Origin of the sequence: Moryella indoligenes (assembly GCF_030812885.1) — a bacterium.
Lineage (GTDB): Bacteria > Bacillota > Clostridia > Lachnospirales > Lachnospiraceae > Moryella > Moryella indoligenes.
This window is the reverse complement of record NZ_JAUSTO010000007.1, coordinates 1-57671: the sequence shown is the minus strand read 5'-3', so window position 1 is coordinate 57671 and position 57671 is coordinate 1. Positions and strand designations below refer to the sequence as shown.

53 protein-coding genes, 1 other RNA gene and 2 pseudogenes (1 of these 56 running past the window's edge) are annotated in these 57671 nt (G+C 52.5%); 16 read left to right on the top strand and 40 right to left on the bottom strand.

All coding sequences use genetic code 11. The annotated features are described in order from the left end of the window. Nucleotides 1-211, bottom strand: partial view of a hypothetical protein gene (locus tag J2S20_RS06675; protein ID WP_106612229.1) — the 5' portion only. The gene continues 221 nt to the left of window position 1, outside the view; 211 of the gene's 432 nt are visible here — the first part of the coding sequence; its start codon is at nt 209-211; the stop codon falls past the left edge of the window. Between the two features lie 265 nt (nt 212-476). On the opposite strand from J2S20_RS06675, the gene J2S20_RS06670 reads away from it, so the two are divergent. Both J2S20_RS06670 and upp read left to right on the top strand, forming a co-directional pair. Further along, the gene (locus J2S20_RS06670; RefSeq protein WP_106612230.1) at nt 477-1841 is read left to right on the top strand and encodes an alanine/glycine:cation symporter family protein; all 1365 of its coding nucleotides are present in this window, start codon (nt 477-479) and stop codon (nt 1839-1841) included. Nucleotides 1842-1945: 104 nt separating this feature from the next. After that, nucleotides 1946-2575 carry a uracil phosphoribosyltransferase gene (gene upp / locus J2S20_RS06665; protein WP_307254409.1) on the top strand — a complete coding sequence of 210 codons (630 nt, stop codon included), beginning with the start codon at nt 1946-1948 and terminating at the stop codon, nt 2573-2575. A gap of 113 nt (nt 2576-2688) precedes the next feature. Here upp and J2S20_RS06660 read toward each other — a convergent pair whose 3' ends face one another. From J2S20_RS06660 to topA, 15 genes are all read right to left on the bottom strand, one after another. Next, a complete protein-coding gene (locus tag J2S20_RS06660) occupies nt 2689-3477 on the bottom strand; it encodes a formate/nitrite transporter family protein (RefSeq protein ID WP_106612336.1) in 789 nt (262 codons plus the stop codon). 65 nt (nt 3478-3542) lie between these two features. Next, the gene (locus J2S20_RS06655; RefSeq protein ID WP_307254406.1) at nt 3543-6029 is read right to left on the bottom strand and encodes a homocysteine S-methyltransferase family protein; all 2487 of its coding nucleotides are present in this window, start codon (nt 6027-6029) and stop codon (nt 3543-3545) included. Continuing rightward, nucleotides 6026-6715, bottom strand: a complete 690-nt coding sequence (locus J2S20_RS06650; RefSeq protein ID WP_307254404.1) for a vitamin B12 dependent-methionine synthase activation domain-containing protein — start codon at nt 6713-6715, stop codon at nt 6026-6028. The genes J2S20_RS06655 and J2S20_RS06650 overlap by 4 nt, the downstream gene beginning before the upstream one ends. Before the next feature lie 237 nt (nt 6716-6952). Further along, nucleotides 6953-7597: a phosphoribosyltransferase gene (locus J2S20_RS06645; RefSeq protein WP_106612234.1), complete on the bottom strand. Its 645-nt coding sequence runs from the start codon at nt 7595-7597 to the stop codon at nt 6953-6955. A gap of 118 nt (nt 7598-7715) precedes the next feature. Next, nucleotides 7716-8657 (bottom strand): AEC family transporter, encoded by a 942-nt coding sequence (locus tag J2S20_RS06640; protein WP_146137143.1) that lies wholly within the window; start codon nt 8655-8657, stop codon nt 7716-7718. A 93-nt stretch (nt 8658-8750) separates the two neighbouring features. Next, on the bottom strand, nt 8751-10130 hold the full coding sequence (locus J2S20_RS06635) for an SPFH domain-containing protein (protein WP_307254398.1): 1380 nt from the start codon (nt 10128-10130) through the stop codon (nt 8751-8753). Nucleotides 10131-10366: 236 nt separating this feature from the next. Further along, the gene (locus tag J2S20_RS06630) at nt 10367-11266 is read right to left on the bottom strand and encodes a CPBP family intramembrane glutamic endopeptidase (protein ID WP_307254396.1); all 900 of its coding nucleotides are present in this window, start codon (nt 11264-11266) and stop codon (nt 10367-10369) included. Nucleotides 11267-11285: 19 nt separating this feature from the next. Beyond that, a complete protein-coding gene (gene yaaA, locus J2S20_RS06625) occupies nt 11286-12035 on the bottom strand; it encodes a peroxide stress protein YaaA (RefSeq protein ID WP_307254394.1) in 750 nt (249 codons plus the stop codon). Nucleotides 12036-12059: 24 nt separating this feature from the next. Then, entirely contained in the window at nt 12060-12512 is a 453-nt protein-coding gene (gene bcp, locus J2S20_RS06620; protein WP_307254391.1) for a thioredoxin-dependent thiol peroxidase, read from the bottom strand. A gap of 69 nt (nt 12513-12581) precedes the next feature. Then, nucleotides 12582-13745, bottom strand: a complete 1164-nt coding sequence (locus J2S20_RS06615) for an iron-containing alcohol dehydrogenase (RefSeq protein WP_307254390.1) — start codon at nt 13743-13745, stop codon at nt 12582-12584. Between the two features lie 362 nt (nt 13746-14107). Then, complete coding sequence (locus J2S20_RS06610; protein ID WP_307254387.1) at nt 14108-17491, bottom strand: LPXTG cell wall anchor domain-containing protein; 3384 nt, start codon at nt 17489-17491, stop codon at nt 14108-14110. A 953-nt stretch (nt 17492-18444) separates the two neighbouring features. Next, nucleotides 18445-19380, bottom strand: a complete 936-nt coding sequence (tsf, locus tag J2S20_RS06605; protein ID WP_106612318.1) for a translation elongation factor Ts — start codon at nt 19378-19380, stop codon at nt 18445-18447. 99 nt (nt 19381-19479) lie between these two features. Then, nucleotides 19480-20247: a 30S ribosomal protein S2 gene (gene rpsB / locus J2S20_RS06600; protein ID WP_106612319.1), complete on the bottom strand. Its 768-nt coding sequence runs from the start codon at nt 20245-20247 to the stop codon at nt 19480-19482. Nucleotides 20248-20480: 233 nt separating this feature from the next. Next, entirely contained in the window at nt 20481-21284 is an 804-nt protein-coding gene (gene codY / locus J2S20_RS06595; RefSeq protein ID WP_307254384.1) for a GTP-sensing pleiotropic transcriptional regulator CodY, read from the bottom strand. A gap of 153 nt (nt 21285-21437) precedes the next feature. After that, complete coding sequence (gene topA / locus J2S20_RS06590; protein WP_307254381.1) at nt 21438-23519, bottom strand: type I DNA topoisomerase; 2082 nt, start codon at nt 23517-23519, stop codon at nt 21438-21440. A gap of 215 nt (nt 23520-23734) precedes the next feature. Here topA and J2S20_RS06585 point away from each other — a divergent pair, with 215 nt between their 5' ends. Then, nucleotides 23735-25480, top strand: coding sequence for an Rqc2 family fibronectin-binding protein (locus J2S20_RS06585; RefSeq protein ID WP_307254379.1), 1746 nt, complete (start codon nt 23735-23737; stop codon nt 25478-25480). Nucleotides 25481-25825: 345 nt separating this feature from the next. Here J2S20_RS06585 and groL read toward each other — a convergent pair whose 3' ends face one another. Continuing rightward, a complete protein-coding gene (gene groL, locus J2S20_RS06580) occupies nt 25826-27451 on the bottom strand; it encodes a chaperonin GroEL (RefSeq protein ID WP_106612922.1) in 1626 nt (541 codons plus the stop codon). Nucleotides 27452-27559: 108 nt separating this feature from the next. After that, entirely contained in the window at nt 27560-27847 is a 288-nt protein-coding gene (locus tag J2S20_RS06575; RefSeq protein WP_106612921.1) for a co-chaperone GroES, read from the bottom strand. A gap of 235 nt (nt 27848-28082) precedes the next feature. On the opposite strand from J2S20_RS06575, the gene J2S20_RS06570 reads away from it, so the two are divergent. From J2S20_RS06570 to J2S20_RS06560, 3 genes are all read left to right on the top strand, one after another. Continuing rightward, nucleotides 28083-28328, top strand: coding sequence for a hypothetical protein (locus J2S20_RS06570; protein WP_307254377.1), 246 nt, complete (start codon nt 28083-28085; stop codon nt 28326-28328). 149 nt (nt 28329-28477) lie between these two features. Beyond that, complete coding sequence (locus tag J2S20_RS06565) at nt 28478-29161, top strand: M15 family metallopeptidase (protein WP_307254375.1); 684 nt, start codon at nt 28478-28480, stop codon at nt 29159-29161. Between the two features lie 138 nt (nt 29162-29299). Next, on the top strand, nt 29300-29923 hold the full coding sequence (locus tag J2S20_RS06560; RefSeq protein WP_307254373.1) for a hypothetical protein: 624 nt from the start codon (nt 29300-29302) through the stop codon (nt 29921-29923). Between the two features lie 157 nt (nt 29924-30080). On the opposite strand, the gene J2S20_RS06555 is transcribed toward J2S20_RS06560, so the two are convergent. The 12 genes from J2S20_RS06555 to J2S20_RS06500 all read right to left on the bottom strand — a co-directional run bounded on the left by J2S20_RS06555 (nt 30081) and on the right by J2S20_RS06500 (nt 42335). Next, nucleotides 30081-30977 (bottom strand): radical SAM protein, encoded by an 897-nt coding sequence (locus J2S20_RS06555; RefSeq protein WP_307254371.1) that lies wholly within the window; start codon nt 30975-30977, stop codon nt 30081-30083. 13 nt (nt 30978-30990) lie between these two features. After that, complete coding sequence (locus J2S20_RS06550) at nt 30991-32700, bottom strand: glutamine--tRNA ligase/YqeY domain fusion protein (RefSeq protein ID WP_307254369.1); 1710 nt, start codon at nt 32698-32700, stop codon at nt 30991-30993. 14 nt (nt 32701-32714) lie between these two features. Continuing rightward, nucleotides 32715-33437 (bottom strand): LptM family lipoprotein, encoded by a 723-nt coding sequence (locus J2S20_RS06545; RefSeq protein WP_106612915.1) that lies wholly within the window; start codon nt 33435-33437, stop codon nt 32715-32717. A 188-nt stretch (nt 33438-33625) separates the two neighbouring features. Next, nucleotides 33626-35449 (bottom strand): acetyl-CoA carboxylase carboxyltransferase subunit alpha, encoded by a 1824-nt coding sequence (locus J2S20_RS06540; RefSeq protein WP_307254367.1) that lies wholly within the window; start codon nt 35447-35449, stop codon nt 33626-33628. Between the two features lie 10 nt (nt 35450-35459). Then, nucleotides 35460-35885, bottom strand: coding sequence for a 3-hydroxyacyl-ACP dehydratase FabZ (fabZ, locus tag J2S20_RS06535; protein WP_307254365.1), 426 nt, complete (start codon nt 35883-35885; stop codon nt 35460-35462). A 3-nt stretch (nt 35886-35888) separates the two neighbouring features. Beyond that, complete coding sequence (gene fabF, locus J2S20_RS06530; RefSeq protein ID WP_307254560.1) at nt 35889-37130, bottom strand: beta-ketoacyl-ACP synthase II; 1242 nt, start codon at nt 37128-37130, stop codon at nt 35889-35891. 75 nt (nt 37131-37205) lie between these two features. Continuing rightward, the gene (gene fabG, locus J2S20_RS06525) at nt 37206-37952 is read right to left on the bottom strand and encodes a 3-oxoacyl-[acyl-carrier-protein] reductase (protein ID WP_307254362.1); all 747 of its coding nucleotides are present in this window, start codon (nt 37950-37952) and stop codon (nt 37206-37208) included. Continuing rightward, entirely contained in the window at nt 37949-38854 is a 906-nt protein-coding gene (gene fabD / locus J2S20_RS06520; RefSeq protein ID WP_307254359.1) for an ACP S-malonyltransferase, read from the bottom strand. The genes fabG and fabD overlap by 4 nt, the downstream gene beginning before the upstream one ends. Then, a complete protein-coding gene (gene fabK / locus J2S20_RS06515) occupies nt 38847-39785 on the bottom strand; it encodes an enoyl-[acyl-carrier-protein] reductase FabK (RefSeq protein ID WP_307254357.1) in 939 nt (312 codons plus the stop codon). Before fabK ends, fabD begins: the two co-directional genes overlap by 8 nt. Continuing rightward, a complete protein-coding gene (locus J2S20_RS06510; RefSeq protein ID WP_106612909.1) occupies nt 39782-40015 on the bottom strand; it encodes an acyl carrier protein in 234 nt (77 codons plus the stop codon). The genes fabK and J2S20_RS06510 overlap by 4 nt, the downstream gene beginning before the upstream one ends. A gap of 67 nt (nt 40016-40082) precedes the next feature. After that, nucleotides 40083-41030 carry a beta-ketoacyl-ACP synthase III gene (locus tag J2S20_RS06505; protein ID WP_307254355.1) on the bottom strand — a complete coding sequence of 316 codons (948 nt, stop codon included), beginning with the start codon at nt 41028-41030 and terminating at the stop codon, nt 40083-40085. Nucleotides 41031-41162: 132 nt separating this feature from the next. Beyond that, the gene (locus J2S20_RS06500) at nt 41163-42335 is read right to left on the bottom strand and encodes an NAD(P)-dependent malic enzyme (RefSeq protein WP_307254353.1); all 1173 of its coding nucleotides are present in this window, start codon (nt 42333-42335) and stop codon (nt 41163-41165) included. A 229-nt stretch (nt 42336-42564) separates the two neighbouring features. Between J2S20_RS06500 and ssrA the strand changes: the two genes are divergently transcribed. Next, nucleotides 42565-42905: a transfer-messenger RNA gene (gene ssrA, locus J2S20_RS06495) on the top strand. Nucleotides 42906-42979: 74 nt separating this feature from the next. Here the strand turns inward: ssrA and J2S20_RS12155 are convergent. Together J2S20_RS12155 and J2S20_RS06490 are read right to left on the bottom strand one after the other, a co-directional pair. Further along, a complete protein-coding gene (locus tag J2S20_RS12155) occupies nt 42980-43111 on the bottom strand; it encodes a phage holin (RefSeq protein ID WP_330692777.1) in 132 nt (43 codons plus the stop codon). Beyond that, nucleotides 43060-43245: a phage holin gene (locus J2S20_RS06490; protein WP_330692776.1), complete on the bottom strand. Its 186-nt coding sequence runs from the start codon at nt 43243-43245 to the stop codon at nt 43060-43062. Before J2S20_RS06490 ends, J2S20_RS12155 begins: the two co-directional genes overlap by 52 nt. A 101-nt stretch (nt 43246-43346) precedes the next feature. Here J2S20_RS06490 and J2S20_RS06485 point away from each other — a divergent pair, with 101 nt between their 5' ends. The 9 genes and pseudogenes from J2S20_RS06485 to J2S20_RS12330 all read left to right on the top strand — a co-directional run. After that, nucleotides 43347-43754 (top strand): hypothetical protein, encoded by a 408-nt coding sequence (locus tag J2S20_RS06485; protein ID WP_465223531.1) that lies wholly within the window; start codon nt 43347-43349, stop codon nt 43752-43754. Nucleotides 43755-43776: 22 nt separating this feature from the next. After that, nucleotides 43777-44310 carry a hypothetical protein gene (locus J2S20_RS06480; protein WP_307254351.1) on the top strand — a complete coding sequence of 178 codons (534 nt, stop codon included), beginning with the start codon at nt 43777-43779 and terminating at the stop codon, nt 44308-44310. Nucleotides 44311-44350: 40 nt separating this feature from the next. Then, nucleotides 44351-44839 (top strand): very short patch repair endonuclease, encoded by a 489-nt coding sequence (locus tag J2S20_RS06475; RefSeq protein WP_307254349.1) that lies wholly within the window; start codon nt 44351-44353, stop codon nt 44837-44839. Then, nucleotides 44836-45045, top strand: coding sequence for a helix-turn-helix domain-containing protein (locus J2S20_RS06470; protein WP_021966360.1), 210 nt, complete (start codon nt 44836-44838; stop codon nt 45043-45045). The genes J2S20_RS06475 and J2S20_RS06470 overlap by 4 nt, the downstream gene beginning before the upstream one ends. A gap of 13 nt (nt 45046-45058) precedes the next feature. Then, nucleotides 45059-46255, top strand: a complete 1197-nt coding sequence (locus tag J2S20_RS06465) for a DNA cytosine methyltransferase (protein ID WP_307254345.1) — start codon at nt 45059-45061, stop codon at nt 46253-46255. Beyond that, nucleotides 46242-46976, top strand: a complete 735-nt coding sequence (locus J2S20_RS06460; protein ID WP_195277068.1) for a PmeII family type II restriction endonuclease — start codon at nt 46242-46244, stop codon at nt 46974-46976. Before J2S20_RS06465 ends, J2S20_RS06460 begins: the two co-directional genes overlap by 14 nt. A 17-nt stretch (nt 46977-46993) precedes the next feature. Beyond that, nucleotides 46994-47899 carry a HamA C-terminal domain-containing protein gene (locus tag J2S20_RS06455; protein ID WP_307254341.1) on the top strand — a complete coding sequence of 302 codons (906 nt, stop codon included), beginning with the start codon at nt 46994-46996 and terminating at the stop codon, nt 47897-47899. Beyond that, nucleotides 47869-50169 carry a DEAD/DEAH box helicase family protein gene (locus J2S20_RS06450; protein ID WP_307254338.1) on the top strand — a complete coding sequence of 767 codons (2301 nt, stop codon included), beginning with the start codon at nt 47869-47871 and terminating at the stop codon, nt 50167-50169. Before J2S20_RS06455 ends, J2S20_RS06450 begins: the two co-directional genes overlap by 31 nt. Before the next feature lie 349 nt (nt 50170-50518). Then, nucleotides 50519-50815 (top strand): annotated as a pseudogene (locus J2S20_RS12330) (recombinase zinc ribbon domain-containing protein); the annotation flags it as partial. 642 nt (nt 50816-51457) lie between these two features. On the opposite strand, the gene J2S20_RS06445 reads toward J2S20_RS12330, so the two are convergent. From J2S20_RS06445 to J2S20_RS06415, 8 genes and pseudogenes are all read right to left on the bottom strand, one after another. Continuing rightward, entirely contained in the window at nt 51458-51922 is a 465-nt protein-coding gene (locus tag J2S20_RS06445; RefSeq protein ID WP_307254336.1) for a DUF1344 domain-containing protein, read from the bottom strand. A gap of 187 nt (nt 51923-52109) precedes the next feature. Then, a complete protein-coding gene (gene smpB, locus J2S20_RS06440; RefSeq protein WP_106612842.1) occupies nt 52110-52577 on the bottom strand; it encodes an SsrA-binding protein SmpB in 468 nt (155 codons plus the stop codon). A 130-nt stretch (nt 52578-52707) separates the two neighbouring features. Beyond that, nucleotides 52708-54924 carry a ribonuclease R gene (gene rnr, locus J2S20_RS06435; RefSeq protein WP_106612923.1) on the bottom strand — a complete coding sequence of 739 codons (2217 nt, stop codon included), beginning with the start codon at nt 54922-54924 and terminating at the stop codon, nt 52708-52710. Nucleotides 54925-55148: 224 nt separating this feature from the next. Beyond that, a complete protein-coding gene (locus tag J2S20_RS06430) occupies nt 55149-56246 on the bottom strand; it encodes a DUF5722 domain-containing protein (protein WP_106612841.1) in 1098 nt (365 codons plus the stop codon). A 463-nt stretch (nt 56247-56709) separates the two neighbouring features. Continuing rightward, nucleotides 56710-56901, bottom strand: a pseudogene (locus tag J2S20_RS12230) (IS3 family transposase); the annotation flags it as partial. 14 nt (nt 56902-56915) lie between these two features. Then, a complete protein-coding gene (locus tag J2S20_RS06420) occupies nt 56916-57149 on the bottom strand; it encodes a hypothetical protein (RefSeq protein WP_106612839.1) in 234 nt (77 codons plus the stop codon). 2 nt (nt 57150-57151) lie between these two features. Continuing rightward, complete coding sequence (locus tag J2S20_RS12325) at nt 57152-57322, bottom strand: polymorphic toxin type 50 domain-containing protein (protein ID WP_106612838.1); 171 nt, start codon at nt 57320-57322, stop codon at nt 57152-57154. A gap of 133 nt (nt 57323-57455) precedes the next feature. Next, a partial coding sequence (locus J2S20_RS06415; RefSeq protein WP_307254329.1) for a hypothetical protein occupies nt 57456-57671 on the bottom strand: 216 nt, incomplete at its 5' end.

Below are 57671 nucleotides of genomic sequence, written 5' to 3'. Positions count from 1 at the left end.
TCACCATGGACAGAATAGCCTCCAGCCGATAGAGAGAGAACACCCCGAGAAACAGTGCCGCACTCAGCGTATAGGCAAAAAAAGACTGAAGCACGTGCTTTGCCACATAGTCTCCGCGAAAATATTTCTGCGCGGGATTTTCCCTTCTGCCCTCGCGCTTCGCATATATGGCGATCTCATTCATCAGCCGGATTTTATCTTCGTTCAGCATGGATGAACCTTCCTTCCAGATGTTCGTTATCAGTATAGCACAAAGCCATATTAAAAGGAAACTGACAACTTCTTTACTCTTTTCGCAAGATTTTCGGCTGTTTAAAAAGCTCGAGTCTGCCCGCCCGCGCATTTTCCCCTTCATGCAGAGCTCTCTCTCTTGCGGACAAATGACCGCATACAGCAAACTTTTTATTGACCTGCACGGCTTCACATGTTAATATGGGCGACAAAAGCCAAAAAGCACTTACTACGGGGGGGTTACTATGGAAATGCTGAGTCGCATCGTATCATTCATCAACGGTATCCTGTGGGATCGGAACCTGCTTCTGTTCCTTCTGGTCGGAACCGGAATCTTCTACAGCTTCCGCACCCGCTTTGTCCAGATACGTCTCTTCCGGCGCGCCTGGAAACGCGTATTTTCCGGCTTCTCCCTCAACGGAGACCGCGCAGATAAGGATGGAATGAGCTCTTTTCAGGCGCTCACCACCGCGATCGCCGCACAGGTAGGCACAGGAAATATCGCAGGCTGTGCGACAGCGCTCTTCTCCGGCGGTCCCGGTGCCATCTTCTGGATGTGGATCTCTGCCTTCTTCGGCATGGCGACCATCTACGGTGAGGCGGTGCTCGCGCAGAAGACACGCACCCGCGACGCAAGCGGTCATATCAGCGGCGGTCCGGTGCACTACATTCACGCAGCCTTCCGCGGCCCCTTTGGCAGCTTCCTCGGTGCCTTCTTCTCAATCGCAATCATTCTGGCACTCGGCTTCATGGGAAACATGGTGCAGTCCAATTCCATCAGCGAGGCCTTCTATGAGGCCTTTGGCATTCCGAAAGTCGCGGTCGGCGTGCTCTGCGCCTTTATTGCGGGCTTCATCTTCATCGGAGGTATTTCCCGCATCGCCGCATTCACGGAGAAAATTGTCCCCGTCATGGCCCTGCTCTATCTCATCGGCGGTGTCACCGTGCTCTTCATCAACTACCGCAATCTTCCCTCGGCCATCGCATCCATCTTCATCTGTGCCTTCCGTCCGGAAGCAGTTTACGGCGCAGCATCCGGACTCACTGTAAAAGCTGCAGTCCGCTTCGGTGTGGCCCGCGGACTCTTCTCAAATGAGGCCGGCATGGGTTCCACTCCACACGCACATGCAATGGCAAAGGTTGAAAAACCGGGAGATCAGGGTGAGACCGCCATGATCGGCGTCTTCATCGACACCTTTGTGGTTCTGAACATGACGGCCCTCGTCATCCTCTCCTCCGGCGTACTGGAGCCGGTGAGCGGCGGACGCACCGGCACTGTGCTTGCACAGGCGGCTTTCTCCACAGGGCTCGGAAAGCTCGGCAGCGGCTTCGTCGCGATCTGCCTGCTCTTCTTCGCCTTCTCCACAATCATCAGCTGGTACTTCTTCGGAGAGGCCAATGTAAAGGTGCTCTTCGGACAGGGCGCAGTGAAGCTCTATGCCGTCATCGTCGTCATCTGCATCCTGATCGGCTCCATGCTGAAGGTGAATCTCGTCTGGGATATGTCCGATATGTTCAATGGTCTCATGGTCATACCAAATCTGCTAGCCGTGCTTGCGCTGCATCGCATGGTAGCAAAATCGGCCTTTGACCAGGACGAAGCCAACTGACTTGGCGTTGTATTACGCGCTTGAAAGTGCTAGAATCAGGAAGAACTTATGAATATTCTGAAAGGTGAAAACAGCACAGACAATCAAGTCGGGAAAGGACGGATATGGGAGAAGTATTCATTAACAGGCATCCGCTGGTACAGCACAAAATCACACGTCTTCGTGACAGGACAACCGGAACGAATGAGTTCCGCAAGCTGGTGGAAGAGATCGGAATGCTCATGGGCTATGAGGCGCTGAGCGATCTCGCAACGGAGAACATAGATGTAGAGACACCACTGGAGATCACTCCGTCCCCGGTGATCGCAGGACGGAAGCTCGCGATTGTCCCCATACTCCGGGCAGGCCTCGGCATGGTAAGCGGCATCCTCGCTCTGGTTCCCACTGCGAAGGTCGGACACATCGGACTGTACCGCGACCCTGAGACCCATGATCCGGTGGAGTATTACTGCAAGCTGCCAACACCGATTGAGGAGCGCACAATCGTTGTCACCGACCCCATGCTCGCAACTGGAGGTTCCGCCTGTGGCGCATTGAATCTCATCAAGCAGCACGGCGGAAGAAAGATCAAATTCATGTGCATCATTGCGGCTCCTGAGGGACTTGAGCGGCTCAAAAAGGAACATCCGGACGTTCAGATCTATGTCGGACATCTGGATCGTCAGCTGAACGAAAGCGCCTATATTCTTCCCGGTCTCGGCGATGCCGGAGACCGCATCTTCGGAACCAAATAAAAGGCACTGTACGAAAATCCGGCAGAATCCCCAAAAGAGAATTCTGCCGGACTTTTTACTTTATTCATAATACTGTTTGAAAAGCTGCTGTCCATTCACACAGCGATTTCCACTCAGCTCTTCTTTCCTCTCAGATAAACTGCCCAGTAAATGATGCCGATCAGCACACCTCCGACAATATTGCCAAGCGTCACCGGAAGCAGATTCCGAACAAAAAATCCGTACCAGCCAAGCCCCTCCGCGGCAATGCCGTACTCTCCCGCGGCAAAAATCCCCGCCGGAATAAAATAAGCATTTGCAATCGAGTGCTCATAGCCTGAGAGCACAAAGACCATGATCGGAAGGTAGAGCGCCAGTATCTTTCCGGCCAGCTCTCTGGCGGCAAATGCAGCCCACACCGCGAGACAGACCAGGATATTACAGAGTATTCCCCTGAAAAAGGCGTCGGAAAATGAGAGCGAAGTCTTCGCCCCGGCGACTCTGACCACGGTCTCTGCAAACGCGCCGTCACACTGAGAAAAGACATGTGACTTTGTCGCCGCTGCCGCGATCAGCATCCCGCCTGCAAGATTTCCGACAAAGACAATCGCCCAGCTTCGGAGCATCCCCGTGAGACCGGCCTCGCCCTGCAGCACAGGAATAACCAGCAGACAGTTTCCCGTAAAGAGCTCTGCCCCCGCCAGCAGCACGAGCATAAGCCCCGTCGGAAATACCCAGGCCCCCATGAACTTGCCAAGCGCCGCAGGCTGTACAAGGAGTGCCGCTGCCTGGCTTCCAATTGCACCAAATGCAATGTACATACCGGCCAGCAGGGAGAGCAAAAACATATTCAGGGTCGGAAGCTCAATCTTTCCTTTTCCGACCTTTACATAATTTGCCGCAATTTCTGCAGGTGCATTCATCTCATATCCCTTCTTCCCTTTTTTCTCTGTGCCTTTTGGCACAGACGTGAGCATCATATCACATTTTATAACCCTCCGTCAAAACTTTCCTTTCCGAGAATCTGATCTGCGTAGCGCACTGTATCCATGGCCTCCCGCGCATAGCAGTCAGCTCCGATCCGCTCCGCATAGCGCTGCGTCATCACTGCACCGCCGACGACGATCTTTGTCTCCGGACTCTGCTCTCTGAGCAGCGCGATGGTTTCCTCCATTCCGACTACTGTCGTCGTCATCAGCGCGCTGAGCCCGACCAGCTTCACCTGCTCCCGGACGGTGGTCTCCGCAACCAGATCCGGCCGGACATCCTTTCCGAGATCCAGCACCTCGTAGCCATAGTTCTCCAGCAGCACTTTTACGATATTCTTGCCAATATCATGAATATCTCCCTTCACTGTGGCAAGAATAATCTTTCCTTTCGAGGGGCGCTCCGTTCCACGCAGTGCTTCCTTTACCGGCTGAAAGGCGGCCTTTGCCGCCTCTGCACTCATGAGAAGCTGCGGCAGGAAAATGTCACCGCGCTCAAAGCCTCGTCCCACAGCATCAAGCGCAGGGATCAGCTCGCGGTTTACGAGCTCCAGCGGATCTGCTCCGCTTTGAATTGCAGTCTCCGCGGCCTCCGCCGCCCTCCGCTTCATTCCGTTTCGTATGCTCTCTCCCAGCGCAGTCGAAACCACTCCAGCTCCCTCTTCTGCTCCCTCTTCTGCTTCCTCTGTCTGCCCTTTCTCTGCACCTCGTACCCTCGACACACACTGTCCCGGCTCTCCGCCCTGAAACAGTGCCGGGGCAGAGGCATAGCGACGCACATACTCCGCGCACTGCGCATCCGCTCCGGAGAGCGCCAGATGTGCATGAAAGGCTGCCATCATCGCCTCGCTGTTCGGATTGACAATTGCGAGCGAGAGCCCGCTCTGCAGCGCCATGGCAAAGAAGAATGCATTCAGCATATCGCGCTGCGGTAAGCCAAAGGATATATTGGAGACCCCGAGTATGGAATGTCCCCCCAGCTCGTCGCACACCCGCCGCACAGTCTCCAGCGTCGTCTGCGCAGCCGTGCCGTCCGTGGATATCGTCATGGCAAGACCATCGACCACGATATCCTCCGCAGCGATTCCATAGCGCTTTGCCTCGCGGTATATCTTTCTTGCGACAGCGATTCTCCCTTCCGCAGTCTCCGGTATTCCGCCCTCATCCAGCGCGAGCGCCACCACCACCCCGCCATACTTGGCCGCCAGCGGAAAAACTGCATCCATACTCTCCTGCTTCCCATTGACAGAATTAATCAGAGCCTTGCCGTTGTAGCAGCGGAGCCCCCGCTCCAGCGCCGCCGGATTTGTTGTGTCCAGCTGCAGAGGCAGTGCCGTGACAGACTGAAGACTGACAACAACCCGCTCCAGCAGAGCAGGCTCATCAATATCCGGTAATCCCACGTTGACGTCCAGAACCTCCGCTCCTGCCTCCTCCTGTGAGATTCCCTGCTCCAGAAGGTACTCCAGCTGACCGCTCCGCAGCGCGTCCTTTAGCTCCTGCTTCCCGGTCGGATTGATGCGCTCCCCTATGATCACCGGACGGTTTCCGATCTCCACTACCCGGGAGAAAGAGGATATCACAGAGCGATGCTTTGGCTCCGGCCTCCGGAACGGAATCCCCCGTGTCTTCTCAATCTCCCTCCGGATATACTCCGGCGTCGTGCCGCAGCATCCACCAAGTACCTGTACTCCCAACTCTGCGATGGCACACATCTCCTCCGCAAACTCCTCCGCGCCGAGATCATACACTATCTGCCCCTCCCGCACGCCGGGCAACCCCGCATTCGGGCTAGCAATCACAGGAAGGGAGCTGATCTCCATGAGCTCTCTGACCAACGGCACAAACTTGCGCGGACCGAAGCCGCAGTTCACGCCGAGTGCATCGACGCGCAATCCCTCCAGCATCGCGGTCACACTCTGCACCGTTCCGCCGGTGAGCAGCTTTCCTTTTTCATCGTAAACCATGGTGACACAGACCGGGAGAGCTGTGTGTTCCTTTGCGGCAAGTACGGCAGCCTTTGCCTCCAGACTGTCACTCATCGTCTCAATCAGAATGAGCTCTGCGCCTGCCTCCTCGCCCCAGTGCATCACCTCCGCAAATATTTCCACAGCTTCCTCAAAGTCGAGATCTCCCATCGGGGAGAGCAGTCTGCCCGTTGGCCCCACATCCAGCGCCACAAAGGCGTCCTTTCTTCCCGCCAGTCTCCGTCCCTCTGCCGCAAGACACACACCTCGCTGTACGATCTCCCGCAGCTCTTTGCGATCCGGATAATGCAGGCGGTTCGCGCCAAAGGTATTGCTGTTCACAATGTCACTGCCCGCAAGGTAATATGCCTCCGCAAGCGCCCTGATCTCCTCCGGTCTCGTGAGGTTCCAGCGCTCCGGAAGCTCCCCACCCCTTAAGCCTCTGGCCTGAAGAACAGAGCCCGTTCCGCCGTCCCAGTATAGTCTTTCTCTCCCGAGCCGCTCTGAAAATAGCCTCTTCATTTCTCCGCCTCACTGTATGAATAGATGCAATGCTCCTGACTGCAATCCGCGCAGCGCAGCTGCCCCTCTTCTTTCCCGTCCGCTTTCTCTGCCTCCGCAATTCCGATGACCGCAGTCACAGACTTCGACGGCAGCATGAGAAGACTCTCCGTCAGCGTAATCCCAAGCTGCCTCTTAAGCTGCAGCACGCGCATGAACTCCGTCTGCAGGCTCAGCGAGAGGTCTCCGTACCCGGGGGAAAAGCGCGGCCTCAGTACATGGCCCTCTGCCACGACCTCCTTCCGCAGCGCGTCATTCAACGCGTCACAATAAGTCTCTATCATGGCGCTTGCCGCGGCATCACAGATGAGCGCCCTGCTCTGCTGTCCCAGCGCCTCAGCCCGCCGGATGAGCTGCTCAGGCGCAAAACCCAATGTCGCAGCCATGAGATATGCCTCTCTGCATCCACGGAGATTCCTGCCGAGATCACGGCTCCAAATCTCCATTCCGGCGAGCTTCATGTGCGACGGCTTGATAAATTCCAGGGGAACGCGGCAAAGTATATGTCTTGGCTCCGCCCTTTTTAAAAGCTCCGCCGCACAGCTCTCTACCAATTCTGTGAGTTCTCCCTCCGGAATCCGGCCGCGACAGCCCAGATAGCGGTATATTTCTCTGTGATTGATCTCTGTAATCTCCGGCTCTTTCAAGCTGTGATTCCCCCTCAGGATTTTTTGCCATTTTATCACAGGGACAGCTCAAATTCCAGGAACAGGAAGCTGTTCGGGAAACCTCTCATCAAAAATCCCTGCAAAATCCACTCACAGATTTTGCAGGGAAAAATGAATCACTTCAGCAGCCTTACTCAGCACAGCTCCCGCACCGACGCAGCGCCTCAGCTTCTCTCACTTCAAAAACACGCTCTCTCCGTGAAAATATATCCTGTGTCATCCCAGAGAAGCATAGCCATAGGCATTCACCAGCGCATCCAGCTTCTCTCCCGCCTTGCAGAGCGGACAGACGCGATAGTCCCAGGAGGCATATTCCGGCAGATCGCTTTTTCCGAAAACTGCGGAAATACGCATCCCGTCATATTCCTCCAGTGCGCTGAAGATCGCAGAGATACCTGCAAGCTTTCCCTGATAGTACTGAATGCATTCCAGAACCTTATTCAGCGTCTTGCCCGTCGTCACGCTCGCCATCAGTATCATAACATTCTTCCCTGCAATCTTCGAAACCAGATTGTCGCGGAATATAAGCTGCGAATTCATGTTGAATTCAGGATGCACGACATAGATCGTCTTATGCGCATTGGTCGAGAGAAATCCGGATTTTGTGAGCTCCTCAGAGAGAAAAGCACCAATCACATCTGTTCCCTCCATACAGACAATCGTATCTATCACCGTTCCGTAAAGATACATCGCCGTGAGCGCATTCGCGATCTCATGTGCCTCTGACGCTCTCGTCTTGAGGGTCGTCACATCGATATAGTAGTTCAGATGCGCGTGGTTTGAAGCAAAATGTCCGCTCCGTATCTTGAGCGGGGCGCCGCAGCCTGTGGTGTATATCTTGGAATACTGAATATCCTTCATAGTGAGGCCCTCCTTTGTGTGTATATTTTGTTAACTGTATTATAAAACGAAATATTATCTGACACAATAGGGGTGCCGTGATTCTGCACAAAAATCGGCAGGATACTATCATTTTCCTTCAGAACATTCCCATATTCTGCATGAGTGTAATCCAGAAAAAGAGCGTCACGACAGAAAGTGTCGTTGACAACACGACCTCCTCCCCTGCGAGCTCCGCATCCGCGCCCATGGCCTGGGCCATGGGAAAGGTCGCCGTCGCCACCGGCGTGGCGTAAAGCGTGAATACGACAAAGCGCTCCATCGCATCAAAGCCAAGGGCCCAGCCGAGCAGCAGCATGATCGCCGGAACTACCATAAGCTTCGTCACGAGGATTCCAATGAGATAGCGCATGTTCCTTCTCATCGCTCCAAATTCCAGCGTTCCGCCGAGAATAAAGAGGGCGAGCGGAGTCGTCATGTCTGAATACTGCCGCACCACTTTCATCGCAGTATACGGAACCCGAATGCCCAGCGCACGAAAGGCGAGTCCCACAAGCACACCCAGCACCAGAGGATTCATGACAATATTTCTGAGCAGCTCCAGAAGGCTGCTCCGCTCTCTCCCGGAGAAGTATTCGAGCAGCACCACCGCTGAGAGATTGTAGATCGGTACGATCAGCACGACAAGCGCTGTCGCGAGCGCCACAGGTCCGTCACCGAACATGGTCCGCGTGATCGGGATTGCAAACAGCAGGATATTGCTCCGGTATATACCTTGAATCAGAACCGGAACCTTCTGTCTGTCCCGCACCAGACGGGCGGTGATCAGTGTACTGAGCAGGATCACCACGATCACCGAGAGTATGGAAAACAGCATGAAGGAGGGACTGATTACAGTCTCGCTGCTCATGGAATAGATGTTATCGAACATCATCAGCGGAAAGAAAGCGGTGAAGACCAGTGCATTCAGCTTTCGCAGAAATTCCATAGATGCAATGCCGCATCTCCTCACGCCATAACCAAAGCTCATGTACAGTACAAAGGGCAGTACCGCATTCAGGGATACCATCAAACTATTCACTGCTTCTCTCCTTCAGGCTGTTTTACCATCGGACAAGGAGTCACCCTGTGCACAGCACAGGGTGACTCCCATACTCCTCACATCAGATTCCAATCAGGTAATATCCTCGTCTCCAAAGGGATCTCCGCACTCAGGGCAGAACTTCGGAGGATTGGTCGGATCCTCAGGCTGCCAGCCGCACTTGTCGCACTTGTACTGCGGCACGCCTGCAGGCTTCTTGCTGCCGCACTCCTGGCAGAACTTCCCCTGATTTACCTTGCCGCAGGACGGGCAGGTCCAGCCCTCCGGCTGCTCCGGCTTCTTCGCGCCGCACTCGGGGCAGAACTTTCCGCTCGCCTGATGTCCGCAGGACGGGCAGGTCCACTGCCCCGCTGTCCCCGCTCCGGCTGTCGCACCGGCCGCCGCGGAATGCGGCTGCATCTGAGGCGCCGCCGCCTGCGCCTGCTGCTGTTGCATCTGTTGCTGCTGTCCCATGGCGAAGAGGCCCTGTGCATTCATGCCGCCGGCATTTCCCGCCATATTCATACCCGCGAAGGCCATCATCGGCCCTGCGCTCTGATTGCTCGCCGCCGCCTGCATCGCCGCCGCCTGTGCGCCGACCAGATGTGCCGCCGCCATGTTCGGATTGCGGAAGGTCGCATTGCGCTGCAGCTCCTTGATCATCTTCTCATCTTCCTCGCTCGCCTTGATGCTGGAGACGCCGAAGGAAATGATCTCGATGCCGCGCAGATCGCGCCATTTCTCCGAAAGAATATTATTCAATGCGTCCGCGAGCTCCATGGTATGCCCCGGCACCGCCGAATAGCGTATCCCCATATCAGAGATCTTTGCGAAGGCCGGCTGCAGCGCTGTGAGCAGCTCTGTCTTCAGCTGACTGTCAATCTGATCTCTGCGATACTCCTGCGCCTGATTTCCACAGACATGCGTGTAGAACAGGATAGGGTCAGTCAGCTTATAGCTGTACTCACCGAAGCAGCGCACTGCGATATCCAGATCCAATCCGATGTTCTGATCTACCACACGGAAGGGAACCGGGTTTGCCGTCCCGTATTTATTCCCCATGATCTCCTTGGTGTTCAGATAATACACCCTCTGGTCCTTCGGCGGCTCCCCTCCGAAGGTGAAACGCTTGCCGATATTCTGGAAGCTCTGTACAACGCTCTCACTCAGGGATCCGTAAAAAATTGAGGGCTCGGAGGAACTGTCGTAGGTAAATTCACCGGGCTCCGCGCAGATCTCAGCGACCTTGCCCTGATCCACGATGATCATGCACTGTCCGTCCGCCACCGCTATAACGGAGCCATTGGAGATAATATTGTCGCTTCCCTTGGTGTTGGAGGATCTTGCTCCGCTGCGCTTATGACCCTTGGTCATCAGCACATCCATCTCCAGTGCTTCGCAGTAGAAATATTCGCGCCACTGGTCTGCCAGTACGCCTCCCGCCGCTCCGGCTATTGCCTTAATCAGTCCCATGCCTGCTCCTTTCATTGGCAAAAGCTACTTTTGTTCTACTCAAGATTTTACCAGAAATATTTCAGAAAAAACAGTGCATAATACAGAATTACACCTTCTTTTTGGGATGCATCATGCGGTGTCCCGTGTACATGCAGATCACTGCGCTGATGAACATAATGACTGCACTGTACTTGTGCCACTTCCTATAATTTTTCATGTCCTTCCTCCTTCTATTTTCTCTTCATGGGCCGAGTTCAGATGATTTCTATTGTATCGGAAGCCCCGGCTCTCCGGAAACGGAAGCTTCCTGTGCGCCGCACCGTATCTACAGAATAGAGCAGCGGCAGGCAGAGCAGCATCTCAAACAGCACCAGCCATTCATACAGTGCATCTGTCGGCAGCCAGCCGGCAGCCTCCGTAAGAAAATTATTCAAAATATGAATCGTGATCGTGATGTCCAGCCGCCGTGTTCTCTCATAGACGATCCCCAGCACAATTCCCAGAAGCGCGGTGTAAACCACCTGCACCGGCTCCATATGAAAGAGCCCGAAGAGCAGCCCCGAGACGATTGCCGGCATCATCCCCCGCCTCACCCGGTCCAGCACATTGATGATGAGCCCGCGGAACAGTATCTCCTCGACCACGGGGCCCAGCAGCACGGTGGAGAAAAGCATAAAGGGATAGTCTCCGGGCTGAACGCCGTCCCAGGCCTCACTGAAGCTGTCCAGACTCTCCTGCCAGAAGGCATTCGGAAGCAGCACATGCTCCAGCAGAACAAACCAGAGATTTGAGATTCCCAGTGCACCCAGCGCATACAGCAGGCAGAGTCCAAAGTGACGCAGAGTGAAGTCCCTTGCGGAGAGCCCGGGCGCTCCTGTACGCCCACGCAAGAAATAGCAGTAGCCCCAGCCGTAGAGAAAAAAGAGCGGCAGCGTGAGCAGGCTGTCCAGAAGGAAGGGAAGTCTATCCATCCACTCCAGCTGCTCCTCATAGAACAGCTCCCCCAGCAGAACCATTATCGTGTCCTGTATCAACGAATAGCTCGCGGTAAGCAGCAGTGCCAGCAGAAGAAGACGCACAGCCCTCCCTGCTCCCTGCCGCCCCTTTCGCTGCTCCGGGAGCCGCAGCTCCTGTCCCATATTGCTCATCCCCATCCCATCATCCTTTCATGCCTCATGCCCTTTTTAAGAACAGATATTCCCGCTCATCGGAGCCCGCCTCATCAAAACAAAAGCCCAGCCCCGTAAACTTCTTTGCCTCCTCCACGGACTCCGCTTCCCGCTCTGCGAGAAAACGAACCATCTCCCCCCGTGCCATCTTCGCAAGCGTCGCCTTCTGAATCCTCCTTCCGGCCTTCTCCTCAGCAAAAATACAGCTGACAAAACGGACATCCTCCTCGGGAATCCAGGGCTCTACCACCCGCGAATACTCCTTTGACGCGAGATTCAGCACCTCTCGCTCTCCGTCCGCAAGCAGCGCACGACAGAGTGCAGCTCCCCAGTACGCGTAGAGATCCTTTGCGCCGCCGACAGAAAGCTTCGCCTGCATCTCAAGGCGATAGGGGACTATGCCGTCAAAGGGCCTGAGTACCCCATAAAAGCCGGACAGAATGTGCAGCGTGCGCTGCAGGTATTCCAGCGCCTTCCCACTCATAACCTTCGGCGCCATGTACTGATACTGCAGCCCCTCATAGCAGAGAATCGCAGGGCTTAAGTTCCGGTCAAGCTCCATCTCCTGAATACGCTCGAAGTTCAGCTCCGCAAGCTTTTCATTGCAGCCCCAGAGCTGCCGGAGCTCCTCAAAGCTCTTCTCCCTGAGGCACTGTCTTATCTCCTCCGTGCGCCCTAAAAAGCACGGCTCAGTCCTCCAGGGAAGTGCATCCTCCCGGTTCATCTTCTTTGCAGGTGAAATGATTATCCTCATCTGAAGCTCCCAGATTCTTGCATTTTACAGTGTTTCCAGCATCTGCTGCGGATTCTCCGCCGCCTTCACCTTGCCAAAGGCCTTCTCAATCACGCCGCTCTCATCTATGAGGTAGCTTGTCCGAACAACTCCCATGCTGACCTTCCCGTAATTCTTCTTCTCCTTCCAGACATCGTAGGCCTGAATGCACTGAAGCTCCGGATCCGAGAGCAGCGTAAAGGGAAGACCGTACTTCTCCTCAAATTTCTTGTGCGACTGCACACTGTCCTTGCTGACCCCCAGCACCACAGCTCCCTTCTCCGTAAACTGCGGATAGAGCTCCCCGAAGCTGCAGGCCTGCTTCGTGCAGCCGGGTGTGTTGTCCCGCGGATAGAAGTAGAGCACAACCTTTCTGCCCAGGTAGTCCCTCAGACTGTGCAGCTCTCCGTTCTGATCCGGCAGCGTAAACTCCGGCGCCTTTGTTCCGATTTCCAGCATGGTGATGTCTCCTTCCGGCTTCCGCCTCTGTATAATAGTCTGCATGACCCTCGCTTCAATCCCCCCGGCTCACAGCGACGCCCGGAAGATATCCGCAATATCCCTCTGTCTCAGCGGAGCCCAGGCATACTCCAGCCCCTCATTCTCTGCCACATGCCGCGCCATCTCATCGATTCGTCCCTCGTCAATACCCAGTTCCTTAAGATGCATCGGAATACCGATGGACGCAAAGAAATCATAGGTCGCCTGTATGGCGCGCTCCGCAATCTCAAACTTCCCGAGTCCCGGATCAATCCCAAAGACATTTACGCCGTATTTCACAAAGCGCTCCACTGTCTTCTCACTCAAAATATGCTTCATCCAGCGCGGCGTGATAATGGCAAGGCCCTCACCGTGGGTGATGTCGTAATAAGCCGAGAGCGCGTGCTCCATTCCGTGACATGGCCATCCGGAGTAGCTGCTGCCCAGCGACAGTATGCCGTTGCAGCCGTAGGTGCAGTCAAGCATCAGCTCCGCGCGCGCATTGTAGTCCTCCGGATTCTCGAGCGCCTTTCGCACATTAACCATGAGGCTCTTCAGCGTCGCCTCCATAAAGCCGTCGTTCAGAAGCGTGCTCTCTCCGGTGAAGTACTGCTCCATCACATGATTCATCGCATCTGCGGTTCCGGCCGCCGTCTGCCGCCTCGACACTGTGAAGGTATAGACCGGATCCAGAATGGAGACCGCCGGAAAAAGAAGCGCATCCATATATCCTATCTTGTCGTTGGTCTCCGTGCGGGAGATCACGCCTCCGCAGTCGTACTCGCTGCCGGTCGCCGCCAGCGTGATGATATCGACAATCGGAAGTGCCGCCTTCGCCTTCACCTTTCCGCTGATTAGATCCCACGGCTCTCCATCATAGCATGCGCCTGCCGCAATGGCCTTTGAGCAGTCCAGCACGCTCCCCCCGCCGACCGCAAGGATCACCTCGATCTGCTTCTCCTTACAAAGGCGCACACCGTCCAGCACGCTCGGATCGTACTTCGGATTCGGCTGGATGCCGGAGAGCTCCGTGATCTCATAGTCCGGAAGCAGCTCCTTCACCTTCGCATAAAGTCCTGTTCTCTTGATGCTTCCGCCGCCATAGCTCAGCAGCACGCGTTTTCCGAAGCGCTCCATCACAGCGGGCAGCTTTTTGATCGCATCTCTTCCAAACATAAGTCTGGTCGGTGTCTGATACTCAAAATTTACCATCGTAAGCTCCTCTCTCACTCCGCCTGGCATCCAATATCTTAATTTTTATTTTAGCACAACTCTCCGCATTCAAAAGAGAAAGTTTTGTGTCCGCGCTCCCTTCGTCAGACTGAAAGAAAAGAAGGTCAGGTACAAGCGTCCCTGACCCTCCCCCGCTTCAGCAGCCCAAACCGTCGACTCTGCATACCGCCGCTCGCACGGAATAATGCCACCAATTTCCTGTTCATCACAACTGCCGCCTCCATCAATTTTCAATCTATTACAGCGACGCAGGAGAGCCTGAGCTCTCCTGCGCTGTGTACTGCAATTCACTGTATCGCTTTTCTGTGTATCTCAGTTCCTGCCGCGAGGCCGAACTCTGCTCACTGCTCCTTCCGCTTTCCACCAAGGAGCGCCCATGCGCCCGCCATCAGGGCAAGTACTGCAAGCAGCTCTCCGAGAGGTGCGGCTCTCTCTCCGGTCTTCGGCAGTCTGCCGCTGCGCCCAGTAGTGGGTGCTGCCGGAGCTGCGGGCTCAGGAGTTACCGGAATCGGATTCAGTCCCGGACCTGCCGGAACAGTGCTACCGCCATTATGACGATGTCCGCCGCTGCTTGAGCTACCGCCACCCGAGCTGCTGCCGCCTGAGTTGTTCGGCTTATCCGGGGTCTTCGGATCATCCGGCTTATCCGGGGTATCTGTCTTCGTTCCGGTATTGGTGATCTCAAAGCTCAGTCCCTTCTTCGTCTCAATCGGATCGGAGACCTTGCTCTCATAGCCCGCCGGAACCTTGATCTCCTCGACAGTCCAGACAACCTGATCCTCAATACCAAAGATCTTCTTAAAGAAGTCCTCGATGCCCTCAACAATATCGTTCACGATATCGCCGTCCAGCAGCTTGCCGTTCTCATCCACCAGTGCATCGCTCGGGGTAAGCCCCTTGAGATGCTGTGCGTTTGCCTTCGAGGCCGCATTGGACTTCGTGCCGACGATCAATGCCTCCGCCTGCTTCCGCGCGTCAGATTTCGATGCGTCGGACATGGTGGCAAAGAGCTTGTTGCCTGTGATGACCTTGTACCAGCCGTCCTGCTTTGTGAGCTCGTACTCATGCACAAGCTCCTCGACGACCTCGCCGTCCGCGGAGCCTCTGTGCGGCACAAGCTTCACCTTTACGGAAGCCGGGCGCTTCTTCTCGTCGTCCTTCTGCCAGCTCTTCTTGATGATGATGCTCTGCTCTGCGTCCTCTCTGTAGTTCACGATCAGCGCAGTGACAGCACCATTTCCGGTGATGCTTCCCGTCGTGCCGAGACCCGCATAGTCCTCGACATAGCCACGCGGCATATTGGTATTGGAGGTGAGCTCCTCCACATAGTAGCCCGTGCCATCCGGGATTCCGGCAATGCTGATGATATCATTCGCCGGAATGCTGAGGTCTGTGTAATATCTATAGTAGTTCTCGCCGTTCTGCTTCGGGTTGTTTCCTGCATTTGTCCACGGAAGTGTATTAAACTGTGAAGCAATCAGCGGCTCCCGCCCCGCTTCCCCTGCCGGAAGCGCATCAAGCCACACGCGCACCGGGAACTTATCTGTATTATTCTGCTCCTCGCCGTCCTTTCCGACGACGACCTTCTTGATGTTCAGGATGCCTGTGGTGTCACGAACCGCTACTGTCAGCCATATCCACTGCTTCTCATCGTCAGACTTATCTCTGAGAATCCAGTCGGTTCCGTCTTCCTTGAGAAGCTCAGAATTGATGCCGTCTGCCTGCACGCCGCGCCAGCTGAAGCGGAAGGGAATCACGTTGTTGCCAAACTTCGCAGTGGAGGACATGGAACCGTCCAGTGTGGCCTTCACTGTCAGCTGTCTAGCCGCCTCCGGAGCCTCCGCGACCTTCACGCCCCTGATGTTGAGAGTGAGAATATCTGCAGTCGCTTCCTTGATGCGACGAGCGAGCTCCGCGTAGGTCTTGATGCCCTTCGCGTCCTTCAGCTTCATGTCGATATGAAGCTTATTATTTTTAACGGTCGGTGCGCCGTCAATCTCAAAGCTCTCCTCGCTGCCGCTGCCTGTCTTCAGCTCATAGGCCGCGCTGTCTGTCGGGAAGATGAGGCCCGGATCGATTTTTACATCGACGTGAAAGCTGCTCTCCGTATCAGAGAGGCTGATCTCCTGCTGAACGTCCGGGGACAGTTTGTGATACTGTTCTTCAATCTCCCCCATCTGCTTCTTGATGCTGCTCACATCCACAATCGCCTGATAATTCAGAAGGTCGCCGCGGTTCACGGGGTAAACAGCCTTGTGCTCCGTATCAAACTCTGTATCGCTGTCTCGCTGCACAAGGATATCTGTCGGCAGGTACTGCGTAGGAGCCTCCTGAACCTTCAGGGTCTCAACGGTCAGCTGAATGGTTCCGTATGGATTGTTATCCTTCAGTTTAAAATCGGTTCCGTCCTTAGAGTTGCCACCCTCGTCAGGAATCGTTGTATCCTGCTTAGCAACCCAGTCAAAGTTGAATGGCTGCGCATTTGATGGGTCATCCCCTTTGTACGCATTTGCCTTCATAGAGCCTTTCACTGTTCCGACGGTCTTCAGCAGTTGGTTCTCCAGAACATCTTCAGCGACCTCCACTCCCTCAACGGTGAGTGTCAGAATCTTCTCCGTATTCTCCTGAATCGCCTTGGAGAGCGCCGCATAGCTTGTCTTTGCATCGCCATCAACCAGTTCTATCGTGAGTGTGACTATACCTGTTTCTGGTTTTACCTCTACGGTGTTGAGCTTAAAAGCAGAGCTTCCTGCAAAAGAATATTTCTTATCGTCTTTGGGGAATTCAAGCCCCTCGTCGTACTGAATCGTAACTGTGAACTTACTCTCGGTATCTTTCAGCTTGATGGAATTCAGGAAGGCAGTCAGCTCCTCGCCCTTCTTGCCCTTGGCCTTGAGCTCCTCAACTTTCTTCATCTGCTCCTGAATGCCGCTGACATCGAGGGTCGCCTTGTAGGTCAGCTTATCTCCTGCCTTCACCGGGAAGAACGCGTCATGCTCTGTATCGAAATCCTCGCTGCCATACTTTGCCACAAGGATATCGCCAAAAATCTCTGCATTTGGCGCTCCGTCCACCAGAAGGGTGAGAGAAATCTGATCCAGATTGTTTGGATTCTCAGCGTCCGCTCCGCCCGCTTTCTGCTTTGCGCTGGCCCAGGTGATCTCAGGATAAAAACTGTTTCCACTTAGGGTAGCAAGGGAACTCATGGATCCCTTCACTTCTCCAGTGAGCTTCAATGTCCCCTGTGCATCGTTTGCCACTGCGACTCCGCTCACATCAAGTTTCAGCTGCGGAAGAGTGTTATCATGAATTGCCTCATAGAGATCCGCATAAGTTGTGATCTTATCTCCCTCAAACTTCATGGTAAGGGTGACTTGAGTATCCGTGACCACCGGATTCTCCAGAACAAATTTCGCAGTATCTGCGCCATCTTTCTGGCTGGTCAGCTTATAGGCAGTTACTTCCTTCGGGAAGGCAAGTCCCTCCGGCACCGCAAATGTCGTAACAAAACTACTCTCTGTATCTTTCAGTAGCATGGTTTTTCTGGCTTCCACCAACTCTTCCGCTGTCAAACCAGCTAATTTATCTTTTTCAATGTCCTCCATCTGCTTCTGCACAGGTGAGACATCCAGAAGCGCCTGAATATCCAGCTTTTGACCCGGCCTTACAGGAAACGCCTCATCGCTCTCCGTGTTATAATCCTCTTCTCCGCTCTTCCTTACCAAAAGATCACCCTCGAGAGGATCTCCATTAAGAGGAATTCTATTGGGCTTAACTGCATTCAGCAGCTCCCGCTGAACAGAGGAGGGAGCGAATGCCACAGAAGTTCGTACCCACCTTCCAAACCTAAAAGATTTGTCCGTGCCGCTGATGCTTGCTTTATACTCCGAAACTTTTGTCCCCGCCGGAACAGTCCCTGAATACTTGACTATGAAACCAATATCCCCTTTTCCATGCGTCTTGTCAGCCTTATAGTATTGACTGAGTGTGTTCAGATCTAACACGGAAGCGTCCGAACCGCCCGCAAAGTTAATATAGCCGATTGCAGTATTATCTGTTATAGTGGAAGCTTTGATGTAAGCGTCTTCTTTCCCTAGTTCCGACGCCACTAAAATCTTAGAATCCTTTATAGGGGTGATGCTGTCTACTTTTAAACCCGAAGGCAATTTAAACTCAAGGGGCACAGAATCTGCTGCCTTTCGAGTAACGAAAGCTCCTCCCGCCCCGAAACCTACCGCTGCGTCTACTGTACCTATAACACTACTGAGCATATCTGTAACAGAAACTTTAACTTCTATTGTTCCTTTTATCTCAGTATCAAAAACTGTAATCCCATTTGAATCTGCATTTATATCTATTGCTTTTGCTTTTGTCGCAGTATCTAGATTAACAGTTGCTTTGTCGCCAGCCGCCCATGCCGTCAGTCCGTTCACCGGCACCGCCGTCAGGAGCATCATCAGCGACATGATGAATGCCATTAATTTTCGTTTCACTCTATCACCTCCTATAACAGGAATTATTTATATATAGTTGATCTAATCATACTCTAAACATATGTTACTTGCAATCCTTCATCCCGCTTTTCTTAAGATTTTCAAAATATTTTCGCCGATCCGCAGACACCCACAGATGCAGAGAGAGCCGGGGTTCCGTCCGGCTCTCTCTGCTTCTGTAACATTTACTTCATCTGTTTTGCAACTTCCTCAGCGAAGTTCTCAGACTTGTGCTCGAGGCCCTCTCCGGTCTCGTAGCGGACAAAGCCCCTGACTGTGATCTTCGCATTGTTCGCCTTTGCGACAGAGGCAGCGTACTGTGCAACGGTCTGCTTGCTGTCCTCCGCCTTCACATAGGCCTGATCCAGAAGGCAGATCTCCTTCAGCTCCTTCGCAAGGCGGCCCTGAACTGCGCCCTGAATCACCTTCTCCGGCTTTCCGGCCATCTTCGGATCGTTTGCAATCTGGGAGGCGAGGATCTCTCTCTCCTTCTCGAGATAAGCCTGATCCACCTCAGCGTCACTGGTGTAGAGCGGCTTCAGCGCTGCCACCTGCATCGCGATGTTCTTTGCCATCTCATGAACCGCATCGTTCACAACATCGGACTCAATGTCCACAAGAACGCCGATCTTCCCGCCGGCATGGATATAGGACTCAATGAAGCCATTCTCCTCGTGCATCTGCCGGAAGCGGCGGATGTTCATGTTCTCTCCGATGATGGAGATCATGCTGGAGAGCTGCTCCTTCACGGTGAGGGCGGTATCGCCCGCCCAGGGCTCTGCAAAGAAAGCCTCGAGATCTGCCGCGCCGGTGGTGAGTGCCTGCTTTGCGACCTCTGCGACATAGCCGCGGAACTTCTCGTTCTTTGCGACAAAATCGGTCTCTGCATTGACCTCAACGACAACCGCGTCGTGTCCGCACTCGGAGACAAGCGCCTCTACCATGCCCTCAGCCGCGATTCTTCCGGCCTTCTTCTGTGCGCCGGCCAGTCCCTTCTCGCGAAGGAAGTCGATCGCCTTCTCCATATCTCCCTCGGTCGCCGCAAGAGCCTTCTTGCAGTCCATCATTCCGGCGCCGGTTGCCTCTCTGAGTTCCTTTACCATTGCTGCTGTTACTGCCATTTTGTTTTCTCCTTATCGCTTGCTTAACTGTAAGATGCGGGCGGAACTTCTTCCTCCCGCACCTGTAGTATCCACAGTGATTTATATTTTTTCAGGCTCTTACTGCGCATTTGCCTGAAGAGCCTCAGCCAGTGCCTCAGCCGGCGTATCGCCGCCCTCGTTCACCACCTGTGCCTGCTCCTCATTGCCCTGATTGGCCTCGATAACCGCATCCGCCATCTTGGAGACGATGAGTCTCACAGCGCGGATCGCGTCGTCGTTGCCCGGGATCACGTAGCTCAGCTCCTCCGGATCGCAGTTGGTATCCGCGATGCCGATGAGCGGGATGTGCAGTGCGTGTGCCTCCGCAACGCAGATGCGCTCCTTCTTCGGGTCGATGATGACAATCGCATCCGGGATCTTCTTCATGGTCTTGATGCCGCCGATATTCTTCTCGAGCTTCTCCCACTCCTTCTTGAGTGCGGTGACTTCCTTCTTCGGCAGAACATCGAAGGTCCCGTCCTGGCTCATCTCCTCGATCTGATACAGTCTCTTGATTCTGGACTGAATGGTCTTGAAGTTGGTGAGCATGCCGCCGAGCCAGCGCTCGTTGACATAGTACATACCGCAGCGCTGCGCCTCTTCCTTGATCGCATCCTGCGCCTGCTTCTTGGTGCCGACAAAGAGGATGGAGCCGCCGTTTGCGGCGATGTCCACAACTGCCTTGTAGGCATCGTCCACCATGCCCACGGTCTTCTGCAGATCAATGATGTGAATGCCGTTGCGCTCTGTGTAGATGTACGGCGCCATCTTGGGGTTCCAGCGTCTGGTCTGATGACCGAAGTGAACTCCCGCCTCGAGTAACTGCTTCATAGATACAACACCCATTTTACTATACCTCCTGAGGTTTTTTCATCCGTCCGTTTCCTCTCACGGCACGACTGCCGGGTAAGCAGCACCTGCGCCTCGATCCGCGAACGTGTCTTTTGGCTCTTCGGAGCCTGCAACTTTGTAAATATATCATAAAATCATCACGGCAACAAGCCTGAAAGCCGAAAGTTTCCGGCTCTTTTTTGGCATGATCCGCATCAGCAGAGAGCTGCCGGCGAAAACACCGATGCTCAGAGCTGCGCGCTCTGCTTTGTCCTGCCGCCCTTTGCGCTGACTTTATTGATCTCATCAAACACTGCGTCGTTCAGTACCTTGATGTAGGTGCCTCGCATGCCGCTGGAACGGCTCTCGATGACGCCCGCGCTCTCAAACTTCCTCAGCGCATTGACAATGACAGAGCGGGTGATGCCGACGCGGTCTGCGATCTTGCTCGCCACAAGTATGCCCTCGTTCCCCTTCAGCTCGCTGAAGATATGCGTGACTGCCTCCATCTCGGAGAAGCTCAGCGTGGAGATGGCGCCGCGGACAATCTGTATCTTCCGGTTCTCCTCCGCATACTCCTCATTTACGCTCTGACGCATCGCCATGCCGATGACGGTTGCGGCGTACTCGCTGATGATGATGTCGTCGATGTCAAAGCCGCCGCCGATGCGGTAGGCAAAGAGCGTGCCGAGACGCTCGCCCGCGATGAAGACGGGTGACACGATCGCCTGATGCGTCTGCACTGCGTCCATATCAAAGCCCAAAGTCTCGAGATTTACATTCTCCTTGGTCGAGAGTATGGAGAGAAGACGCTCATTCAAAAGCGGATCCACAAACTCTCCGAGAGTCTCGGGCATCAGTGTGCCGAGCTCATCCTTCTTCTCATGCTTGCCCTCTCCGAGTATCTTGCCCTTCTTGCTGATCACAAGTGCGCTGCCCTCGAGGATCTCGCTCAGGATCTCACAGATATCGCTGAAGATCACCTTGCTCGAATTGCTGTTCTGAAGCAGTTGATTGATTTTTCTTGTCTTATCAAGTAATTGTACGCTCATTTTCTCCTCCGCTGCGATGTCTTACCCCGGTTGTGCCGATACAGAGCAGAACTGACGAAAAACAAAGCTGAATTCTCTTACTTTCAGTGTCGCTTTCAGATTTTAACACGATTTGTCGGAGGCTACAAGTGGTATTCCCGCCTCTTCCGGGATTTATTCCTCAGACGCGGCATTTTCACTGTGCCCGCAGGCAGTGTTTGAGCAGAGATGCCTGCTGCCCCGCAGCACCATGTAGCTTCCGCAGACCGGGCAGGGCTTTGCCACCGGGCGCGCCCAGCTCATGAAATCACAGTCCGGACTGTTCTCACAGCCGTAGTAAATGCGCCCCTTCTTGCTGCGCTTTAAGACCAGCTCTCCGCCGCACTTCGGGCACTTCACGCCGATCTTCTCAAAATAGGGCTTGGTGTTTCTGCAATCCGGAAAGCCCGGGCAGGCGAGGAACTTGCCGTGCGGGCCGTACTTTATGACCATGCGCCGGCCGCAGAGCTCACAGAGCTCATCGCTCTCCTCATCCGCGATTTTGACGCTCTCCAGGGTCTTCTCCGCCCTCTGCACCGCCTCATCCAGATCGGGGTAGAAATTCTCCACCACGGTCTTCCAGGCAGTTTTCCCCTCACCGACGGAATCCAGAAGCTGCTCGAGATTCGCTGTGAAGCTCGGGTCAACGACCGCCGGGAAGGAATCCACCATCATCCGGTTTACGACCTGTCCCAGCTCGGTCACATAGAGATTTTTCTGTTCCTTGGTGACATAGCGACGCGCCAATATGGTGGTGATCGTCGGCGCATAGGTGCTCGGTCTGCCGATGCCCTGCTCCTCCATCGCCTTTACAAGGCTGGCCTCGGTATAGTGCGCCGGGGGCTGGGTGAAGTGCTGCTCCTTCTGAAAGGCGATTTTCTTCAGCTTCTGGCCCTCTAAAAGCTTTGAGAGTGCCGCGTTCGCACTGTTCTTCTCCTCATCGCCATCTGTGTACACGTCCATAAAGCCCGGGAACTTCAGAGAGGATCCGGAGAGCTGGAAGCTGTGTCCGGCGCAGCCGGTCTTTACGGAAATGGTGGCATAGACCGCCGGCTTCATGCGGCTCGCCGTGAAGCGCTTCCAGATGAGCTGATAGAGACGGAACTGGTCGCGCGAAAGAGAGGGCTTCACCTCCGCCGGAGAAAGCTGCATATTGACAGGGCGTATCGCCTCATGTGCGTCCTGTATCTTCTGCTGTCCCTTTGCACTTCGCTGCTGCTCTGCGACATAGTTCTCTCCGAAATGCTCTGCGATATACTGCCTCGCCGCGCTGTCCGCCTCCTCCGCGACGCGGGTGCTGTCGGTTCGAAGATAGGTGATGAGGGCGATGGTTCCGCGCCCCTTGATCTCGACTCCCTCGTAGAGCTGCTGCGCAATGCGCATGGTCTTCTGTGTGGAGAAATTCAGTGTCTTGCTGGCCTCCTGCTGCAGTGTGGAGGTCGTAAAGGGAAGCGGCGCTCTGCGGATGCGCTCGCTGCGACGGATCTCCTGCACAGTAAACTCCTGTCTGCCGCAGTCAGCGATGACTGCGAGACAGTCCGCCTCTGTCTTTAATTCCGCCTTCACACCGTCTTTTCCATAGTATTTCGCTGTGAGCGGCTTCTTCATCCCCTCCGGCAGGAGCTCTGCCTCCAGCGACCAGTACTCCTGCGGGATGAAGGCCTCAATCTCTGCCTCTCTGTCGCAGATCATGCGGAGCGCGACAGACTGCACACGTCCGGCGGAGAGGCCGCGCTTTACCTTGGCCCAGAGGAGAGGGCTGATGCGATAGCCCACCATTCGATCCAGTATACGGCGGGTCTGCTGCGCGTCCACGAGATCCATATCGAGCTCCCGGGGATGCTTCAGGGACTCGCGCACTGCGTTCTTTGTGATCTCATTGAAGGTGATGCGGCATACCTTTTTATCGGTCTCGTCCAGCTTCAGGGCCTTCATGAGATGCCAGCTGATCGCCTCGCCCTCGCGGTCCGGGTCCGTCGCGAGATAGATCTTATCCGCCTTTTTTACTTCTTTTCTGAGCTTGGCAAGCACATCTCCCTTGCCCCGGATCGTGATATACTTCGGCTCATAGCCGTGCTCCACATCGATCCCCAGCTGTGATTTCGGCAGATCGCGGACATGACCATTACTCGCGTCCACGATATAATTGCTGCCCAGAAACTTTTTGATGGTCTTCACCTTTGCGGGAGACTCAACGATAACAAGATTTGAAGCCATAAAACTACATACTCCATTTCTACTATTTATTTGATAATTGCACGAATCCACTGCGGGGCTCTTCGCGCAAAGACAGTTCGAGGAGACTTATACAACATTTCTGCATACTTTGCAAGTGCCAGCCTGTATTCGCAGTCCTGCGACAGTGTGGTATAATCACTTCATACATATACCCGCGGGGCATCAGCATTACCCGCTTTAAGAAAGGAAGCTATATGGCACTGGATGGAATTTCCATCGCAGCTCTCGTAAAGGAGCTGAAGGAAAGCATTGAGGGCGGACACATCTCAAAGATTGCGATGCCTGAAAAAAATGAGCTTTTTCTCACAGTTAAAAACCACGCGAAGGCCTGGCGTCTGCTCATCTCCTCCGACGCCGCGCTGCCGCTGATCTATCTCACAGAGAACAACAAGCCTTCTCCGCTCATCGCCCCCGGCTTCTGTATGCTTCTGAGAAAGCACATCGGCTCCGGACGCATCACGGAGGTGAGCCAGGCCGGGCTGGAGCGCATCCTCTGCTTTAAGACAGAGCAGCTGAATGAGCTAGGAGATCTCACGGAGAAGCGGCTCTATGTGGAGCTCATGGGGAAATACTCAAATATCATTTTTACGGACGCGGACGATGTCATCATAGACAGCATGAAGCATGTTCCCGCATCGCTCAGCTCTCTCCGCGAGGTTCTTCCGGGACGCAGCTACTACCTTCCGGAGCAGCTAAAGAAGCTGGATCCGCTCGACATGACGGAGGAACAATTCTGCGGGGCGCTGCGAGCTGCGGGAGGGCAGTCTCTGGATCGCGCCATCTGCGCGACGCTCTCCGGCATCTCCCCTCTCTTCTCAGGGGAGTTTCTGCATGAGGCGGATCTGGAGCCCCGGATGACCGCCGAGACACTTTCCGGGGCGCAGCGAAGCCAGCTGTTCCGTATCATCTCCTTATATATGGAAGAGATCCGCGCGGGGCGCTTCTCCCCTGTCATGTATCTGAGGGATGGCTCGCCGGAGGAATATGCCGCGCTGCCGCTCTCGGCCTTCCACGCGGAGGGCTACACAGAAAAACAGTACAGCTCCATGAGTCAGCTGCTCTTTGATTACTACTCACTCCGGAACAGCGTCAACCGGATACGCCAGAAAAGTGCAGATCTCCGAAAGCTTGTGCAGAACCATCTGGAACGCAGCTCGCGGAAATATATTCTTCAGGAGAAGCAGCTCCGTGACAGTGAAAAGAAGGAAAAATTCCGGGTCTGGGGCGATCTTCTGAACACCTACGGCTATACGCTGCAGGGGGGAGAGAGGGAGCTTGTGTGCGAGAACTACTATGATGAAAACCGGGAGATACGCATCCCGCTGGATGCGCAGCTCAGTGCCGCACAGAACGCAAAGAAGTACTATGAGCGCTACGCAAAGCTGAAGCGCACGGAAGAGGCCGTCAGCGAGGAGATCGAGAAGACCCGCCGGGAGACAGAGCATCTCTCCAGCATACTCACGGCGCTGGATCTCGCCACTGAGGAGAGTGATTTAAATCAGATCAAGGCGGAGCTGACGGAGTACAAATACCTGCGGCGGCATCTCGCGGGGCGAAAAAAAGAGAAGCTCATCTCCAGTCCGCTGCACTTTGTGTCCAGCGACGGCTTCGATATTTATGTCGGAAAAAATAATTACCAGAATGAGGAGATCACCTTCCGGCTCGCATCCGGCAGCGACTGGTGGTTTCACGCAAAGGGCATTCCCGGCTCCCATGTGGTGGTGAAGTGCGGGAATCAGGAGCTTCCGGACCGGACATTTGAGGAGGCTGCGGGACTCGCCGCCTACTACTCCAAGGGGCGCGCCGGAGAAAAGGTCGAGGTGGATTATATTCAGCGGCGCTTTGTAAAGAAGGTGAACGGAGGGCCTCCAGGCTTCGTGATCTACCACACAAACTGGTCCATGATGGCAAAACCCACTGCAAGTACAGGAAAGGCTTGAGCCGCTTCGCGGCTTGCTGAAACGCACTCATGACGCTCAGACAGTGCTTATTCGCAGCCGCTTCGCGGCTTGCTGAAACGCACTCATGACGCTCAGACAGTGCTTATTCGCAGCCGCTTCGCGGCTTGCTGAAACGCACTCATGTCGCTCAGACAGTGCTTATTCGCAGCCGCTTCGCGGCTTGCTGAAACGCACTCATGTCGCTCAGACAGTGCTTATTCGCAGCCGCTTCGCGGCTTGCTCATACCGTGCTCACGCACTATATAAACCGGGAGCCGCATGGGGATTTCTGCAAGCAGAATCCTCCATGCGGCTCCCGGTTTATGCACTGTCTTCGCTAAACGCTTACATCATTCCTCCCATGCCGGGGGCGCCTGCCGGCATAGCCGGTGCGGGCTCCTTGATGGTAGCAACTGCGGTTTCTGTGGTGAGCAGGGTGCTTGCGACGCTGGTCGCGTTCTCAAGCGCTGTTCTGGTGACCTTTGCGGGATCCAGAATGCCCTCTTCCACCATATCGACGTACTCCTCGCGATAAGCGTCAAAGCCTGTGCCCTTCTTTGCCTCTCTGACCTTATTTACGATCACTGCGCCCTCAAGGCCTGCATTTTCCGCGATGTAGTAGAGCGGGGACTCCAGCGCCTTCATGACAATCTTTGCGCCGGTCTTCTCATCGCCCTCAAGGCTCTCCACAAGCTTCTCAATCTCCTTTGCAGCATTGATATAAGCTGTACCGCCGCCTGCGACGATGCCTTCCTCAACTGCCGCTCTGGTTGCGTTCAGCGCGTCCTCCATTCTGAGCTTTGCTTCCTTCATCTCTGTCTCGGTAGCCGCGCCGACACGAATCACTGCGACACCGCCGGAGAGCTTCGCAAGACGCTCCTGCAGCTTCTCCTTGTCAAAATCAGAGGTGGTCTCCGCGAGCTGCGCCTTGATCTGTGCAGTGCGCGCATCAATATCTGCCTTCTGGCCCATGCCGTCCACGATCACGGTATTTTCCTTCGTGACCTTCACAGACTTCGCACGACCGAGCTGAGCCATTCTGGCATCCTTCAGCTCAAGGCCCAGCTGCTCGCTGATCACGGTACCGCCGGTCAGAATTGCGATATCCTGAAGCATTTCCTTTCTTCTGTCTCCGTAACCCGGAGCCTTGACTGCGACAACATTGAAGGTTCCGCGCAGCTTGTTCACAATCAGTGTGGTGAGAGCCTCACCCTCGACGTCCTCCGCGATGATGAGGAGCTTTGCACCGCTCTTCACGACCTCCTCAAGCAGCGGGAGCACCTCCTGAATATTGCCGATCTTCTTGTCCGTGATGAGAATGTAGGGATCGTCAAGTGTCGCCTCCATCTTCTCCATATCGGTCGCCATGTAAGCGGAAATATAGCCTCTGTCGAACTGCATACCCTCAACGAGATCCAGCTCGGTCTTCATGGTCTTGGACTCCTCAATGGTGATCACGCCGTTGTTTGTGACCTTCTCCATCGCGTCTGCAACCATCTCTCCAACCTCGTCACTGGAGGCTGAAATTGCGGCGACTCTTGCGATCTGCTTCTTGCCCTCAATCGGCTGAGACATCGCCTTGATGGTCTCTACCGCCTTGTCGCAGGCCTTCTTCATACCCTTTCTCAGAATGATCGGGTTGGAGCCGGCAGCGATATTCTTCACGCCCTCATTGATCATCGCCTGTGCAAGCACAGTCGCAGTGGTGGTTCCATCACCCGCTACATCGTTGGTCTTGGTTGCGACCTCCTTCACGAGCTGCGCACCCATGTTTGCAAAAGCATCCTCCAGCTCAATCTCCTTTGCGATGGTCACGCCGTCGTTCGTGATGAGCGGAGAACCATAAGCCTTATCCAGGACAACATTTCTGCCCTTCGGTCCGATTGTCACTCTGACAGTATCTGCCAGCTCATTTACACCCTTTACCAGCGCCTCTCTTGCCTCTACGCCGTACTTAATTTCCTTAGCCATGGTATTCTCCTTTTATTCAGATATTCTGACTGCGGCTACCGGCAGCCTCCCGCCGATTTTTTTAACGCGGCTGATGCCGGCACACAGCGTTGTTTTTGTCTGTTCTGTTTACTGCATAATCGCGAGTATATCGCTCTGCTTAATTACGATGTACTTCTCGCCGTCCAGCTCCACATCGGAACCGGCATACTTGGAATACAGAACCTTGTCGCCTTCCTTCACCTGCATCTTGACTTCCTTGCCATCCACAACACCGCCCGGTCCCACAGCGACGATCTCGCCCTGACCCGGCTTCTCCTTATCACCCTGACCCGGAAGCACGATTCCGGAAGCAGTGGTCTCTTCTTCCACCATCTTTTTCAGAACAACGCGATCAAATAAAGGTACAAGCTTCATATTTTATAGCCTCCTTATGCAGTTTTTCGACCGGCCCGGGCCGTTTTTCTTCCTGACCCTCTCGCTCCGGTTGTCTTTTTCTTTCAACAAATGCAGTTATAACATGGTTTATTAGCAGTGTCAAGTGCTGAGTGCTAATTCACCTATAATTTTAATTCCCCGAAGAAACTCTGCTCTTCTGCTCTCCATAAAAAAACTCTCACATGAACCAATCACAAGGTCCATTGGAAGCTTTATGGCACAGAAAGCGAACGTAAAGATCCATGATGGAAAACTGGAAATCATAGAAGAAGGAAGATGGGAGAAATTTGTTTCCCAGGTCGATCAAATAACCTTCTCCGCGAAAACAGCTCTGAAAAACGGCCAGAAAGTCTATTATATTACCGAGCGTGCGGTATTCCGACTGACCAGCCAGGGCCTTGAACTCACGGAAATTGCTCCCGGTATACATTCATTAACCAACGCTTTCCAGAGTGCATAGCTCTGGAAGGCGTTATTGTCTTTCATATCGCACTCTCCCGACTGGACCTGCAAATCTACACCCACAAACGCATAAAAATATGTTATTATAATTTTACAATTCTGTAATAATAACCGGATGAACCCACGCATACATCCACGGGAGACAACATGAAAAAACACTTATACACAGCGGCGCTGGCCCTCTGTCTCAGTACGGCTCTGACACTCAGCGCACTCGCAGCAGGCCACTGCACCCAGAAGAGCTATGAGAGCTATAAAGCGGAAAATGTCGGCAGCGGGCTCAGCGAAAACGACCTTGCGGCCTACTATTACTATGAGCACCAGTATCAGGGACGGGATTTCACTGAGGACTTTTTAAACCAGATACGGGCGCAGTATGACCGCATTTCTTCGAATCCCGTCCCCGAGACAGCCAAAGCAGAAATGCTTGTCGTGGAGGTTCCCGTCTGGAAGCTCTCAAACGGCGAAAAGGTTTCCTCCACCGCACGCATTGAGATTCTTTCCTCCCTTTCAGAGGATGTTCAGGCCATCTTCACCGAGATATACAACGGTCCGGAGAAGTTCCCGATCAACAGTGTCAGCGGCTATCAGTGGCGCGGAAATGACCTTAACAGCCTGCACAGCAGCGGCTGCGCCATTGATATCAACCCGAATGAAAACCCGCAGATGGCGGAGGACGGCTCCAGGGCGCTTGTCGGAAACAGATGGGAGCCCGGCATTAACCCCTACTCCATACGCCCGGACGGCGATGTGTGCCACGCCTTCGGCGCACGCGGGTGGGGCTGGGGCGCAGGCTTCCGGCAGGCCGACTACATGCATTTTGAGTTCTGAGAGATCATTGATGCAATCCGCGCCTCTCTGAATCTATTTTTACAGACTTTTCGGGGTGCGCTGTCCTTTCACTCTTTATTTTTTGCCAAGTGCGTATTAGAATAGTAGCAATCGTTGATATAGAAAGGAGTTTCTGCCATGGGTAAAAAATTAGGTAAGCTCTTCAGTCTCGCAATCATCTCAGGAGTCGCAGCTGCCGCTGTCTCCTATTACCGCCAGTATCACGAATTTCACAAGGATCTCGACGAGGAATTCCACGATTTTGAGGATGAGGGGGAGGAGAATTTTTCCGAATCCACTGCAGCTGCAAATCGCAACTATGTCTCACTGAACGCCAATAAGGATGAATTCACCGTGGCTGCAAAGGACACCTTTGAGGCAGCGAAAGGAATGGCGAGCTCCGCAAAGGAGATGCTGAAGGACGTGGGACATATTATCGCTGACAATATGCGCGACAGCGGCTTTGTCGCGAGCGATACCGCAAAGCAGACCGCAGAAAAGGTGAAGGATGCTGCGGATAAGCTGAAGAGCGCGGTTTCCAGTGAACGGGCTGAAAATGAAGAGGATTTTGCAGACCATCTCAGCTCTGCCGCTGACCATGCCTTCGCAGAGGACACGGAGGTTGCTGCTGATTCAGTGAGGGAGAATGCAGAGGATCTCGCTGAGACTGTCTCTGAAAAGACCGAAGAGGTGCAGGAGAAAGCAGCGCAGGCTGCTGAGGAGATCAGAAAAAGCACAACCAGCATTATCGAAGAGGAATAAAAAGTTGCGCCGCCTCGACACAGACGCCGGCGGCTGATAGCGGTATGAATCAGGAGACCGGCATTCGGAGCAAAGGCTCTGATATGTCGGTCTCTTTTTTGTCCTGTCACTCAAACAGGAGAGTTCTGTCCTGCACACTTTGTTTCTGAGTCGCAGATTAATGTTTCCGCGCCGCCTGGCGCACGCCGCTCAGATCGAAATCCGGGATGAAGGCTGTCCCCCTGCTGTCAGGCTCCTGAACATAGCCATTTCGAAATCCCCGCTGCTCAAGATATGCCTCCGCTCTCTCCCGCTCCCGCCGCGTGAGTCCCCGATTCAGCTCGGGATACTCCGGCAGCTTCCAGAGCGGTGTGTACTGAAACATCAGACTGATCCAGCTTTCCGTGCCGAAGCGCTCTGCGATTCCATCCAGCACAGCAAAGGTATTTTTCAGATGCAAAGGCAGCACGAGGTGCCGTATCATCACCCCGCGTTCCATCATGCCGCGCCCATTCAGCTTCGGTATTCCGCACTGACGCAGCATCTCCTCCACCGCCTGAAACGCGCGTTCCGGGTAATCTTCCGCACCGGAAAAGCGGCGGGCGAGCTCCGGATCTGCATATTTGATATCGGGGAGCCAGACATCGACCAGCCCTTCCAGCGCGCGCAGGGTCTCCACGCTCTCATAACCTCCGCAGTTATAGAGCACAGGTATCCCCGGCCGGTATATGTAAAGCGCCTCTGCGATCTGCGCTGCGTAGTGTGTCGGGGTCACAAGATTGATATTGTTCGCTCCCTGCTCCTCCAGCTCACGGAATATCTCCGCGAGCCGTCGCACGCTGATCTCCTCTCCGAACTGTTCCTGACTCAGTGCGCGGTTCTGGCAGAACACACAGCGCAGGCTGCAGCCGGAGAAGAACACCGTGCCGGATCCCTCACTGCCGCTGATGCAGGGTTCCTCGCCATAATGAAGCGCCGCTCTTGCAATGCGAAGCCGGGCTCCGCTTCCGCAGGCGCCCGGCCCCTTCGTCCTGTCCGCAGCACAGCGGCGCGGACAGAGCGTACATTTTTTCATATCTGAAACCATCTCACGCCTTCGGGAGCTTAAAAGAGCTCTTCAAAGATACGATGCGGTTGAACACCAGCTTTTCCGCTGTGGAATCCTTTGCATCAACGCAGAAGAAGCCGTTTCGCACAAACTGATAGCTGTCGTAGGCCTTTGCCCTCTCAAAATTCGGCTCTAGCTTGCAGTCCTTCAATATCGTCAGGGAGTTCGGATTCAGATTCAGATTGCCCTCGGCGTCGAGCTTTCCCTTCTCCTCATCCACAATATTCTCATACAGGCGGCACTCTGCCTGCACCGCAGTCGGCGCATAGACCCAATGTATGGTTCCCTTCACCTTTCGCCCGTTAAAGCCGCTTCCGCTCTTTGTCTCCGGATCATAGGTACAGTGTATCGCCGTGATCTTGCCGTCCTCATCCTTGTCCACGCCGACGCAGGTCACAAAGTAAGCACCCATGAGACGCACCTCATTGCCCGGGAAGAGGCGGAAATACTTCCGCGGCGGGATCTCCATGAAGTCCTCTTCCTCTATCCAGAGTTCACGCCCAAAGGGCAGCATGCGCTCTCCGAGCTCCGGATTTTCAAGGTTGTTCGGCATGGGCAGAAGCTCAGTCTGTCCCTCCGGATAGTTGTCAATGATCAGCTTCAACGGATGCAGCACCGCCATCATGCGGGAGCGCTTCAGCTTCAGATCCTCGCGGATGCAGTACTCCAGCATCGCGTAATCCACAGAGGAATTGGCCTTGGACACACCACAGAGCTCCACAAACCGGCGTATGGACTCCGGCGTATAGCCGCGCCGCCTCAGCGCCGCAATGGAGACGAGACGCGGATCGTCCCAGCCATCCACAATTCCGTCCTCAACGAGTTTCTTGATGTAGCGCTTCCCGGTCACGACATTCGTGAGATAGAGCTTCGCGAACTCGATCTGACGCGGCGGCTCCTCAAACTCGCACTCCTGCACGACCCAGTCATAGAGCGGTCTGTGATCCTCAAACTCAAGGGTACAGATCGAATGGGTGATGTGCTCGATCGCGTCCTCAATCGGATGTGCAAAATCGTACATCGGATAGATGCACCACTTATCTCCCGTATTCTGATGGGACATATGGGCGATGCGGTAGATAACCGGATCACGCATATTGATGTTCGGAGACGCCATGTCGATCTTTGCGCGAAGCACGCGCGCGCCATCCTCGTACTTTCCCTCCTTCATTTCCGTAAAGAGCTTCAGATTCTCCTCCACAGAGCGGTTTCTGTACGGGCTCTCCCGGCCGGGCGTGTTGAAGTCCCCGCGGTACGCACGGATCTCCTCTGCGCTGAGATCGCAGACAAAGGCCTTGCCCTTCCGGATCAGCTTCAGCGCACACTCATACATCTCGTCAAAATAGTTGGAGGCAAAGAACACTCTGTCCTCAAACTTTGCGCCGAGCCACTCCACATCCGCGCGGATGGACTCGACAAACTCCCACTTCTCCTTGGTGGGATTTGTGTCATCATAGCGAAGATTAAACTTCCCGCCATATTTCTCCGCGAGTCCATAATTTAGAAGTATGGACTTCGCATGGCCTATGTGCAGATAGCCGTTCGGTTCCGGCGGAAAACGGGTCTGTACATGACTGTACACCCCCTCTGCGAGATCCTTATCTATCTCCTGCTCTATGAAATTGCTTTCCTTTCTCTCCTCTAAAGCTTCCCCGGCTGTCACAATATTCTCTCTGCTCTCTTCGCTCATGCTTCCTCCCGTATTTACTTATGGTTAATGCCTGTGACACCCCAGCCGTCGTCCGAGCGGCTGATCACAATATTTGGCTTTCCTCCGTCTCTGGAAATCACCAGAGAGGAATCTGCCGCCTCAACAGACATCAGATCTGTCCCTGTCACTGCTTCTACAAACTCCGGTGTAAAGATCTGCTCCGCAGTAAACTGCTGCAAAAGCTCCTCCTCACTCGTGACCTCTGTTCCGCTTCCTATTCCTACATAGAGCGGAAAATCCGCATAGCTCGCAAGCCCCTGCAGATTCTTCTCCCGCACACAGAGTATCACATTACCCGCCGCGGCCAGCGCATCCGCATCCCCGCAGCGCGTTGCTTTATCCTCCGCCCTCAGAAGGACAAAATGCCCTTCCTCCATGCGTCCTGTGAGCTTCACGCCGTGTCCGGTGACTACGCCGTTCGCGAGACCGGACATATCCGCCTTCTCCTTTGCCGACGCTCCCGTCGCAATGGTGAGAAGCTCTCCCTGCTCTGTCTGAACCGTCAGCTCATTCATGGTTGCGGCGACAATTACGGCCTGAAGCTCCCGCTCATGAGTCTCCTCTGTCTCCGCCGTCTGAGATGCAGTCGCTTCCGTCTGCTGCGCAGCGCTGCTCTGCTGCTTCGCTTCCGTCTCTGCGGGCTTCTTTTGTCCGCAGCCCACAAGGCACAGGAATGCTGTTACCAGCACTGCTGTCCAAATCAGCTGTTTTTTCACTCCACACCTCCATTCCACAAGAGCCTTGAGTGCGAAACAAAAAGTGCTCTGCACACTCTGCGCTCTCCCGACTGTCGTATGGGCATAGTTTATACTATTTGAGCTTCTTTTTCAAATCTTTATTGGATTGAAAAGCAAAAGCTGCGAGGTTATTCACCCGGCAGCTTTCCATAGCCATAAGCCTATATTCAGAACTTTCTGTAACGGTCGTAGCGATGGTTCCTGAGCTCCTCGGCGCTCATCTCCGCGTACTTCCCGATAAACTCAAGAATCTCCGGATCGAGCTGCTCTGTAATCGTCGCGACATTCTCCACTGTCACGGGTTCCTTCTCCGGGATGATGCGCTCGATCACGCCGAGCTCCAGAAGATCCGCAGAGGTCATCCGCATATTCTCCGCTGCCAGCTCACACTGCTTCGCATCGCGGTAGAGAATGGCCGCAAAGCCCTCGGGAGAGAGAATGGAATAGACTGCGTTCTCCATCATCCAGACCTCATCCGCTGTCGCCAGCCCCAGTGCACCTCCGCTGGAGCCCTCGCCGATCACAATGGAGAGAATCGGCGTCTTCAGCGCCGCGAGCTTCTGAAGATTCTCCGCGATTGCCTGTCCCTGTCCGCGCTCCTCCGCACCGACACCACAGTACGCACCGGGCGTATCCACAAAGCAGATCACCGGTCTGTGGAAGCGCTCCGCCTGCTTTAAGAGCCGCAGAGCCTTTCTGTAGCCCTCCGGGTTCGGCATGCCGAAGTTTCTCCGCTTATTGTCGTTAAAGTCCCGTCCCTTCTGTATGCCCACAACCGTCACAGGAATCCCGTGGAAGGAAGCGATTCCACCGACTACCGCCTCATCATCTCCAAAACAGCGGTCTCCGTGAAGCTCGAAAAAGTCAGGAAAGAGCGCCATGATGTAATCCAGCGCATGCGCTCTGTCCTTCGCACGGGAGAGCTTCACTGTCTCCCAGGCTGTGCGCCTCTGATTTGCCGCAGCACTCTGCTCCTCCTGCACCGCAGCGCGCTGCCAGAGAGAGGTGTATTCCCTGCCGCGCTTTCCAAAGGCCACACGCTGAAGCGCAGATATTGCCTGGGAGCTCAACTTCATGCCGACATTGGCCGCAGCTCCGACTGCTCCCACGCTTCCGCGCAGCATATCTGTAAACGCCGGCATCTCCATCGCAGCATCTCCGGAGAGCTCCATTGCTCCCGGAACGTGCAGCCGCAGCAGGGCGGAAAGCACCGCCCTCTGATCCCGTCTCTCCACAATGGCATCTGCAAAGCCATGTTTTAAGAGAAACTCCGCTCTCTGAAAGCCCTCCGGGAGCTTTCCGCCTATCGTCTGCTGTATCACGCGCTGACCCGTGAAGCCGATCAGTGCACCGGGCTCCGCGAGAATGATATCCCCGAGCATCGCAAAACTCGCTGTGACACCGCCCATCGTCGGATCTGTCAGAACAGAAATGAAGAGCTGACCACTCTCCTGCAGTCTGCCGATCGCCTCAGAGGTCTTCACCATCTGCATGAGGGAGATGATACCCTCCTGCATTCTCGCCCCCCCTGAGCAGGCGAAGAGAATCACAGGAAGCTGCTCCTCGGCAGCGCGCTCCGCCATCCGTGCGATCTTCTCCCCCATGTTATGTCCCATGGAGCTCATCATGTAGCGCGCGTCGCAGACGCCGATCGCACAGGCAACGCCGTCCAGTGTAATCTTTCCGGTGACGACCGCCTCATTCAGGGAGGTTGCCTCCCGCGTCTCCCAGACCTTCTGCTCGTACTCCGGAAAATCCAGCGGGTTCACCGACTCCAGCTCGCGGTTCCACTCCTCAAAGCTGCCTTCATCCGCCAGCAGCTTAATACGGCGATACGCATGAATACGCACATAAGCGCCACACTCCGGGCAGGCGTAGTAGTTCCGGCGTATCTCGCGCGATTCAACAGTAGCACCGCACTTCTTGCACTTCCAGACCGGACTCGACGATTCCTGTCTTCCTGCATTCTTCTTTATAAAATCAATCAGCATAAGCTCACTTTCACTTTCCGAGAATAAAGGTAATCTCCGCCTCTACAGCCTTCTCATCCTCTACATAAGCAGTTGCACGTCCCTTTCCCACCGGACCCCTGACCTTCAAAATCTCACAGACCAGCTTCAGTCTGTCGCCCGGCACCACCTTGCGGCGGAAGCGCGCATGATCCACTGCGCCGAAATAAGCGGTTTTTCCGCGATTCTCCTCCTTTGCGAGAATGGCCACTGCGCCGGTCTGCGCCAGTGCCTCGATGATAAGCACACCCGGCATCACCGGTTCTTCCGGGAAATGCCCCACGAAATAGGGCTCGTCAAAGCTCACCGCCTTGTAGCCCACAGCGCGCTCGCCCGGGGCCAGCTCCTCAATGCAATCCACCAATAAAAAGGGGTGCCGATGCGGAATGATCTCCTGAATTTCTCTGATTCCAAGCATTTCTTACGCCTCGTACTTTCTCATGAGTATCGCCGCATTATGTCCGCCAAAGCCCAAAGAGCTGCTGATCGCCGCGCGCACCGGAGCCTCCAGCCCCGCCCCCTTCAAATAATCCAGATCGCACTCCGGATCATTGTTCTGAAGACCTGCGGTCATATGCATGAAGCCCTCCTGCACAGTCTTTGCGAGAACCACGCCCTCGACACCGCCCGCGGCACCGAGAAGATGGCCTATCATGGACTTGGTGGAGCTGATCTTAAGGCGCTTCGCCTGATCGCCAAACGCAAGCTTGATCGCCTTCGTCTCAGAGAGATCATTCAGCTGCGTGGAGGTTCCGTGCGCATTGATATAGTCAATGTCCTCCGGCGCGAGGCCCGCATCGCGCATGCATAAGCGCATTGCCACCGTCGCACCCGATCCGTCCTCCACTGGCGCGGTGATATGATGTGCGTCACAGGTCGCACCGTAGCCCGCAAGCTCCGCATAGATCTTTGCCCCGCGCTTTTTCGCGTGCTCCAGCTCCTCCAGCACAAGGATACCCGCGCCCTCGCCGATCACAAAGCCCGCTCTGTCCCGATCAAAGGGAATGGACGCGTGCGCCGGATCCTCCGTTGTGTTAAGCGCTGTGAGCTGAGTGAAGCCGGCGACGCCGATTGTGGTGATGCAGGCCTCTGCACCGCCCGCAAGCATCACATCTGCCTCACCGCAGGCAATGCTCCGAAATGCCTCGCCGATATTGTGCGTGCCGGAAGCGCAGGCCGTCACGACATTGATATTCTTCCCCTTAAGGCCCAGCTGGATGGCAACATTTCCCGCGGCCATATTGGCAATCATCATTGGAATGAACATCGGACCTACCATGCCCGGCCCCTTCTCCGCGAGGCGCTTACACTCGCGCTCCACCGCCTGCAGCGATCCGATTCCGGAGCCGATTGCACAGCCCACCAGGAACGGATCCTCCTGTTCCATCTGAATGCCGCTGTCCTGCATTGCCTCCTTTGAAGCCGCAACCGCAAACTGTGAGAAGCGCTCCATTCTGCGCGCAGATTTCGGATCCATGAAGAGCTTTGGATCAAAGCCTTTGACCTCCGCCGCGAGCTTCACCTTGTACTCCGTCGTATCAAACTGCGTGATCGCCCCGATTCCCACAGCGCCTTCTTTGCAGGAATTCCAGAAATTCTCAACCCCGATGCCGGTGGGCGTCACAGCGCCGAGACCTGTCACTACAACTCTTCTTCTATCCATCATCTGCCGCTCTTCTCCTGACTCCTAAAGCATGTTTACCTGCTGCATCTTTCTGTATACCCTTGAGGCTCTGCCTCAGATCGACAATCCGCCGTCCACGGACAGCACCTGCCCCGTGATATAAGCCGCCTCATCTCCTGCGAGAAATGCTGCCGCTGCCGCGATCTCCTCTGCGCATCCCATGCGCTGCAGCGGAACCTGCGCGAGTATCGCCTCGCGCGCCTTCCCGGAGAGTGCCGCCGTCATATCTGTCTCCACCATGCCCGGAGCAATTGCATTGACCGTGATACCCCTGCCGCCGAGCTCACGCGCCGCCGTCTTTGTCATTCCCACCACGCCTGCCTTGCTCGCCGCATAGTTCATCTGCCCCGCATTGCCGTGAAGCCCGGAATAAGAAGAAATATTGATGATGCGTCCGCTTCTCTGGCGTATCATTCTCTTCGCCGCGAGCTGGGTGCAGAGAAAGCATCCCTTCAGATTGGCCGCAATCACCTCATCAAACTGCGTCTCCTTCATGCCAATGAGCAGAGCGTCACGGGTAATGCCGGCATTGTTCACCAGAATATCCAGGCGCTGAAACTCCTCAAAAAAGCGCTCAAACATCGCTGCGACAGAGGCCGCATCCGCGACGTCCGCCTGAAACACAGACGCCGTTCCGCCGGCCGCACGAATCTCCTCCGCCACTGCCTCCGCCTTCTCCGCAGAACCGTTGTAGTTGATGGCAACCGCCGCTCCCTCCGCCGCAAGGCGCAGTGCAATGGCGCGTCCGATCCCTCTCGAAGCGCCGGTGACCAGCGCAGTCTTTCCACTCAGCTTACTCATAGCTTCTCCATATCCTCTGCTGTCTCTATATTGATGGTGGTAAGGTTTCTGTCGATCTTCTTCACAAAGCCGCTCAGAGACTTGCCCGGGCCTATCTCTACAAAAGTATCCACACCGTCTGTGATCATCGCGCGGAGGCTCTGCTCAAAGCGCACGGAACCTGAGACCTGCTTCTTCAAGAGGTCTCTGACCAGTGTCTCATCTTCAACATAGCTTCCTGTGAAATTTGCGACGTACGGAATAGATGGTTTGTGAAAGGTGATTTCAGAAAGAAAGTCGTCGAGCTTCTGCCCCGCCTCCGCGAGCATACCGGAGTGGAATGGGCCGCTCACATTCAGCGGAAGCACGCGCTTCGCGCCGGCGGTCTTCAGCGCCGCTGCAGCTGTATCTACTGCCTCTTTGCGACCGGAAATCACGATCTGTCCGGGGCAGTTGTAATTGGCAATCCAGACCTCATCAATCGGAGCAAGCGTCTCCTCAATGAGCGCCGCCTCTGCGCCGAGCACCGCCGCCATTGCGCCTACCCCCGCAGGCACTGCCTCCGCCATGAGAATGCCGCGTCTCCGCACAGTCGCGATAGCGTCCTCTGCGCTGAGAATACCGGAGTAATAGAGCGCCTCGTACTCTCCGAGGCTCAGTCCCGCACAGACCTCCGCCTTCTTTCCGCGCTTTTCAATTGCCTTCAGCATGGCAATTCCGGCCGTGACCATGGCGGACTGCGTGTACTCTGTCAGATCCAGTCTGTCATTTTCTTCAAAGCAGAGCGCCGCCATATCGATGGACAGAAGCTCCGAGGCCATGTCAAATACAGCACGTGCGTCGCAGTCGCTGTCATAAAAGCTCTTTGCCATGCCGCACTTCTGAGAACCCTGACCGGGAAAAAGAAATGCTGTCTTACTCATAATCCGCCGCCTTTCCTGCCAGCGCGCGGAATTCATTCATCATATCCCGGATGATCTTCGCGCAGGGCTTTACATCCTTCACCAATCCGGCGATCTGTCCGGCCATCACCGTGCCGTTCTTAATATCGCCCTCCTGCACCGCACGCCTCAGAGATCCCAGCGTCAGATACTCAAGCTCCTCAAAGCTCTTTCCCTCCTCCTCCAGCCGCGCGTACTCACGGGTCATATCGTTTCTCAGGCAGCGAACCGGATGTCCGTGGGATCTCCCGGTGACTGCACTGTCTATATCCTTCGCCTTCACAATGCGCTGCTTGTAGGCATCCGCGACCACTGCCTCTGTGCTCGCCACAAAGCGGGTTCCGAGCTGTACTCCCTCCGCGCCAAGCATGAACGCTGCCATCATGCCTCTGCCGTCGGCGATACCTCCGGCTGCAATCACGGGTATGCTCACTGCGTCCGCGACCTGCGGAAGCAGGGTCATGGTCGTCGCCTCTCCGATGTGCCCGCCGGACTCTGTTCCCTCCGCAACGACTGCATCCGCACCGAGACGCTCCATGAGCCGCGCCTGCGCGACACTCGCCACAACCGGAATCACACGGACACCGGCGGCCTTCCAGTCCCTGATGTACTTATCGGGAACGCCCGCACCGGTCGTCACAACCTTCACACCTTCCTCCAGCACCACGCGGGCCACATCCGCCGCGTGCGGAGACATCAGCATCACATTCACGCCGAAGGGCCGGTCTGTCATGCTCCGCACATCGCGAATCATGTTCCGTACCACCTCGCCCGGCGCACTGGCGCCGCCGATCAGCCCCAGCCCGCCGGCAGCGCTCACCGCTGCCGCGAGGTGCTGCTCGGCGACCCACGCCATGCCCCCCTGGACGATAGGATACTCGACCCCTAGGAGCTCCGTAACTCTGGTTTTCATTCCTCGATGCCCTTATCCTTCAGATACTTCATAACATCGCCCACAGTGAGCAGATTCTCAAGATCATCCGTCGGAATCTCGACATTAAACTCGTCCTCCATCGCCATAACCAGCTCAAAGAGGTCCAGGGAATCTGCTCCCAGATCATCCTTAAAGGAAGTCTCCTCTGTGATGGAAGCCGCATCCGCGCTCAGCTGCTCTGCAATCATCTGCTTAACCTTATCAAACATTTTAAAATCCTCCTGAATATTTGTTTTTTATTTATCCATTCATTTTTAAACGATCTGCATCACTTCGTCAATAGCGGATCACGCTTGCACCCCAGGTGAGTCCGCCGCCAAAGCCCGCGAGTACGAGGTAATCCCCTCTCTTAAGCTGCCCCTCTCGGTTCATCCGGTTTAAGAGCGTCGGGATGCTTCCAGCCGAGGTATTCGCTGTGTCGCTCAGATTCATCGGAAACTTCTCAATTGGCTCCTTCAGGTATTTTGCGACAGATTCAATGATGCGCGCATTCGCCTGATGGAGAACATAGTGGCGTATCTCCTCCTTGCGGATTCCGGTCTCTGAAAGTACCTTCTCTATACTCGCCGGGACCGTGCGCACTGCGAAGCGGAATACTTCCTGCCCGTTCATGCGGATGTAGTGATCATCTACATCGGTACGCGCCACGAGATTATGTCCCCGTGCGCCGTCTGAGCCCAGCACGCTGCCGAGAATATCTCCACATTCCTCTGCTTCGCCCTTTTTCAGCACCACCGCTCCCACAGCATCCCCGAAGAGCACACAGGTCGTTCTGTCCTGCCAGTTCACATAGTGCGATACGAGATCTCCGCCTATCACCAGCGCCGTGCCGATATCTCCCGTCCGCATGAGCGCCTCCGCAGTCCTGAGCGAATAAAGGAAGCCCGCACAGGCCGCATTGAGGTCAAAGCAGAAGGCGTTCTTTGCTCCGAGCAGCGCCTGTACCTGGCAGGCCGCACTCGGTGTGACATTTCCGTCCGTCGCGGTTCCCATGATGATAAGGCCGAGCTCCTCCGGGGCTACTCCCGCCTCCTCCATCGCCTCGCGCGCGGCGCGCTCGGCATATACCGCGATATTATCCTTCTCCCCTGCAATGTGGCGCTGATGTATCCCGGTGCGGCTGAAGATCCACTCGTCGCTGGTATCAATCAGTCTGGAGAGATCTTCGTTTGTCACGACCCTCTCCGGCATTGCAGCTCCTGTTCCGGCAAAATAAAGCTTCATAGTCCTCCTGTCAGCCGGGCTTCCCCGACCCCTGTTCCGCGCAAATCATAAACGTTTTTCTCCAGTACTGTCAATAGACAAATCATCATCATTTGTCTGAACTGTCGAAAAAGAAACAATATGAGCCGACTTTTATATTCTTGCGACACCGCTCTCCCGTGCGGCCTCCGCAACTGCCACAGCGACAGCCTCACGCACCCTCGGATCAAAGGGCTTCGGAATGATATGTTCCGCGTCCAGCTCCTCCTCGGGAATGATGCCGGCTATCGCGATGGCCGCCGCCATCTTCATCTCCTCATTGATATCACGCGCGCGGACATCAAAGGCCCCGCGGAACACGCCCGGAAATACGAGCACATTGTTGATCTGGTTCGGATAGTCGCTCCGCCCGGTGGCGACGACCCGCGCGCCGCCCCGCTTTGCGTCCTCCGGGAATATCTCAGGGGTAGGATTTGCGCAGGCAAAGACAATCGCATCCCGGTTCATGCTCTTTACCATATCAATGCTCACCATCTCCGGGCGGGAGAAGCCAAGAAAGATATCCGCACCAGCCAGCGCGTCCGCAAGCGTCCCCTTTTTGTCCTCCCGATTGGTCACGGCGAGCATCTCCTGCTGCGCCCAGTTCAGCCCCTCGTAAGCGGAGGACATAATACCATAGCGGTCGCAGAGTATCAGATTTTTGAAGCCGTAGGCGAGAAGAAGCTTTGACACCGCGATACCGGCACTGCCCGCGCCGTTCACCACGACACGAACCTCTTCCTTCTTCTTTCCCACGACCTTCAGCGCATTGATGAGACCTGAGAGCACCACGATCGCCGTGCCGTGCTGATCGTCATGAAAGATTGGGATATCGCAGCACTCCTTCAGCTTACGCTCAATCTCAAAGCAGCGCGGTGCAGCGATATCCTCCAGATTCACACCACCGAAGGAACCGGAGATCAGGCGCACCGTATTCACGATTTCGTCCACATCCTTTGACTTCACACAGAGCGGAAAAGCATCCACATCGCCGAAACTTTTGAAGAGCACGCACTTTCCCTCCATCACCGGCATGCCCGCTTCAGGGCCTATATCGCCGAGCCCCAGCACCGCACTGCCGTCGGTAACCACAGCGCAGAGATTCCAGCGGCGCGTGAGCTCGTAGGACCTGCTTTCGTCCTTCTGAATCTCCAGGCAGGGTGCCGCGACACCCGGCGTGTAGGCGAGGGAGAGATCCTCCGCTGTCTTCACGGGGATATCGGTCTCGACCCTGATCTTCCCCCTCCACTCGTAGTGCTTCTTCAGTGATTCCTCTGCATAGTTCATAGCGTTCTCCTTCTGTGCATTTTATGCCTTCGCTGTTGTTTACGTGGGTTCTCCGCCACCTTCATATAAGCATAGCATAGGGCAAAGACGCGGCATATACAAGTACCGCTTTTTGCAGCACATCCCCGCCCCCGAACATCCCTTCCCCTCTCCACACGGCGTTCATCAAAATTTCATCCGCACAGGTCTTGTCCCGCATAAAGGGCTGTGCTAAACTTAATATATCTTTGGGGATGTACCGGTTTCGACAGGGACCGTGCAGCCGGTGAAGCTATCCGCATGCGGTGCGTTAAACGGCAAACTTAAATATAAACGCTAACGACGAATTAGCATACGCGGCCTGAGGGCCTGCCGTCTGACCTGAAGCACTCACACTTCGGGATCCAGGCGTCGACTATGTGAGAAACGACGCGCGCTAAGCTTTGCCCGCGTGGGCGTACTATGAAGCTACTGAAACCGCAAGAATGTTCATTTTCGTGCGGCAGAGGGAAAGTCAAAGAATGAACTATGATAGTAGAAGAACGGGGAATCGGTTTTTGGACACGGGTTCGACTCCCGTCATCTCCACCAAATAGTGCAAATCCGAACTCATTCTTTTTCGTGAAGCACTGTGTCGGATTTGTTTTCATAGTAGAGGACGTAGGTTAAACTGCGTCCTCTTTTTTAGGTGTCTCGTAAGTAAGCGCCTGTTTGGAATCTCCAATGCCAGCAGTAGTCGGGTCAGTCACGATACCGAGAATCGTAAGGGCTGCGAACAGGGCATTGACAACAGCCAACAGCTTGTCTCCCAGCTCACCAAATCGAGGGTATAACCGAAAACAGCGGCAATCACCTGTACCAGCAGAAGCACCGCCGGAATCATAGCAATCCAAAAGCTCTTGTTTTTGATACGCACTTTCCAGTTAATCATGTTGATTTCCTCCTTAAAATTGATGTTTGGAACGCAGGAACTTCCCGAAACTGATGGATTTGATACGGATTTATTTTCAAGACACAGCGGCAAAGGGTATCATGGCAAGAAATCAGCTGATTGAACTGGCAACAGCTTCCCTGTCCGATCTGATGAAAGAACACCCGGAACATCGGGCAGAGGCAAGACAGGATTTGCAACTTCTGAACGCACAGAAGATGGGCGAACACGAAGCAGAGATTGAAAAAATAAAGAATGTATTTCTTGCTATCCTGCGGGATATTAAGAAAGATATGGACAGCGGAGAACAGCCGGGAGAAGCTGTGACCGCCGCTATGTTCCAGACCATGCAAGACGCACTGGCAGAACAAAAACAGGAGCCGCTATCTATGGACGATGTGACTGCTATGATTGCCGGACAGATTGGGCAACTTCTTCCGATGGACGAAGAAACCATCGGGCAATTTCAAACATTGGCAAAAAAGATGATGGAACAGTCGGGAAAATAAAGATTCTATTGGGGGATTAAATATGGATATATCAACTATTGTTAATATTATTTTGTGTATTCTTTCATTCATATTAGCAGTTATCTCTGTTGTTACAGTTATAACCACCTTACGCCAGAATAATAGGATGATTGAAGAATCAACACGACCATTTATTTCAGTTTATACTGATGAAATTAACGCAGGCGATCCATTTTTCTACTTAGTTGTTAAGAACTTTGGGAAATCGACAGCTTATATAACAAAGTTTGAGTATGACTTTAATTTCAATGGATGCTATAAAATACGAAATGATAGGGATTATTTGCAACAACTTAATAATGCTGTTTTGGCACCGGGGCAGTCACGAATTTGTACACTTGATTATCAGAGAATAGATAGAGCAGTAACATTTACTCTTGAATACCATTCTGGGGCTAAAAAGACATATTCAGATAAATTTACGATTGACTTAAAGGCAGGCGTAAGTATGCCTTATGGTAAAGTTGCGACAGAGGGCAAAGAACTCCGCACGATTTCTTATGCATTACAAGAAATGTTGCAAAAAAACCTTTAATTGTCCTATAATTTAGTAATGGTTACTGTGAGGAAGAACCATGAGTGATGTAATGACCCAGGAGCAGCGGAGCCGAGCTATGAGCCATATTAAGGGAAAAGATACCAGTATTGAGGTTATACTACGGAAAGCACTCTGGCACAAAGGCATCCGGTATCGGAAAAATTATAAAAAGCTGCCGGGTACGCCCGATATAGCTATAACAAAATACAGGATTGCTATCTTTTGCGACAGCGAGTTCTTCCACGGCTATAATTGGGAGATCAAGCAACAAAAGCTTGGTCATAACCGGGAATATTGGATCAAAAAAATCGAACGCAATATGGCCCGTGACCGGGAAAATGATTTCAAGCTAATTGCTATGGATTGGATTCCCATGCATTTTGGGGGTCAAGAGATACAAAAACACACAGGGGAATGTGTACAAGCCGTCGAAGATTTGATTTTTGAATTGCAGATGAGCCAATTTGATGTTATGACAGACGAAAGAAGGGACTATATTGATAAAATAAAAGGAGTACCCTTATGACAATATCAGAACAGATTAAGGTGCTTTGTGTACGCTGCAATATCAGTGTTGCGGAACTGGCAAGGCGTATGGGGACTACCCCTCAGAATTTCAATTCAAAAATGAAACGGGAAAGCTTTACAATCTCTGATTTAGAATATCTGGCAGAAACATTGGGGTGTTCTTTTGAACGCTATTTTGTCCTTCCAGATGGAGAAAAGATTTAATGGGAGGATATACATGAATTTATTACACTTTAAAGATAATGCCTCAAATCGGGATGTAATTTCCCTGTTTTCAGGGGCAATGGGGCTGGATATTGGCCTTTCAAAAGCGGGTCTCAACATCGTAATTGGGCAAGACTTTGACCCTGCTTGTGTCGCAACTATGCGTGCAAATGGACATAAGGTTCTGGGCGGTGACATCCGTGAAATCAATGAAACAGATTTGTTGGAACAGACTGGATTAGCGCAGGGAGAACCTTTTCTGATTTGCGGTGGCCCACCCTGTCAGCCGTTTTCTACTGCCGGTAAGAGGCTGGGAATTAACGATCCAAGGGGCAGCTTGTTTATGGATTTTATCCGAATGATTGACTATATCCGTCCCCGTTTTTTCATTATGGAAAATGTAAAAGGGATTATGTCTGCCCCGTTAAAGCATATGCCTCTTGCGGAGCGTGATAAAAACGATCCTGAACAGCATTTGGGAACTGTATTAGATGTCATACTCTCTGAATTTGATAAATTAGGATACAAAACGGTGTATGGGATTTTGGATGCCGTCAATTATGGCGTACCTCAATTCCGGGAACGATTTGTGTTAATTGGAAGCCGAGACAATGAAGATATTTTCCTGCCATTCCCGACACACTTCCAGATGCACCAAAACTCACAATACCGTTGGCGTACCTTGAATGATACCATCCGGGATTTGGAAAATAATTGCAGGGAATGTGCTGCCTTCAGTAAAGACCGCCTTACATATCTCCGTCTTGTTCCGGAAGGCGGAAATTGGCGTGACCTACCGGAAGATATTCGGAAAGAAGCCATGGGCGGTGCTTATGGTTCTGGCGGCGGAAAAGTTGGATTTTATCGGAGATTATCTTATAGCCAGCCTTCACCAACTTTAGTGACCTCCCCGGTACAAAAAGCAACTATGATGTGCCATCCGACCCAAGATCGACCTTTAAGTATCAGGGAATATGCCCGTATTCAGCAGTTTCCTGATGATTGGCAGTTCATGGGGACAAGTGTTGCAAAATACAGACAGATCGGTAATGCTGTACCGGTTGGGCTGGCATTAGCATTGGGAAATGCGGTACTTTCTGTTGCGGATCAATCCGCTGAAATCCGTACAAAACGATTCAGAGGGACAGACATCCATCAAAAACTGAAACAAGCTATCGAAATAGGAGGAAGCTGTTATGCCAATAAATAGCAATTACAATGAAGAAGCTATCGTAGAAGCAATTGCAACTGCATTGGATAATTTTTACACTAACTTAATTAGCAATATTGACAAGCTCAACATCAAAAAAGTTATGAAGCGCAAGAACCCGTACTTGTTCCGGGCGAAGGCTATGAATGGGGCTGCACAAATTATTGACGCAATCCTTGCTGCCTTTGTGTCCTCATCCGAGGAAACAATATTTGGCAATGTTTTCTTTGAACCTATTGCTACTGCTGCTGCACAAGGACAGAAGGCATTAGCAGAAGGTGTTGATATTATGGTAGAGCGGGACAACACTATCTATGCTATTGCTGTAAAATCTGGCACAAGCGTTTTCAATGCGGACAGCCGCAAGAAACAAGAGCAGAACTTTATGGCGGCAAGCAAGCTGGCACAGCAGGCAAAGAAACGCTTTGTCCCGATTGTAGGCTATGGCTACGGAAAGAAGAAAACATCCAGCCGTGGGCTTCCCAAATTCTATATGGAATTGGCAGGCAAGGATTTCTGGACGGAATTGACCGGAGATGAAGAATTCTACATAAAGCTGATCCGTTTCATGGATAAGCTGCCAGAGAAATATGTAGAAGAATTTGATGCTTCCTATCAAAAAGCTTCAAATCGGCTTGTCCGGGAGTTTACCCAAGAGTTTTGCTTTGAGGATGGTAGTATTGATTGGGAGAAGCTCGTGGAGTTTAATTCAGGAAATTAACATCGGAGGGATAAGGCATGAGAGATGCACTAAAGAATGCCATACATAATGCAATTTTATTTGAATGCAAATTGCCGCATCAAGAAAGCGGCTTAGATAAATCATGCCTTTCTTCCCAAAATGATATTTGTTTCAGTAATTCTAATCCCCAAGAAATTTCCAAGATTATCTATAATGGTATTGTGGAATTTGCAATCAACGAATATGAAATTGATTACACAGCTTTAGAGCGTGAACAGCGAAAAGCTATTCTTAGCCGTATTCGTTATAACCCAGAAGCATCTGAGGACACTAAGCTGAAATATGGTTTTTATGGTGAAGTACTCTTGGATTTAATCTTGCGTGTGTTTTTAAACACGAGTGTTCTTGCCGCGCGAGGATATTTTTATTCTCCTATTGAAAATAGCGAGGCTAAAGGTTTTGATGCTTTTCATTTAATGGAAAGAGAAGGGAATATTGACTTATGGTTTGGAGAAGCAAAATTCTATGTGCAATATAAAAGTGCAATAACTCCCGTGATGGAAAAATTAAGCACTTCACTTTCTGATGGATATTTGAATCGAAATTTACTTGCAATCATAGATGAGCGCCTCCATATCTCAACACACAATGAACAGCTTGAAAACTTGTTAAATTCGTGGGAAGAAAATCCAGATATTAAGCTGTCACAAGAAATAAAGAATAGAGGGATTCGGTTAATATACCCTATATTTATTGCTTATCAAAAAAACTGCACTGATCAATATCATCAGAGCATAAAAAAGTGTATTGAGCATATTGCTTCAGAATATACACGGCTTAATATTATTGTACCTGCTTCGTTTGACTACCGGTTATTTTTTATCTTTTTACCACTATCGGAAGTTAAGCAAATCAAGGAGAATGTGATAAAATGGATAGACTCACGAGAACCGCTAATATAATTAAAGCGTACTATTCATACAAACAGAATTCAGATGCTGCAACTTTTGTAAAAGAAGTATGTGGCTTTTTTGACTTTATAAAAAATGAGCCTATCTCTGAAGCAGATATGAATTTCCTTATATTTTTGGCTAATGAAGCGGGAATCCCGCAATATTTTGACTTGTTCAAAGATAAGTTTACAGATTGCCGTATATCTGATGAAAATATCAAAACACTTACCATAAGTGCTCTATTTCATGATGCCAGCCTTATTAGAGGAACTAGCAAATTACATCGGTATCAAAAGAACGTTCTTGACAGTTTTAAAATCGGGCAACAAAATCGTTTTGTTTTGACTGCACCTACTTCTTTTGGAAAGACCTTTTTGGTATATGAAATTATACAAAAGATGCAGTATCAGAATGTCCTTTTGATTTTTCCGGCAATTAGCCTTTTATCCGAAAATTACGCCCGTTTATGCAAGTTGGACACATTTCAATCATATAAGATTCATTCCCTAAGCGAAGAAGAATTTAGTCTATCCGAAAGAAATATCTTTATTTTTACACCCGAGCGATTCTTGTCATTTATGGATTCGCACCAACAGCTTCACTTTGATTTTGCCTTTATTGATGAGATTTATAAAATTGATAACAGTTTTATCATTGATTCGGAAACATCTGGCGAAAACGAACGAGATACCGCGTACCGTTTAGCATTGGAATTTATTTGTAATTTGACAAGCGATATGCTATTAGCTGGTCCATATATGGCACTTCCCCAACCTGGTACCCAGCAACATAAATCGTTTAATAATTTTGCGGAAGATAATGGGTTTTCTTTTTTACGTTACAATCAATTTGAAATTGTTTCAAAGGAATACACAACAGTAAAAGGTAAACGTCAATATTATATAGATGAAATCCCAGTAGAAATTGGTTCTATAAGTAAAGGGCAGAAAATTGCCAATATAATTAAATCGTTAAGCACGCCTAAAGAAAATACGATTATTTATTGTGGCAGAAGAGCCGATACAGAAATGTATGCCAAAACTTTATTAAGGGATCAAATGCTGATTTCTTCTTTTCAAGAAACTTGTTCAGGGATAGAAAGTTCTACTTATGAAATATTTTTAAATCATTTGGAACACACATTTGGCAATGATTGGATTGTATTAAAAGCGTTGAAAGACCGGATAGGTATCCATCACAGCCTTATCCCCAAATACATCCAGAAAGAAATTATAAATTTATTTAATGAGGGGACATTACTATGTCTCTTTTCGACTACGACTATCACTGAAGGTGTAAACACTTCAGCAAAAAACATAATTATTACATCAAACAAAAAGGGGATAAAACCTCTACGGCAATTTGACGCTAAAAATATAGCTGGTCGGGCGGGTAGGTTTTACCAACACTATTCTGGAAGAGTTATAGATTTGAATAATAATTTTGAGGAAATTGTGAATGGACAACCTGAAATACTGGAACATAAAAACTATGATATAGCTTTCCCGAAAACGGATGTTGATTACCAGATAACAAAAGATAAATATTTATCTGAAGTTGAACGCCAAGATAAGGAGGATATCCGAGCTCAGATCATTGCATCCAAAATCCCATCAGAAGTATTTGATTGTTTTCGGGTTGTTGGGCCAAAAGATAAATTAACACTATACGGTTATATTTCAAGTGTACCATGGTGGACTCTTGAAGATATTAAACGTGTCTCAATAACATTGGCGGGCAGCAATGCTCACCGACTATATTGGCCCGGATTTCAAGCCATTATGGATATTATCTTGCCCATTGTACGCGAAGAGAAACTTAAACAACTTATTGTAATACGAGTAGGACAGAAGCAGTACTCATTGATAACAAATCTATTGAGTTCATATCTTTCAGGCGGTTTTCTTTCAATGGTACAGTATTATGTCGGGCGGAAAGATAATCCCAAAACAAAGGATGAAGCAATGCGGCAAGTAGCTGATCTCGTTTACAATGTTTTTAAGTATCATTTAGTAAAATATCTCGGCCTTTTTGATGTGTTCTTCCGATACCAAATTTCAAAGTCAGAGGATATCGCTATGGAAGATGTGGCTGGATTGGGTTTACTTCTTCAAAAACTTGAATACAATGCCCTTTCTCCCAATGCACGTAAAGTAAGTGATTATGGAGTTCCGTTTAAACTGATAGACTGTTATGATAGTAAAATACCGTATGATAAAGATCAATTTGATGCTTATGAGCAGCATATTGATCAAGAGATAAACAGATTATTCCGGTAATAGCCAATATACCCACTGCCACTCCCAAAACCACCCAGCTTTTTGCCCAGCAAAAAACTGCCCATTTTCCTGCCGCTCAAAACGAGTGTTTCCATCCGTCGAAACCCTCATTTTACCCGCCAGCCGTGACAGCAGGTATAACACACTACACTTTGCAAGCAAAGTCGTGTGCCAAAGGGATCCCCTTTGGAAACCCTATTTTGTCGGAGTATGTAGCCATACTTCCTCCAAAATGCAAAATAAGCGGCATAGGCCAGCCCCTCCCTGGTACTGATCTATGCCGCCTATTTATTTGTATGGGTGTCTTACTCTATCGCCCATATAAAACGTTCTATTTTATTACTACTATATGTACCGATACGATGATGTAGTCTTGGAAGACGCTGTACCTCCTATCATCGACAAGACTTTGTTCGATAAGGTGCAAGCAACCTTCCGGCACAACTACACAGCCCGGGCAAAAGCCAAAGCTATTGAAGACTATCTACTCGCTACAAAGGTCTTCTGCGGGCACTGTGGCGAGCCTATGGTGGGTGAGAGTGGCACTTCAAAGACCGGGAAGGTTCACCATTATTACAAGTGCGTGAATCGTAAGAGGAAGCATAACTGCGAAAAGAAGGTTGAGAAAAAAGAATGGCTCGAGCGGACTGTCGTTGAGTTCACGGTGCAACAGGTACTCACTGATGAAAACATAGAGAAAATATCCACTCGAGCTATGGAACTGATTGAGAAGGAGCTTCAAGACACTTCCGTTCTCATAGGCTTACAGGAACGATTGAAGGAGACCAATAAGAAAATCAAGAACCTTATGTCTGCAATAGAGCAAGGCATTATCACACCAACAACGAAGGAACGTCTTGAGGAGCTGGAAGAAGAACGCAGAGACCTCGAAGGGCAGATTGCCCAGGAGGAAATGAAAAAGCCCCTCTTGACGAAGGAGCGAATCATGTATTGGCTCGAATCGTTCAAGATGGGCGATATGGAAGATGTTGAGTATCAGCGGCGTATCATCGACACGCTTGTCAACTCGGTTTATGTGTACGATGATGGGGATAAAGGACGTAAGCTCGTTCTGACTTTCAATATTTCGGGGAACAATACGCTCACTATCTCGAGTTCGGATATTGAGCGCACAGCTCCACTGCCCGCTTCGATACCGAAAAGCAGATTTTTCTGTATCAAAGCAAAACGGATTCCCGACCGCCAGCCTCTGCTGACGGTCGGGAATCCGTTCTTTATTATTTGTTCCGCCAGGTCTGCACCGAAAATCTCGCTGCTTTCTCTCGGCTTACTTTGCTGCCCTCACAGAGAGAATCTGACCCTGGAACGCATCCACCTCGCTCAGCTCACCGGTGTAGCTGACAGTAACCTTCTGCCCCTCCTTCACCGCGGAGAGACCCTCCGGAGCCTTGCCCTGCTCAAAGGAAAGCGCATAGGACTTGCCGTCCTCGGTCTGAATCGTAAACATAAAATCCTTGATCGACTCGATGGTTCCGGTGACTGTCTGCGCCTCGGCCGCCTCACTGTCCTTCTCCTCTGCCTTGCTCTCGCCCTCCCCGGCGAGCTCGGAGCTCTTCTCCTTTGCCTCGGCGATTGCCTCCTCCACGGTGCTCTCCACCTCGGACAGAGCCTCCTTCGCTGTCGTCTCTGCAACGGTTGTCTCCTGTGCCTTCTTACTTCCGCAGGCGCTGAACGCGATTGCCGCCGCAGCGACTGTAACCAAAAGCATTGCGCGTGTCATATTTTTTCTCATTTTCATTCTCCTTCTGCCGGGCTTTTTCTTTTCCTTTTTCCTGATACCCGCCTGACTGAGACGCATTATAGCGCGCGCAATGCAAATTGCAATCAGCTTCAAAATATCTTAAAAAAGCTTTATCGCTTGGACAGAATTTTTCACATTTAATTCACAGCTGCCCTCTTTACAACCGCAGAACAGCGGTTCAATACCGGGTCTGCCCCTTAAAATTCCGCTCGAAATCCCGGCGCTGATCGTTCTTTGCTATGGATTCCCGCTTGTCATATTTCTTCTTTCCCTGTGCAAGGCCGATCTCCACCTTCACGAGACTCCCCTTGAAATAGACCTGAAGCGGCACCAGAGTGAGCCCTTTCTCCTTGATCTTCCCGATCAGTCTCCGTATCTCCTCTCTGTGCATGAGGAGCTTGCGGACGCGCAGCGGATCCTTGTTGAAGATGTTGCCCTTCTCGTAGGGATTAATGTGCATGCCGTAGATATAGACCTCCCCATCCCGGATATCCACCCATGCTTCCTTGATGGAGCACTGCCCAAGACGCAGTGACTTTACCTCTGTGCCAAAGAGCTCTATCCCCGTCTCGAAGCTCTCCAGTATGAAGTAATCAAAGCGCGCCTTCTTATTGTTTGCGATGAGCTTTGTTCCTGTCTGTGCCATGGCTCACGCCCTCCTCTTTCTGTAAATGAATGCGGTTGATGCTCCCGTCCCGCAAGACCTTCGTCCGACGTTCCGTGCCGCCGATCCGCATTGACTCCGGTTCACACTCCCCCGCAGCCCCTGGCCGGACTCAGAGATCTTCCTCCGGCAGTTCCTTTGGCGGAGCCGGAAGGAAATCCACCGTGCGCGAGAGACGATCCGCCGCCGCGACTCTCACCCGCAGCCTTCCGCCGAGCACATAGCGCTTCTTCGTCATCTCCCCCACGAGCTCCCAGCGCTTCTCGTCAAATTCATAGTAGTCGTCCCGGAGCTCCGAGAGACGTATCATCCCTTCCACCGTATTCGGGAGCTCCACGTAGATGCCAAAGCGCGTCACACCGCTGATCACGCCCTCGTATTCCTCTCCGATATGCCGCTCCATGTACTCGCACTTCTTATACTTCACACTTTCGCGTTCCGCCTCCTCCGCCCGCCGCTCCAGACGGCTGGCTTCGTCCGCAACCCCCGTGAGTATCGCCTCATAGTGCTCTGCCCTCCGCGCGTCGTAGCCCCCGGAGAGCAGCTCCTTTATGATTCTGTGGATCTGCAGATCCGGGTAGCGCCGGATCGGTGAGGTAAAATGCGTGTAATACTTCGCCGCAAGCCCAAAATGCCCGCTGCACTCCGTGCTGTAGCGCGCCTGCTTCATGGAACGCAGCGCAACGCGGCTTATCAGACTTTCCGCCGCTGTATCTTCTACCTTTAAGAGAAGCTTCTGTATCTCCTTCGGATGCACCTCACCGTTTCTGGTCTTCAGCGTCAGACCAAAATTATTTACAAAAATCGAGAGCTCCTTCATCTTCTCCGGATCCGGGCGCTCATGCACCCGGTACAGAAACGGGAGCTGACGCCAGGAAAATTCCTCCGCGACAGTCTCATTTGCCGCGAGCATAAAGTCCTCGATGAGCCGCGTTGCCGCATTCCTCTCGTAGGCGCGTATCTCCACAGGCCTTCCGCTCCCGTCGAGTACCACCCGGCTCTCCGGGAAGTCAAAGTCAATGTAGCCGCGCTCGCTGCGCTGCCGCCTCAGGCTCCTCGCCGTCTCATCCATCCGAAGCAGCATGGGGACGATATCCGCGTAGCGCTCGCAGAGCTCCGGCTCACGATTTGTGACAATCTGATTCACCGCCGTGTAGCTCATGCGGTGCCTGGATCGTATCCTTGATTCACAGATCTCATGGGAAATAATCCTGCCCCGCGGGTCTATCTCCATCATACAGCTTAAGCACAGGCGCTCCTCTCCCTCGTTCAGGGAACAGATGCCGTTCGAGAGCGCATGCGGCAGCATGGGAATCACGCGGTCGGCAAGATAGACGCTCGTCCCGCGGCGGAGCGCCTCCTGATCCGTCTCTGAGCGCTCGCGGACATATTCGCTGACATCTGCAATATGTACACCGAGCCGCACATTGCCGGAGGACAGCTCCTCTAAGGAAATCGCATCGTCCAGATCCTTTGCATCCTCGCCGTCTATGGTGATTGTCGGCAGCGCTGTGAAATCTGCTCTCCGCTGTATGCGCTCCAGGGCAGCATATTCCGCCGCAGAACACTCCTCCCTGATTATCTCCACACGCTCAGCAAATGCCTCCGGGGTCTCCGCCCCCGCTTCTGCCTGAAGCTCCCGCAATTGCTGCCCGGCGCGATCTGCAATCTGCTCCGTTTCACGGAGTACCTCCTCCGGAAACTGCTCCGGAATTTCATAGGCGCGGACTATGGACAGAATATCCGTGCCCGGATCGTTCACATGCCCTAGGATTTCAACCACGCGGCCCTCTGACTCCCGCTCTCCGTGCTCCGGAAAGCGGGTGATCTCTGCGACTACCTTGTGTCCCGTCACCGCACCCATGGACTGCCCCTTCGGGATGCGGATGTCCTCTGTGAGCTTCTGGTTGTCAGGCATCACAATTCCGAAGCTGTTTACGCGCCGGTAGTAGCCCACCACGCGCCGGTTCGCACGGCTTAAGACTTCCAGCACCCGCCCCTCCGCGTGTTTAAAGCGCTGGCCCGGTTCCACCAGAACGCGCACACTGTCGCCATTCATGGCGCCATGTGTATCCTGACGTGGAATGAAGATATCCTGCTCCAATCCCTCCGCCCGGACGAAGCCAAAGCCCCGCGCATTCGCGAGGAAGCTGCCGATGAGCTCATGCCTCTCCGGCTTTCCGTAGCGCCCGCGCTTCGAGAGACGCAGCTGCCCCTCTTCCACCAGTGCGTCGAGCGTTCGGAGCAGCTCTTCCCTGCGGTTCTTCGGCACATCCAGAAAGCTCGCGATATCCCGAAATCGCATGGGCTTATACATGGGGTCGTTCATCAGTGCAAGCACGACCGCTTTCTTTCTCTTTAATTCCTCTGCTGTCACCTGACTCCCTGTCCTTTCCGAAACGCTTGCTGCGCACAAATATGTTTTTACATTATACGTGATTTTTCGGTATAAGAGAAGGAGAGAAAAGACAATGCCGCCCCGAACGAATGTAAATCGTCCGGAAGCGGCTGTCTTTTTCAACATCTGCTGAATGTCCTATAAAAAGCCAAATTTCAGTTTAAACTACGGTACAGATCGTACGCCTTTCGCCTCGTTCTGCCTGTTGTGCGAAGACCGTAGTGCATCTCGTTTCCTGCCCACATCTCTCCCGGGATATCCATGTCGTTGCTCAGGATAAATGCCTCAATATGAGGATTCGCTGCCGCCCGCTCATACGCCTGCTGAATAAAGTGCGCCTGCTCCTCCTCACTCGTGCAGTTGAAGCCCTGTTCAGAGAGTATGATGTGGCGCACTGCCCCTGACGGCGCCAGATAATCGCTTTGTTCAAAAAAGCGTGTCAGCTCACTGATATTCTTCATGTTGATGATGGGTGAGTTAAATGCTGTGCCGGTCTCCTTTGCATCCGGATCATTCAAAAAGTTCGGGTCATTCAATTCCTCCGGATAGGGATGCCATGCAATGCCATAATCTGTATCCCTGAGCTGTGTGTTCAGAATCTGTATCATATCCTTTGCCTGATAGGACTGCCCCTGGTCTGTATACCACTTCCATCTGTAGTCGAAAGGGATATAGACGTTGGCATTCGCATCCACCTTCTTGATCTCCTCATACCAGATGCGGAAGGCTGTCGCGACATCTCCCGTGTAATCGTTCAGATTTCCGACACTGGACATATAGTACCAGCTGTTCGGCTCGTTTACCTCATTGCCGATGATCCAGTTATCGGCAAGCCCTCCATAGATCCGTGCAATTCGCGCCGCCGTTCTTCTGGTTGCAGATCTTCCCTCCTCCGTGCGGACATTGTAGCCGTAAAACACTGCGCCGGTCGGCTCTTCCGCGGGCATGAGATTCGGCTCATCTGTGTGCCATGGATTGTGAATCTTGATTGTATTTTTCATACCGTAGGATTTCGTTCTGCGGAGAATATCCTGATTTCCGTTCAGCACATCCCCAGAATCATTGACGCGCACATTCCACGCCGCGTGACCACATCCCAGCGTCCTTGCTGACTCAGAGGAATCCATATCCACCATCTGTATCCCCTTGATATTGCCATGTGCCTCTCCTGCGACGATTTCTGCCATCGCAGTTATTGTCACAGTCCCTGTGAACAATGCTGTTATGCTGAGTGTCCAGAGCAGTTTTTCCATTTTGTGCCTCATACCTTTTCCCCTATCCCTTTCATCTGTTTTACAAATCTGTATTCTTTTTCTTTCAAGAGACGCTTTGTGCTTCCTTGATACAAATCTCTCTACACCTTCTAGTACTCCACTGATTCCAAAGTTTCACTGCATAAGACCTTTTAGCCTCATTTCTGATAGCGCCTGCGTACTGAATAAGTGATAAGGCTAAGTCTTTACAAAGTTCCATGGTTTTTAGAGTTCCTGTATCTTTAGTCCATTTGATTCCATCATAGAAAAACCACATTTTTCTTTCAGGAACGTACCTAAGAACCTCCTTAAACACATCGGCAAAAAGTCTGCCATTTCCTAAATCGCCATTAAGATAAATGTTGTTATCTTCAGGCTTTACTTCCTCTAACTTAATTAAGATGTGGTCCTATGTCAAGAAAAAGTACAAGTTAAAAATGACCTTGCTCCTATGTAATGATATTCAGCCCGCAATTTTGAGTGATTTCTCCAGTTTCTCCAGGAATTCCTCTTCATACTGATCCGGCGATAGATAATTACAGTGGCTATGAATCCTTACCGTGTTGTAGAACGTCTCTATATATTCGAATACAAGACGGTAAGCACGCTGATAATCAAGAATCACAAAGCGATTGGGCCATTCTCTTTTGATTAGAGCATGGAAGAACTCTAATCTGTCAGTTCCTGTATGGACTCAATCTCCTCTTCATCTATGATTGTGCCCAACCCCTTTTTGTCCGAAGAGAAAATTTTCTCATAAACATGGATCCATGTCAGATCTCTGTCATCGTCATTCTCTGTCAGACAGTCCGGTCTGCATCTCATGGTACTCCCGTCCTTAAAGGTCACCAGAGCATCATGCCCCCTGTCACCGATAAGCTCTAATTCAGTTACCTTCAGCATAGCTACTCCTCCTTCCAAGGTTTTGCTGGATAGACATGTATCTCCCCAGAGGAATACTTGATACATACCCGTCTAGTCTCTACATACTTCTTTTTGCCTATATTGTAGTATTTTCCGACAACTCTATCAACATCAACGTATTCATGATAGGAGGCTTTACGATGAACGCGCAATCCTCAAGAAACAAGCGAAGCAGATCGACACCATCAAAGCGAATGTTGATATGTTTCTCAGTCTGGGAAGTGAAACGGAAGTCACGAAAAAACGAAGCACTCAACTCGAATAAATGCGCCGAGCCTGACTGCATTATGAGAATGTGGTCAGGCTACTCTTTTTGATTTTGGCTCCAAGAACTTGAAACTTTCTATGAATATTTGGATATACCGGTTGATTTCTTGGTGATTTTGATGTATGGTAAAATAAATCTCGCTGAGTTGTAATCTGAGGCGCCAGTTTGTAAGGCGAGATGCTTGTTTGTAAATTGAAAACTGCATATTTGAAAGCGAAACGCCAGTTTTGTAT

What these genes read in the sequence shown, in the direction of transcription:
- J2S20_RS06455 (WP_307254341.1), top strand. Translation starts at nt 46,994, where the DNA reads ATGAGAGATGCACTAAAGAATGCCATACATAATGCAATTTTATTTGAA.
- J2S20_RS06655 (WP_307254406.1), bottom strand. Translation starts at nt 6,029, where the DNA reads ATGAAGAGGCTATTTTCAGAGCGGCTCGGGAGAGAAAGACTATACTGG.
- J2S20_RS06470 (WP_021966360.1), top strand. Translation starts at nt 44,836, where the DNA reads ATGACAATATCAGAACAGATTAAGGTGCTTTGTGTACGCTGCAATATC.
- J2S20_RS06510 (WP_106612909.1), bottom strand. Translation starts at nt 40,015, where the DNA reads ATGTTTGATAAGGTTAAGCAGATGATTGCAGAGCAGCTGAGCGCGGAT.
- rpsB (WP_106612319.1), bottom strand. Translation starts at nt 20,247, where the DNA reads ATGGGTGTTGTATCTATGAAGCAGTTACTCGAGGCGGGAGTTCACTTC.
- rnr (WP_106612923.1), bottom strand. Translation starts at nt 54,924, where the DNA reads ATGAACGACCCCATGTATAAGCCCATGCGATTTCGGGATATCGCGAGC.
- J2S20_RS06670 (WP_106612230.1), top strand. Translation starts at nt 477, where the DNA reads ATGGAAATGCTGAGTCGCATCGTATCATTCATCAACGGTATCCTGTGG.
- J2S20_RS06660 (WP_106612336.1), bottom strand. Translation starts at nt 3,477, where the DNA reads ATGAATGCACCTGCAGAAATTGCGGCAAATTATGTAAAGGTCGGAAAA.
- fabG (WP_307254362.1), bottom strand. Translation starts at nt 37,952, where the DNA reads ATGAGTAAGCTGAGTGGAAAGACTGCGCTGGTCACCGGCGCTTCGAGA.
- J2S20_RS06565 (WP_307254375.1), top strand. Translation starts at nt 28,478, where the DNA reads ATGAAAAAACACTTATACACAGCGGCGCTGGCCCTCTGTCTCAGTACG.
- J2S20_RS06630 (WP_307254396.1), bottom strand. Translation starts at nt 11,266, where the DNA reads ATGGGGATGAGCAATATGGGACAGGAGCTGCGGCTCCCGGAGCAGCGA.
- J2S20_RS06420 (WP_106612839.1), bottom strand. Translation starts at nt 57,149, where the DNA reads ATGCTGAAGGTAACTGAATTAGAGCTTATCGGTGACAGGGGGCATGAT.
- groL (WP_106612922.1), bottom strand. Translation starts at nt 27,451, where the DNA reads ATGGCTAAGGAAATTAAGTACGGCGTAGAGGCAAGAGAGGCGCTGGTA.
- J2S20_RS06555 (WP_307254371.1), bottom strand. Translation starts at nt 30,977, where the DNA reads ATGAAAAAATGTACGCTCTGTCCGCGCCGCTGTGCTGCGGACAGGACG.
- fabD (WP_307254359.1), bottom strand. Translation starts at nt 38,854, where the DNA reads ATGAGTAAGACAGCATTTCTTTTTCCCGGTCAGGGTTCTCAGAAGTGC.
- bcp (WP_307254391.1), bottom strand. Translation starts at nt 12,512, where the DNA reads ATGCTGGAAATCGGAACAAAGGCGCCGGAGTTTACGCTGCCGGATCAG.
- J2S20_RS06570 (WP_307254377.1), top strand. Translation starts at nt 28,083, where the DNA reads ATGGCACAGAAAGCGAACGTAAAGATCCATGATGGAAAACTGGAAATC.
- fabK (WP_307254357.1), bottom strand. Translation starts at nt 39,785, where the DNA reads ATGAAAACCAGAGTTACGGAGCTCCTAGGGGTCGAGTATCCTATCGTC.
- J2S20_RS06485 (WP_465223531.1), top strand. Translation starts at nt 43,347, where the DNA reads ATGGCAAGAAATCAGCTGATTGAACTGGCAACAGCTTCCCTGTCCGAT.
- J2S20_RS06540 (WP_307254367.1), bottom strand. Translation starts at nt 35,449, where the DNA reads ATGCTGATTGATTTTATAAAGAAGAATGCAGGAAGACAGGAATCGTCG.
- J2S20_RS06450 (WP_307254338.1), top strand. Translation starts at nt 47,869, where the DNA reads ATGGATAGACTCACGAGAACCGCTAATATAATTAAAGCGTACTATTCA.
- J2S20_RS06480 (WP_307254351.1), top strand. Translation starts at nt 43,777, where the DNA reads ATGGATATATCAACTATTGTTAATATTATTTTGTGTATTCTTTCATTC.
- J2S20_RS06475 (WP_307254349.1), top strand. Translation starts at nt 44,351, where the DNA reads ATGAGTGATGTAATGACCCAGGAGCAGCGGAGCCGAGCTATGAGCCAT.
- upp (WP_307254409.1), top strand. Translation starts at nt 1,946, where the DNA reads ATGGGAGAAGTATTCATTAACAGGCATCCGCTGGTACAGCACAAAATC.
- J2S20_RS06445 (WP_307254336.1), bottom strand. Translation starts at nt 51,922, where the DNA reads ATGAGAAAAAATATGACACGCGCAATGCTTTTGGTTACAGTCGCTGCG.
- J2S20_RS06465 (WP_307254345.1), top strand. Translation starts at nt 45,059, where the DNA reads ATGAATTTATTACACTTTAAAGATAATGCCTCAAATCGGGATGTAATT.
- smpB (WP_106612842.1), bottom strand. Translation starts at nt 52,577, where the DNA reads ATGGCACAGACAGGAACAAAGCTCATCGCAAACAATAAGAAGGCGCGC.
- J2S20_RS06645 (WP_106612234.1), bottom strand. Translation starts at nt 7,597, where the DNA reads ATGAAGGATATTCAGTATTCCAAGATATACACCACAGGCTGCGGCGCC.
- J2S20_RS06500 (WP_307254353.1), bottom strand. Translation starts at nt 42,335, where the DNA reads ATGAACTATGCAGAGGAATCACTGAAGAAGCACTACGAGTGGAGGGGG.
- fabF (WP_307254560.1), bottom strand. Translation starts at nt 37,130, where the DNA reads ATGGATAGAAGAAGAGTTGTAGTGACAGGTCTCGGCGCTGTGACGCCC.
- J2S20_RS06575 (WP_106612921.1), bottom strand. Translation starts at nt 27,847, where the DNA reads ATGAAGCTTGTACCTTTATTTGATCGCGTTGTTCTGAAAAAGATGGTG.
- J2S20_RS06430 (WP_106612841.1), bottom strand. Translation starts at nt 56,246, where the DNA reads ATGGAAAAACTGCTCTGGACACTCAGCATAACAGCATTGTTCACAGGG.
- J2S20_RS06490 (WP_330692776.1), bottom strand. Translation starts at nt 43,245, where the DNA reads ATGATTAACTGGAAAGTGCGTATCAAAAACAAGAGCTTTTGGATTGCT.
- J2S20_RS06615 (WP_307254390.1), bottom strand. Translation starts at nt 13,745, where the DNA reads ATGGTAAATTTTGAGTATCAGACACCGACCAGACTTATGTTTGGAAGA.
- J2S20_RS06585 (WP_307254379.1), top strand. Translation starts at nt 23,735, where the DNA reads ATGGCACTGGATGGAATTTCCATCGCAGCTCTCGTAAAGGAGCTGAAG.
- yaaA (WP_307254394.1), bottom strand. Translation starts at nt 12,035, where the DNA reads ATGAGGATAATCATTTCACCTGCAAAGAAGATGAACCGGGAGGATGCA.
- J2S20_RS06460 (WP_195277068.1), top strand. Translation starts at nt 46,242, where the DNA reads ATGCCAATAAATAGCAATTACAATGAAGAAGCTATCGTAGAAGCAATT.
- fabZ (WP_307254365.1), bottom strand. Translation starts at nt 35,885, where the DNA reads ATGCTTGGAATCAGAGAAATTCAGGAGATCATTCCGCATCGGCACCCC.
- codY (WP_307254384.1), bottom strand. Translation starts at nt 21,284, where the DNA reads ATGAGCGTACAATTACTTGATAAGACAAGAAAAATCAATCAACTGCTT.
- J2S20_RS06635 (WP_307254398.1), bottom strand. Translation starts at nt 10,130, where the DNA reads ATGGGACTGATTAAGGCAATAGCCGGAGCGGCGGGAGGCGTACTGGCA.
- topA (WP_307254381.1), bottom strand. Translation starts at nt 23,519, where the DNA reads ATGGCTTCAAATCTTGTTATCGTTGAGTCTCCCGCAAAGGTGAAGACC.
- J2S20_RS06560 (WP_307254373.1), top strand. Translation starts at nt 29,300, where the DNA reads ATGGGTAAAAAATTAGGTAAGCTCTTCAGTCTCGCAATCATCTCAGGA.
- J2S20_RS06505 (WP_307254355.1), bottom strand. Translation starts at nt 41,030, where the DNA reads ATGAAGCTTTATTTTGCCGGAACAGGAGCTGCAATGCCGGAGAGGGTC.
- J2S20_RS06550 (WP_307254369.1), bottom strand. Translation starts at nt 32,700, where the DNA reads ATGAGCGAAGAGAGCAGAGAGAATATTGTGACAGCCGGGGAAGCTTTA.
- tsf (WP_106612318.1), bottom strand. Translation starts at nt 19,380, where the DNA reads ATGGCAGTAACAGCAGCAATGGTAAAGGAACTCAGAGAGGCAACCGGC.